Here is a 49,806-nt window from a genome sequence, read left to right as displayed (position 1 = left end):
AGTCAAACAAAGCTGTTTGATTGGACTTTAATGTTGGCTCATTTATCGTACTTACTAGCAAATGATATATATTTCAATATCTGCTCATCGTGTTAATGAATTAACTTTGAGTATTTTTGCCTGACTTAAGATAAGTAAACAGTATCAATAAATGATTATCTTTTTAAGTATCTTGTATTGACAAAAATCCACACAAGTTGTTCTTTAGTTTGGATTTTAAATAGTGTGTTAATCATCGTCTGATTAACCTGAGCTGACCATTATAACATGGGATGTTTTGAAGTCAAGCTTTTTGTTTGGTTGTTTTGCATGATGATTTTTTAATTAATAAGTCATCGCTGCAATCAATGAGGGCTATTATACGCTAAATTTTCTTAGCGTCAAGCACTTTTTTCAAAAATTTTGAAAATTTTTAGAATTTTTTACGCAGTGTGGTCACAAACCCTGATAATGCATAGGCTACGCCAATTGCAAGCAAGCCCACAGGAATGTCATAAAGCACAATACCAAAGACCAATACCGCCAATAATAGCACCACAAAAGGCACTTTACGCTTGTCAAATTCTTTAAAGGAGTAATATTTGATATTACTGACCATCAATATGCCACAGGCAATGACCCATAAAGCAAAAAACCAAGTCAAGGCTGTCGCCGTATCTGTGATTGGGGCGGTATATTTTAAGGCGACCAATACCGAGCAGGCAACCAAAAGCGCTGCCAATGGGCTTGCCAATCCAATAAAGTATTTTTTATCGACAACATCAATTTGGACATTAAATCGCGCCAAGCGAAATGCTGCACAAGCTGCATACACAAATGCACACGCCATACCAAATCGACCCAGCGGCTCCAAAGCAAAACTATAGATTAAAATTGCTGGCGCCAGACCAAATGCAATGCAATCTGCCAATGAGTCATATTGTTCACCAAAGGGGCTTTGGGCGTTAAGCAGACGTGCGGCTCGTCCATCCATGCCATCTAAGAAAGCAGAAACGAAAATCGCTAAACCGGCACGATGGTAGTCTCCGCTAGTACTTAAAAGAATGGAATAAAATCCTGAAAACAATGACAGTGTCGTGATGAGGTTTGGCACCAAATAAACCCCAGATGTCATGGTGCGCTTGCCGCCTGAATGTTCAGGCTCAATCACCTCAAAGGTGATGCCATCATGTTCAGGCTCATTTGATACGGTATGCGTTTCAGGCTTTTGAATTTCTGACATAATCGCCCTTTTAGTTATTAGACATCCAAAGTTGTTTCACAGAGTTGATGGGTTTTATGATCACCATCATTCTGAAACCAACCATTTGACAACTGCCATCTCACCCAGAGACATTTGAGGGGCGTCTTGAGGCTTTAAGATCGGCGCCAAAAATTCAATGATCTCTTGGGCATGATCGGCAAATTGCCATGGTGGATTGATGACCAGTAAACCCGTGCCATTTAATCCTACCGCGATATCGTTTGGATATAAATTTAGCTCACACACCAGTTGTTTTTTGATGCCAGTACGCTTCATTTTTTTATAAAATAGCTCGACTGCATCGATATTTTTGATCGGATACCACAGTACAAATGTGCCAGTACCAAACTTTTTATGGCTTGCCACCAACAAATCTACCAAGCGGCTAAAATCCTTATGCTCTTGTTCAAAGGGAGGATCTAATAAAATAATGCCACGCTTTTCTTTGGGAGGAATGACAGCAGGCACACCCTCAAACGCATCACGATGATGAATACCGATCGGCAACTGATAAAGCTGATAATTAAGCGCATCATATTCATCAGCGATCGCCTCAAAAGCTTCCGCGCGAAGCGGTGCATCCTCGGAGTGATATTCACCATGATGCGCGATCCACCAAGGTGAGCCAGGGTAAACATGCTGATCATATTTTTGACGGGCAAATGCTAAGTCTGATAAATATTGGCTGACGGCTTTTGGCAATCCGTCCAAGCCTGCCCTAACAGCTTGCTCAAGCGCGATAACGCCTCGCTGTGCTTCTTGGGTTTTTTGGGTTTCGGTACTTGCCAATGAATACAAGCCGCGACCGCCGTAGGCATCAAGCACATAAAATGGCTTGGCTTTGGCGCTAAATTGGCTTAATAACTGCAAAAGTAAAATATGCTTGGCAACATCAGCAAAGTTACCCGCATGATAGGCGTGTTTATAGTTCATAAGTGAAAATTATTAGATGGTTAATTATTTATGGTATCATAAATAGGTATATTGCGCTATGCATATTTATCAAAGGCTTGGTCAGCAGTCCTGAGTATGACAGCGGCTTTTATACGGCAATAATCATAAATGTGATGATGGTGGATGCTTTGGGCATGTCAAAAAAAGGGTTTTGTGTTGATTGGTCAGGACTGATCGATGATCGGTTGGATGCTTTTTTGGAAACAGGCGTTTTGGTATTGGATGAGGTATTTGACCACCAAGATGTTTTATTGCTTCAAAAAGAAAGTGGTTTTATTGAATATAAAGCAGCGACCCTGACCCAAGGCGAGAGACTACAAAGCATTCGTGGCGATGATATCCGCTGGATTGATGAAGACTGCCCCATCGGCATGGATTATTTGGGCAGTATCATGTCACTGGCTGAATATTTTAATCAAACGTTATATGCAGGGATTCGCCGCAGCGAGGCGCATTATGCTTGCTATCCTGCAGGTTTTGGCTATCAGTGGCATGTCGATAATCCCAAAGGTCGCGATGAGCGTGTTATTTCAGCGGTATTTTATTTAAATGACGATTGGTCTGACACCGATGGCGGAGAGATTTTGGTCATCGATAAACAATCTCAGCAGCAAATCCTCACCCCCAAAGCCAATCGCTTAGTGATATTTGACAGCAACCTTAGACATCAAGTAAATATCACCAATCGCCGCCGCTTTTCGATCGCCACATGGATGAGAAAAGACGATCAGATTTTATGAATTATCATTGAGAATATTTATGAAAAACACACCGTTTGTACTGATGACAATTTGCGCTCTCATGGTCGCCTGCGCGCCTGCCAAACCGCCTGCTGAGTCTAGTGCGCCGACCGACCAAAACCCAAAAGTCAGCACACCCACCCAAGACACGATGCTTATCTCAAATATTGCCGATGATGCCAGCGAAGCTCAGGTGAGATCAGCGCTTGGTCAGCATTTATCGCACGATCAGGTAGATTTGGTCATGTCTTGGATCAAAGATTATAATCAAACGATCCAAAAGGTCAGCCTAACAGACGGATTTAGTGCCAAACAGCCTGATTATGATACACTAGCCATGGACACTCTGTGGGCGGACGCCAAAGGTGACTTTATTGGTACAAATTGCCGAATTAATACTTTTGCCTTACTAAAAGACACCATCCATATCTCAAAAGACCCCGCAAAATCAGACGCGCAAATGCTTTTTCCTGATCATGATGCGATTGAGGTGGACACCTTGATTGATGATACAGACTTGCCAAAATACAACCGTTTATATGGACGCGTCAAAACTCAAGCCACCAAAGATGCCAAAATCCATGCCGAGCACATGAAATCACATTTTAAAGGCATTGAGTTTAACGATCAAGCAACCATGCTGTCGGTAGTTTTTCATGATGATCAAGATGGCGAGTATCTGTTTATCGGTCATGTCGGCGTGCTTGTTCCTGCTGACGATGGCTATTTATTTATTGAAAAATTATCGTTCCAAGACCCATATCAAGCCATTAAATTTACCTCAAAACACGATGCTTATACTTATCTACTGACCAAATACGCCACACATTATAATCAGCCGACGGCACAGCCATTTGTGATGGAAAACGATACACTTGTAAAATGGGTGGAAGAATAATCCGATTTTTTTAGATGAAAATTTTAACAACATATTATTGAACAAACTATTAATCATCAATTCATTATTTTGGAGACATCCATGCACACTCCGACACTTGCGCTATCTATTGATTTAATTCGCGAGCCTTCCATCACACCTGATGATAAAAATTGTCAAAATATCCTTGCCAAACGCTTATCTGACATTGGCTTTGAGTGCGAGTTTATGCACTTTGGCGATGCGCATGATACTGGCAAAAATGCCCAAATCAAAAATCTTTGGGCGATCAAACATGGCAAAGATCCAAAAGCGCCGGTGCTATGTTTTGCGGGTCATACCGATGTTGTACCCACAGGGGATGAGTCTCGTTGGAGATTCCCCCCTTTTTCTGCCACCATTCACGAAGGTAAGCTTTATGGGCGCGGCGCATCGGATATGAAAACGGGCGTGGCAAGTTTTGTTGTCGCTGCCGAAAACTTTATCAAGCGCTATCCTGATCATTCAGGCAGCATCGCCCTGCTCATCACCGCTGATGAAGAAGGTCCTGCCATCAATGGCACTATCAAAGTTGCCGAAACCTTAAAAGCGCGTGGGCAAAAAATGGATTTTTGTTTGGTGGGCGAGCCATCTAGCACGCAAAGTCTAGGCGATGTCATCAAAAATGGTCGGCGCGGCTCTTTGAATGCCAAACTGACCGTCACAGGCAAGCAGGGTCATATCGCCTATCCACATCTGGCGGTCAATCCCATTCATGCGGTGTCAGCTGCACTGAGCGAGCTGATTGAGACGCATTGGGATGACGGCAATGATTATTTCCCCAAAACCTCTTTGCAAATCTCCAATATTCACTCCGGCACAGGCGCAACCAACGTCATCGGCGGTACTTGTGAAGTGCTGTTTAATTTTCGATATTGCACCGAAAATACTGCCGAGAGTCTCATGGCAAAAACTCATGCCATTTTTGATCAGCATTTTCAAGATAGCAAAGCAACTTATGAGATCGAATGGACGCTTTCAGGCGTGCCTTTTTTGACTGAAAAAGGCGAGTTTGTCTCGGCGTGCGTCAATGCCATCAAAACTGTCACTGGCACCGACGCTAAGCTATCGACTTCAGGCGGTACTTCAGATGGGCGGTTTATTGCACCGATCATGGGCGCGCAGGTGGTTGAGTTAGGCGTACTCAATGCCACCATTCATCAAGTGGATGAACATGTTAATATTGATGACTTAGAAAAACTCACCCAAATTTATGAAGAAATTTTAGTCAGTTTAATTAAATAACCTAAAAATTTATTACTCAATTAAAAAGCACTTTGATCGATCAAAGTGCTTTTTAATTATCTAAACATAAACAGATTATTTATAACCGGCGCGCTTCATCAGCATGATGGCTTTTTGTTGGTTTTGACCCGCCACTGAGACATTGATGAAATCTTGCTTAAATGTACCCCAGCGCGCTACCGAGGGTGCCGCGGTTACACGTGGGCTGGCTGGATACTCAAAGTTTCGATCAGCATACAGGCGCTGAGCTTCGGTGCTTGACATCCATTCAATGAATTTTTGGGCTTCGACTGGATTATCTGAGTGCTTCACCACACCAGCACCCGAGACATTGACGTGAGTCCCTTTGCCTTTTTGATCAGCAAAAAATACTTTGACATTATTTGCCACCGCAGGTTTAGAGTTTAGTAGTCGTCCATAATAATAAGTATTGGCGATACCCACATCACAGCGACCTGCATTGATCGCTTCTAGCAGCGCTGTATCATTTGAAAATGGTGCCGTCGCCAAATTTGCTACCCAGCCTTTGACCGCTTTTTCTGTCGCTACTTGACCTTGATTGGCGATCATGGTCGCAACCAATGATTGGTTGTAAACATTGTTTGAAGTACGCAAGCAAAGCTTGCCTTTCCATTTTGGGTCTGCCAAATCAGCATAGGTTGATAGTTGGCTAGGATTGACTTTATTTGGGTTATAAAAAATCGTGCGTGCACGCACAGATAAGCCAAACCAATGATTTTTTGGGTCACGCAGGTGCGATGGGATATTATTTCTTAAGATCGAAGAGTTGATCGGACGCAATACGCCGGCTTGGGTGGCTTGCCATAAGTTGCCGCCATCCACGGTAATCAAAACATCCGCTTGAGTATTTTTACCCTCAGCTTTTAATTTTTCCATCAAAGGACCGGCTTTATCGCTGACGACAGTGACCTTGGTGCCAGTTTTCTTTTGATACGCTTCTGCAATCGGCTTTAATAGCTCATCAGCGCGCGCTGAATAGACAACGATTTCGTTGGCAAATGCTGGCGCTGCTGCTGCCATTGCCAGTGATGCGATCAATAGCTTTTTCATAACTCATCCTTTTATAAACAAATCAAATCCACAAATCATCTGCCATAAGCTGACTTTATCGCAGAAAAATTGCGTCAATTTGCAAGTTTTGTAAATAAACCTGCCACATTTGTGCTATTATAATAGAATATTTTGCAAATAGAAACAAGAAGAATTATCATTATCGCTAAATTTTTAGTAGATATCTGATAACTCTTTGATTTATCTCACTTTTGATCTCATGAACTCATCTTCTGTTTTATCCCGCCTATGGCTTGGTCTTTGTGCCTTATTGGTATTGGTGCCGTTGGCGGTCATTGTGTTTGCTTTACATAGCTTTGATGCTGAGATTTGGCAATTTTTATTAGAATACGAACTGCCATTATTGCTAAAAAACACACTTTTTCTTGTGCTTGGCGTTGGGGTTGGGGTGACCGTCATCGGCACAACGACTGCTTGGCTGACTGCCATGACCGATTTTCCCTTGAAGCGATTTTTTGCTTGGGCGATGATGCTGCCCTTAGCGGTGCCGGCATATGTGCTTGCCTTTGTGCAGTTGGGCATTTTTGATTATACCGGGATGATTAGCACTTATTTGAGGCAGGCTTGGGGTCTTGAGCAGGGGCTGCCCGATGTTCGAAATGGTTTTGGCTTAACCGTGGTGATGAGCCTGACTTTGTACCCTTATGTGTATTTATTAGCAAAAAATGCCTTTGGCAGTATGGGTAATCGTGCGCTTGAGGCGGGGGCGTCATTGGGTCTTTCTTCAACACAAGCATTTGTAAAACTCGCGCTTCCTATGGCAAGACCTTGGATTGCAGGCGGTACGATTTTGGCGCTCATGGAAGTTTTGGCGGACTTTGGGGCGGTGAGTGTCTTTGGGTATGATACTTTTACGACAGCCATTTATCAGGCTTGGTTTGGGTTTTATTCTATTGATACTGCCAAGCAGCTTGCCAGTTTATTGATTGGCTTGGTGTTTGTGTTTTTATTGCTTGAGCAAATCAGCCGAGGACGCCGCCGCTTTGAGGTGACAGGGCGCGCCAGCCACCACCGCACCATAACCTTGATAGGATATAAAAAATGGCTTGCCACCTTATACTGCAGCCTAATCTTATGCTTAGCTTTCATCGTTCCGCTCATTCAGTTGACCGCATGGGCGATCACAAGCTGGCAAGAAGTCGTACTCACTGAGCTTATGATACAGATTTGGCATTCGGTGAGTATCAGTCTGATGACCGCCTTGGTCGTTGCAGCGACCGCGTTATTTATTGTCATCGCCGCTCGCTCAGACAAAAGCCGTTATGCTTTAGCCGCCACCAAAATATCCACTTTGGGCTATGCCATTCCTGGTACTGTCTTGGCGGTCGGTGTCTTTGTGCCTGTGGCGTGGCTTGATAATTGGCTGATTGCAAACATAGCTGCATTTTCAGATACTGATGCGATCTTTAAGGGGACGATCTTTGCCATGCTCATTGCGCTATTGATTCGCTTTTTGGCGCTCGGCGTACAGTCGGTCGATGCAGGCATGAAACGCATTCGCACGACGCACATCGAAGCGGCTGCCTCTTTGGGGTCGACGCCTTTTGGCACAGTGCGCCGCGTTTATTTGCCGCTGATCAAAAGTACGCTGGGCGTGACCATGCTGATGGTCTTTGTGGATACCATGAAAGAGATGCCGATCACACTGATGATGCGTCCTTTTAATTGGGATACGCTGTCGGTGCGGATTTTTTCTTTCACTAGTGAAGGCTTGTATGACAAAGCCTCTTTACCAGCACTGGCGATCATTTTGGCTGGACTGATTCCTGTCATATTATTTGCTAAGATGGACCAAAAGTAGCCTTTATTTTCCTATCATCGAGACACTCATGCTAAGTATTAAAAACCTCTCCATCAGTTTTGATCAAAGACCCATTTTGACCGATATCAGCTTTGATCTACAATCAGGACAGATCGCCTGCCTGCTAGGCGCGTCTGGCTGCGGTAAAACGACGCTACTACGCTGTATTGCAGGATTTGAGACGCCTGACAGTGGCAGCATCCGCATTCAAGATCAAACGCTGCATGACAGCCAAATTCATATCCCTGCGCATGAGCGGCAAATCGGCATGGTATTTCAAGACTATGCCCTATTTCCGCATCTGACTGTGAAAGATAATATCGCCTTTGGGCTGTCTAAAATGGACAAAACCGCCAAGTCTAAGCGCGTGGAAGAAATGCTTGAACTGATTGGTATGAGCGAGTATGCCAATTACTACCCTCATGAATTGTCAGGCGGTCAGCAGCAGCGTGTGGCGTTGGTACGTGCGCTTGCACCGCGTCCGAGCTTGATTTTACTTGATGAACCGTTTTCAAATCTAGATGTTGAACTAAGAACCAGTCTGTCCAAAGAAGTGCGCCGCCTGCTCACCTCCCAAAATGTCTCTGCCATCTTGGTGACACATGATCAAGCCGAAGCCTTTGCGATGGCAGATGTGGTTGGGCTGATTACCCAAGGCAAACTGCAGCAATGGGATACACCAAATGCCCTGTATCAGCACCCTGCCAATGAATCGGTGGCGCGCTTTATTGGCGAAGGTGTGATTGTTGACGTGCTCACTATGACAGATGATGGATTTGATAGCCCAATCGGCTTCATTCCTATTCCGCTGTCTGCTCACGCCACCAAAGCCTTGATCCGCCCTCATGATGTGAAGCCTAGCCAAGACCCCAACGCCATCGCTGTCACAGTCATTGATAAAGACTTTCGCGGCGGCTATTGGCTATACACCCTGCGCTCTGTCCAAGGTCAGATGCTACTGATGCAAACCTCAATGGCTGTCAATCACAGCAGCCATGAGATTGGCGATCACATTGGCGTGGTGATACGCCGAGCATCTGGCATCACTTCAAGCGATTCATGACTGATTAAGCGCAATAAAAAACCCAAGCAAGTACTTGGGTTTGTGTTTATAGCTCATCAAGCCACGCCATCTGAATGGCTTCTAAAATTCGCTCATTAGACTTGTTGGGATCATCATCAAAGTCTTCAAGCTCACACACATAGCGGTGCAAATCGGTGAAACGGATATATTGTACATCCTCATCAGGATATTTTTCAGCCAATGCAATGGCGATATCTAAAGTGTCTTGCCAAGTTAACTTCATGATTTTCTCCCATATTTTTTATATTGTATCACACGCGCTGATACGCGCCAATTATTTCATCATACTACTTAATTTATCACCAAACATAAAAATCAGCAAACCTAAAAGCATCACCAAAATGCCGATATATTTTTGCCAAGATAAGGGGCGGGTGGGCATTTGGATCAGCCCATAAGCATCGATCGCCATACCCGCTGACAGTTGACCTAATATGATCAAAAACACCATATTGACCAAGCCGATCTTAGGTGCAAGCAGGACGGTAGAAAAAACAAATGCCGCACCAATCAAGCCACCCAGCCAGCGCCACCAAGGCTGCTCCGGCAGACCAGCCCAGGCAAGTGTTAAATTGCTTTGGCTGATCATGATCACGCCCAAAAATATCGTCCCAATCAAAAACGAGATAAATGCTGCAATGACAGGCTGATCGCCTAGACCAGCTGCCAATCGTGAATTGATGGCTGCCTGTATGGCTGCGCCTGCACCCACAAAAAACGCCAAAAGCCAATAAAAATACTGCATGATCGCCCCCTGATATCATGCCACCATCATACACCATCAGGCGGCAGTGACCAAGCCTGTGACATAAAAATTACGCGCTATTTTTGTAGCGCGTAATTTGGGGTAATTGGCGTTATTAACCGTTCATCATCAAATATTCAAAGGCTGATAAGCCGGCCTTAGAGCCTTCGCCCATTGCGATATTGATTTGCTTATAAGGCACTGTCGTCACATCGCCACATGCAAAAATACCTGGCTTATTTGTACGGCACTTAGCGTCAATCTCGATCTCACCTTGAGCCGTGGTTGCGACCAACGCTTTGGCAATCTCTGAATTTGGCACCAAACCAATTTGAACAAATACCGCGGATAATGGCAAAGTTTGATTTTCACCACTGGTACGATCTTGATAAACCAAAGCATTGACTTTATTACCATCGGTGGTGATCTCGGTCGTTGCTGCCGATTTAATGATCGTAATGTTGTCGCGCGCTTCGGCTTTGTCGATCAATACCTGATCGGCGCGCAGCGCATCACCAAACTCAAGCACCGTCACATGCTTGACAATACCCGCCAAGTCTAAGGCGGCTTCGATACCCGAATTACCACCGCCGACGACAGCAATATCCTTACCCTTAAAGAAAGGACCATCACAGTGCGGACAGTACGCCACGCCATTACCGATATTTTCATCTTCACCTTTGACGCCAAGCTTACGCCATTTGGCTCCCGTCGCCAAAATCAAAGTGCGAGAAATCCAAGTTGCACCAGTGCTTAGGGTGACTTGATAACCACCTTCGACTTCTTCTAACTTAGTTACGCTGACATGCTCTTTGACGGTGATATTATACTCTTTGATATGCGCTGCCAAATTGGCGGCAAGCGTATTACCATTGGTCAAAGGAATGGAGATTAAGTTTTCGATATCTTGAGTGTCTTTGACTTGACCACCGATGCGATCCGCCACCATCGCAACACGCAAGCCCTTACGAGCGGTATAAATCGCTGCCGCTGCGCCCGCTGGTCCACCGCCGATGACAGTGACATCTTGGGTCTCAAGCTGCGGCTCATCACCTGCTGACAACAGATCTGGGTACTGCTCTTGCAGCTTTTCGATGATCTTGGCGGTATCCACTTTACCATTAGCAAATGGCTTACCGTTTAAAAAGACTGCTGGCACGCCCTGAATTTTCTTTTCGGCTACCAATTCAGGAAATACGCCACCATCAATCATTTCATTTTCGATATGATCGTTCAAAATCGCGAACTGATTGAGCGCTTGAACCACATCTGGGCAGTTATGGCATGACAATGAAACAAAAGTCTGGAATTTAAGCGGCTCTTGAATACGCTTAACCAGCTGCTGAATATCTTCATCCAGCTTTAATGTATGCCCGCCTGCCTGCAAGATGGCCAAAATCAATGAAGTAAATTCGTGTCCCCCTGGAATACCGCTAAACACAATGCCTGTTTCGCGATTTTCTGTGGTGATTTTAAAGCTCATTGGTGATAAGTCACTGTCCACCGCCGAAGCGTCAAATTGGATTTTGTCAGTTGTGCCTGCAATTTTACTCAAAAAATCAACCAATTCGGCACGCTTATCATGTTCGCCCGCGCCGATCACCAGCTGAATTGGGCGCGTCATATTGGCGCTGTATGATTTGACGGCGTCTAATAAACCTTGATCTAACATATTTCCCCCTATCGTGTTATGAAATTATCGCTGTTTGAACAGCTCATATTGTTATTATAACTCATTGAATCGCATTCAAAAAATTAGGAATTTCAAACATTGTCATTACTAACATTAAATCATCAAAATGCACTGTATTTAACTTGATAATCAGCGTCAATCTTGATAATATAATCTTAAGATTACAACTTGGCACTGATACTAAAATCGGTCCACGCATCTCAAGGAGAACACCATGCTACCAGAATATCGTGAACTTATGACACAACTAAAAGCCGAAGGTGATAAGCACTTTTTGAAGCTATTTGATGAGCACAATGATCTAGATACGCAAATTGATAATCTTGAAAAAGATCCTGTGGCTTCAGCCAGCCGTGTTGGCGAAATTGATGAAATGAAGCACAAAAAACTTCATCTAAAAGACGAACTAAAAGCCTACTTGGATAAAGTATCAGCTGAGCGTGGTTAATCAATCACCCTAAAGCCTTAAATCTCAAAAAATCAGCCATTCAGTGGCTGATTTTTTATTGATAAATTTTTAAAATTGCAAAATCGAATGAATAAAAATCCCCAAAGCTTGATGCCTTGGGGATTATTTATCTGATGCTATTGAATTACTCAATATGGCAGCAGATCTTAGATTTTACCAACTAGGTCTAGGCTTGGCTTCAGTGTCTCTTGACCAGCTTCCCAAGCTGCTGGGCAAACTTCGCCATCGTTGTCGCGTACATATTGAGCTGCTTTAACTTTACGAACCATATCTTTGGCGCTGCGACCAATACCTAGGTCATGGATTTCAGCAACTTTGATCACGCCATCTGGGTCTACCAAGAAAGTACCGCGTAGTGCTGCGTTGTCTTCTTCGATCATCACATTGAAGCCGCGAGTGATCTTACCAGTGCCATCACCAAGCATTGGATATTGTACTTTGCTGATCGCAGGTGAAGCGTCATGCCATGCTTTGTGTACAAAATGCGTATCAGTAGATACAGCGTACACTTCAACGCCCAAGCCTTTTAGCTCATCGTAATGTGCTGCCATGTCTTCAAGCTCAGTTGGGCAAACGAAAGTAAAGTCATGTGGATAAAACATGAAAATCGCCCAATTGCCCTTCACATCGTCAGACGTGATGGTTTTAAACTCACCATTAACATATGCTTGAGTTGAAAATTCTGGAATGGTTTGGTTAATAATTGCTGCCATAATATTCACCTTTCTTTGGTTGATTTATTGGATTATACACCATAACTGCAAGCAAAAATTGCGATCCTATCGCGTCTGCGCTGCTGTAGTGTCTTAATTATAATACAACAAAATCATAGGTTTTCTACAGTTAAAACTTCCAAAGATATTGTTTTATTTTATCAAACTTAGGTACAATAGGACTGTCATTAAGTGATGATAAAATTACGTTTTTAAGGACTGACATGATCACACTACGCCAATTAGAATTTGCGCTTGCAGTTGCCAAACATCGTCATTTTAAGCGCGCGGCTGAAGAATGTAACATTTCCCAATCAGCCTTAAGTTTGGGTATCGCCGAACTAGAAAAGCAGCTTGATACACAGATTTTTGAGCGAAATAATAAGCAAGTGCTCATCACCCCCATTGGCGAAGAATTGCTAGAGCGAGCCCAAAGAATTTCTAGTGAGATCAATGACTTGATGACACGCGCGCACAGTCACCAAGTCCCACTTGCCTATCCGATGACCATCGGCATCATTCCGACGATCGCCCCTTATTTATTACCAAAAGTCCTACCATCTCTTAAGCAGCTACATCCACATTTTGAGCTGTCAGTGGTCGAAAAACAGACCGAGCGGCTCATCGATCAGGTGCGCTATGGACATATTGATACAGCGATCATCGCCCTGCCTTATCCGCTTGATGGCTTGCATGCGTTTGAGTTTTGGGCGGAAGATTTTTTTGCAATTTTACCTGAAGATGACGAACACATCCACAGCGGTAAAATTAACAGCGACGATTTATCCAAGACCAATTTATTACTGCTCGGTGAAGGTCACTGCTTGACCGATCAAGTGCTGTCTGTCTGTGCGCTGAGTAAAAGTGAGATCCAGTCAAGTTTTTCTGATGCCAGTTTAAACACATTGATTCAAATGAGCTTGGCAGGCATGGGAACAACCTTGGTGCCCAAGATGGCGCTAGAACAGATCAAAGACACCAAAGCAGTCCATGCCGTCCCTTTGGCTGAGCCAGGTCCGCATCGCCGATTGGCTTTCATTACTCGTCTCAATTATGCGCGCGTCAATGATGTGCGCCTACTGAGCGAAATTTTTGGTCAAGCGCTTGCGACGGCAGAAAACGAAGCGTAATTCATCGTTTGGATTTTTTTAATAAGCCATGCCAATATTGATAATCTGGCATGGCATTTTCGACACTTCTCCAAAAATCGGCGCTGTGATTGGCATGATGCAGATGACAAAGCTCGTGAACAAGCACATACTCCAAACATCCCAAAGGATAAGACGCAAGATGGGTGTTTAGGGTGATTTTTGCAGATAAAGTATTGCAGCTCCCCCAACGACTGGACATCTTTCTTAGGCGGATGGCAGAGGCTTGTTTACCCACTTTAGGCTGCCATTTGGCGAGCAAACTGGGCATGCGTCGGCGGATTTCATCTTGATAAATCCATGTGATCAGCGCCTGTTTGGATAATTGTTTTAGGCGCTTCAAGGTATGAGTGGGCAACTCTTTATGATGAATTGTTAGCCATTCTGCCACATCCAAGTACTCGCCCCAAAGTGTCTCATAGTGCGACTGCTTCATCATCAATGTGCGATGACAGCGTATCGCCCAATCTATCTTAGCGCGAATGGCGTCTGTCAGTATTTGATCGCAAACATGCTTGGGCGCACTGACCTTCAGTGTCGCTTGAGTCATGCGAAAGTTAATAAGTTTCACTTGCTTTTTTTGGACAGACAACACAATACCATGGCTAGCAAACTCGTCAATCAGCTTAGCCATGGTATCGGATATCTGATGGGATGTGGCAGAATGGGCAGCTATGCCAAAGTTTCGCTGAGAATCTGTAGGCATAATTCATCAAATGCCATGCCGCGAGCACGCGCTGCCATCGGTACAAGGCTATGATCGGTCATGCCCGGGACAGTATTTAGCTCCAACAAATACAGCTTACCTTCTGTATCTTTTAAGAAATCCACACGCGCCCAACCCTCACCGCCAATGGCTGAAAACGCATCTTTGGCAATTTGATGCATCTGCTTTTCTTGCTGCTCAGTCAAATCTGATGGACATTGATAGATGGTATCATCACGCAAGTATTTGGCTTCATAGTCATAAAACTTGCCTTTAGGGATAATGCGAATGCTAGGCAAAGCCTCACCGCCAAGCAGCGCGCACGCATATTCACCGCCAGTCAAAGCCTTCTCCGCCAGAATGGCGCCGTGATATTGCTTAAGCTCAGGATACGCCTTGGCAAGCTCGCCTGGATGTTCGATCATCATGACGCCCACGCTTGACCCTTCTGCGGCAGGCTTGACAAATAATGGCAATCCCAGCTTTTGTTCCACATCATCAAAATCGGTCTCATCATCCAAAACCACATAAGGAACATTTGGCAAATCAAGCGCCTGCCAAATCAGACGACAGCGAAATTTATCCATGGCGATGGCAGAAGCAAGCACGCCACAACCTGTGTAAGGAATATTAAAACCGTCAAGCACGCCCTGAAGACTGCCATCTTCGCCAAATGTGCCATGCAGCACATTAAATACCCGATCATATTGGCGCAGTGCCATGATATCGGTCTGCTTAGGATCGAAATGATGCGCATCAACACCTTTTGACAGGAGCGCTTGCAGTACTGCTTTACCGCTATTGAGCGATACTTCACGCTCTGTACTTGTTCCGCCACAAACAACAGCCACTTTACCAAAGCGAATTTGATCAATAGTTTGGGTACTCATGTATTTTCTCTTTATTAATGATTCAAACAATTTTGGTCTTAAACTTTATTATTCAAATACAGCTGGTTATCACGCAGATCCAAGCAAATTTGTCCCACATTGCCCGCACCTTGGGTGATGAGCACATCTCCCGCCTGCAAGATCCGCTGCATGACAGGTGCCAAATTATCTTTATCAACCAAAGTAGGCTCTACTTCACCGCGAAGTCGAATACTGCGCGCCAATGATTTGGTATCAGCGCCAACAATTGGCGCCTCGCCAGCAGCATAGACATCCAATAATAACAGTTCATCAACACCTGACAACACTTCCACAAACTCATCAAAACAATCACGCGTTCGGCTATAGCGATGCGGCTGAAACATCAGCACCAAACGGCGCTCAGGATAGCTTTGACGGGCGGCTTTGATCGTTGCGGCTACCTCTGTCGGATGATGCCCATAATCATCAATCAAAAGCACATCACCATCATCAATCTGTACCGTTGCTTGATGTTCAAATCGACGACCTACCCCAGCAAATTTTGACAAAGCCTGCATAATGGCTTCATCATCCACACCTTCATCAGTTGCCAATGTGATTGCCGCCAAAGCATTATAAACATTATGCTCACCAGGGACATTAAGTGTCAGGCGTAAGGGCTCGTGATCTTTTCTTAAAACCGTAAAATGTGTCTTGGTGCCATCAGCCACCAAGTCGATCGCCTGCACATCATTATGTCCTTTTAAGCCGAAAGTCAGCACAGGACGGGCAATTTCATCAATCATGCCGTACAGCTCTTTGTCATCGCCACAAACGACCGCCAAACCATAAAAAGGCATATTATGTAAAAACTGTATATAAGCTTGCTTTAATTTATCAAAACTGCCTTCGTAGGTATCCATGTGATCTTCATCAATATTTGTCACAATCGCTGCCATCGGGCGCAATGATAAAAATGACGCATCGGATTCATCAGCTTCTGCTACCAGATAACGACTCTTACCCAAAGACGCATTCGTTCCTGATGCATTCAATTTGCCGCCAATCACATAGGTTGGATCAAAGCCAGCTTCGGTGAGCATCATGGTCAGCATACTGGTTGTGGTGGTCTTGCCATGCGCGCCTGCCACAGCGATACTATGACGATAGCGCATGAGCTCGCCTAACATGTCTGCGCGTCGAACGACAGGTAAGCGGGCTTGTAAGGCTGCTTGAACCTCAGGATTTTTTTTATCAATGGCTGATGAGACCACCACCACATCTGCCATTTTGATATTACTGGCATCGTGACCGATATACACCGTCACATCCAAGCTTTCTAGGCGCTCAGTGACTGCGTTTGCCTTAATGTCTGAGCCAGTCACTGCATAGCCTTGGTTGGCTAATACCTCAGCAATACCACACATACCAGCGCCGCCAATACCAACAAAATGAATATTTTGAATTCGTCGCATTTCTGGAATTTCTATTAAGCGTTTTGGGAGCGTTGTTTTGGTTGGCATTTAAAAATTATCCTCAAAAAGGTAGTAAAAAATTAATTAACTGACTGCTCAATCACATCAGCCACGATGACATCAACTCGATCTTTTGCTTGACTGCGTGCGATGCCAGCCATGTGCTGACAGTGTTTGCGATCCAGCTCATCAAGTGTTATGGCGAGTAATTGACCAGTCAATGCAGACTGGGGCATTAAGATTGCGGCGCCAGCATCCACCAAAACGCGGGCGTTGGCAGTTTGATGGTCATCCACAGCATGCGGCAGCGGCACAAAAATCGCAGCAACGCCCGCATTTTGAATCTCCGTCACCGTCAAAGCGCCAGCACGGCAAACAATCACATCCGCCCAAGCATAAGCCGCTGCCATATCCTCGATAAATGGCTTGAGCTCTATGACATGTTTGGTATTATCAATGCCTGCTTGAGAGTACGCCACCAGCATTTGATTGTGGTTATCTTTACCACATTGATGCTGCAGCGAAAGCGGACGATTGACAAGTTTTAGCATTTCAACAACTGCTTGATTGATTGCCATCGCGCCCAATGATCCACCCACCACCAACACTTTGAGTGGTGAATCGTCATTCAAATAACGCTCTTGTGGTGGCGCAATATTCGCGATAGATTGGCGCACTGGATTGCCCACAGTCAACACTTTTTTGCCGTCGCTATCAAACGCGCCATCAAAAGCTTGTAGTACTTTATCGGCATGACGCGCTAGATTTTTATTACTCATGCCGGCAATGGCGTTTTGTTCATGAATGATGAGTGGGATTTTGCACAGCTTAGCTGCCAAGCCGCCTGGCGCAGTAACATAGCCACCAAATCCAACCACAGCATCTATTTGATGCGTCTGGATAATATTGCGTGCTGCCATGACAGATTTTAACAGCATGAAGGGCAGCTTTAGCATACGCATCAACCCTTTACCGCGCAGCCCTTGCATCTCAATTTGATGCATCTGATAGCCGTGTTTTGCCACCAAGTCATTTTCCATGCCATTTGGTGTGCCTAGCCAGTGAATGGTCGCTCCACGCCGCGCAAGCTCATCTGCCACCGCCAATGCAGGAAAAACATGACCGCCAGTACCAGCCGCCATCATCAGCACATTTAATTTTTTTGACATAAAATTATCCAATCAATCATCCACAGCGATAAAGGCAGTTATTTTGGATGACTTTTTACACGAACTCAAGTAGTTTTTTGCGACATTTTGTCAAGCAAGTTTTGCGCATTCACTGCTAATAACATCAAAAATTATCATTCAGCGCTTGGCGTTGTATGATGTTTGAGATTCGTTTCAATAAATTCAATAAAATCAACGGCAATCTGCGTGCCGCATTGATCATCAATCTCACGCACACAGGTTGGGCTGGTAACATTAATCTCGGTAATATAACCACCAATGACATCCAGTCCGACAAAATACAAGCCTTTTTCCAATAAAGTTGGCGCCACTGCATTAGCCAATTGGCGTTCACGCTCCGTCAGCGGCATTGCCACACCCCTACCGCCTGCCGCTAAGTTCCCCCGTGTTTCGCCTTGGGAAGGAATGCGCGCCAAGCAATATTCGACAGGCTTGCCGCCTACGATCAGCACACGCTTATCCCCTTCGACAATGGCAGGGATGTATTTTTGTGCCATGATGGGTAACTCACCCATCTGTGTCAGCATCTCAAGGGTGGCGCCGATATTAGGGCTGTCCGCCGTCAAGCGAAAAATGCCCATACCGCCCATACCATCTAAGGGCTTGACAATCACATCTTGATGTTTAGCGATAAAAGCGCGAATATGCGCTTGCTTATTGGTGACGATGGTCGGTGACATCAGTTCGCTAAACTGCGTGGCAAACAGTTTTTCATTACAATCTTTAACAGACAAAGGATCATTGACCACCCAAACACCTGCCCGTTTGGCATAATCCAGCAGATGCAGCGCATACAAAAACTTCATATCAAATGGTGGATCTTTACGCATCAAAATCACATCAAAATCCGTGACAGGATGGATTGATGTTTCACCAAGCTCATAAAAATTTTCAGGATTTTTAAAAACTTGTAACGGCTGAGCGTCCACATTCAGCATGCCTTGACTAAGCCACAGATCATGAATCTGACAATAATACAGCTCATGCCCACGCTCATCTGCCGCCCACATCATCGCAAGCGTGGTGTCTTTTTTATAATTCACTGTGGCGATGTCGTCCATCACGATCAAAAATCGAAGCTTTTTCATCTCATCATCCCGATATTTTAATTATTTATGCTATTCATATTAGCCAAGTTTGATTGCATCAGGGTTTAGCTGACACCATACTCGGCACGATAAGCCTGCATTTGAGACAGCTCTTCTTGAGATCCGTGTTTGGCGACATACTCAACAATATCATCCATCGTCACCAAAGCAAGCACTGGCACTTGCAGGCTTTCGGCAAGCTCTTGAATGGCTGATTGATCACCTTGACCTTTTTCTTTACGATCAAGCGCAACAATGATACCCGCAACGCTTGCGCCGGCTTTATCCAGCAAGGCGATCACTTCACGCATGGCGGTGCCTGCAGTCATGACATCATCGATCACCCAGACAGATTTACCTTTTAAATCAGCACCCACGAGCATGCCACCTTCGCCATGATCTTTGGCTTCTTTACGATTATAGCCCCACTCAGCATTGATTTGGTGCTCACGCCACAGCGCTTGAGCGGTCGCCGCCACAAAAGGAATGCCTTTATAAGCGGCGCCAAAGATAACCAGATCATCTTGATTGGCATGTTTGGCAAGGGCATCTGCATAACCTTCTGCAAGCACACTTAATAATTCACCTGTCGACAGTAAACCTGCATTAAAAAAGTAGGGACTTTTGCGCCCTGACTTTAGGGTAAACTCACCAAAGCGCAAAACTTGGTTTTTTAAGGCAACTTCAATGAACTGCTCAGGATGAAATGACATAAAGATTCCTCAATCTTATAAAAGGCAATAAGTTAAACTATTTTACTCTGTATGATCGATTTTTACAATTAACGGCGGATAATTTCAGACAAAATAAAAACCCAATAGGCAAGCCATATTGGGTTTTTATGAACAGCTTAAAATTAAGCTTTGGCAGCAGCTTGAGCAGCAGCAACTTCAGCAGCGAAGTCTTCTTGCTTTTTCTCGATACCTTCGCCAACTTCTAGGCGCTTGAAGCTAACCACAGTGGCGTTTTCTGATTTTAGAACGTCGCCAACTTTTTTATCGTTGTCCATGACATAAGGCTGATTCACCAAAGTCACTTCGTTCAGATACTTTTGTAGACCGCCAGTGATCATCTTCTCAACGACCGCTTCTGGCTTGCCAGATTCTTTGGCTTTGGCTTCGATGATGTCTTTTTCGCGGGCTAGGATATCTGCAGGCACATCAGCTTCGTTCACAGCCAATGGATTGAACGCCGCCACTTGCATGGCAACCGCTTTACCCACTTCTTCAGAACCGCCTTCATAAGAAACCACAACACCAATGCGTAGACCGTGGCGATAAGCAGCTAGGTTAGCGCCTTCGATCACTTCAGCACGGCGAACTTGGATGTTCTCACCGATTTTTTGAACCAATGCAACACGCGCTTCTTCAACTGATGAACCGTCACCATAAGGTAGCTCAGCAATGGCTGCCACATCTGTGGTGTTATTTTGAAGTGCAAGCTCAGCAACTTTATTGGCAAATGCAGTGAAGTTATCATCTTTGGCAACGAAGTCAGTTTGGCAGTTTACTTCTAGTAGCAATGCTTTGCCTTCGCCTTGAGCAATGATGATCGCGCCATCAGCAGCGATGTTACCTGCTTTTTTGGCAGCTTTAGCTTGACCTGATTTGCGCAGATTATCAATCGCAAGTTCGATATCGCCGCCTGCTTCTTCAAGTGCTTTTTTGCACTCCATCATGCCAAGACCAGTACGGTCACGCAGCTCTTTTACTAGCTTTGCAGAAACTTGAGTCATGTCAATTACCTTAAGTTTTAATTGAACAAAAATTTGGGATAAACTCGGCATGACCCTGCCATACCGAGTTTACTAAATTAGTAGTTATTTACAACTTGACCAGCTTGGTCAATTTTGTCTTCTACAGGTGCAGTCGCGTTTTCGCGGTTCGCTTGCTTATCAGCATCAGTAGCATCAGCGGCGCCTTGAGTCTTCGCATACTCTTTACCCGCGATGATGGCATCTGCCATTGCAGTCACATACAAATTGACAGCGCGGATCGCGTCGTCGTTCGCTGCAATCACATAGTCAACATTATCTGGGTTTGAGTTAGTATCTACGATACCGATCACAGGAATACCAAGGTTTTTGGCTTCTTTGATAGCGATCGCTTCGTGATCAACGTCGACAACAAACAACGCATCAGGCAAACCGCCCATCTCTTTGATACCGCCCAAAGCACGCTCTAGTTTTTCCATTTGACGAGTACGCTCAAGCGCTTCACGCTTGGTCAACTTTGCAAATGTGCCATCTTCAGCTTGCTTTTCTAGCTCTTTTAGACGAGTGATTGACTGGCGAAGGGTTTTCCAGTTTGTTAGCATACCGCCCAACCAACGATGGTCAACATAAGGCATGCCTGCACGCTGTGCTTGCTCGCGGATCACCGCGCTTGCTGCACGCTTAGTACCAACAAACAAAATCTTATTGCGAGCTGCTGCTTGCTTGTTCACGAAAGTTAGTGCTTCGTTGAACTGCTTAACAGTATGCTCAAGGTTGATGATATGAATGCGATTACGAGCACCAAAGATGTACTGGCTCATTTTTGGATTCCAAAAACGAGTTTGGTGACCGAAGTGAGCACCTGCTTCTAGCAAGTCGCGCATTGAGATTTGAGTTGGGTTTTTATCTGACATAAAAAAATCCTAAAAGGTTGGGTTACGCCTCCACGAAATCAAAATACCGAATCCATTGGCACGCATTCGCCACGATGACGAATTATTCAAACCAATGGACACCCCGATATTTCAGCGAATTTCGTGTGTGTAGTTTAAGTTAAAATGAATCATTGCCCATTGATAAAAATGGACGCATTATTATACCAAATTTTTATCACTAAATCCAAGTAAATATTAGCCAATTGACAGTTTTTATTTAGTAATTTGGTTCTAAATATTTTTCGGCTTCTTGTAAATCCACCGTCACCAAGCTTGAGATGCCGGCAGTCGGCATGGTGATGCCTTTTAATTCATCAGCGATCTGCATGGCAAGCTTATTATGACTGATAAAGATGAATTGAACCTCATCGGCAAGCTCTTCGATCAAGCTGGTGAATCTTGCGACATTGGCATCATCAAGCGGCGCATCGACTTCATCAAGCACACAAAAAGGCGCAGGGTGCTGCTTAAAAATGGCAAAAATCAAGCTCAATGCCGTCAAGGTCTTCTCGCCGCCCGACAGCACGGCAAGCCTTGAATTTTTCTTACCCTTGGGCTGTGCCATCAGCACCAGTCCCGCTCGCCATTTATCCGCCTTGGACAGGCTATCATCTGCCATCAAGGTTAAGCTTGCTTGACCGCCGCCAAAGACTTTTGAAAATAGTGCATTTAGCTCTTTATTTACCGACTCAAGCGCTGTCAAAAACAGCGTTTTGGTTTTTTCGTCAATCGCGCGGATGGCATCTTGAAGCTTTTTCATGCTTTGGGTGATGTCGTTGATTTGCTCATCCATGGGCGAGACGCGCGCCTCAAGCTCGGCAAGCTCAGCCGCTGCTGCCAAATTCACCGCGCCAAGCTCGGTAATTTTGGTCTTGATTTGATTTTGTTTTTCCAAGTTATCGGTAAAAATTTGATTGGGATTTGCTCGAAAATCTGCCAATTTGGATGACAAATTAAACGATTCATCCAAACGCATCAGCTCATCACCAATATCTTGAACGCGGCTTTCACCGACCGCTGCGTCCGCGCTGATCTGCGCCAAAGCTGCTTGAGCGGTGGCAAATTTGGTGTGCGCCTCGGTCAGCGTTTCTTGTAATTTGCTTTGGGCAATTTGCTGTGCTTTGGCTGCCGATTCATATTCATCACTGGCGATCTTAAGCTCATGACTCACCGCTTTGGCAGCTTTAAACGCCTCTTCAAGCGCCGGCAGCTTTTGGCTCAATGCCAGCTGTGTGCTTTTGGTGGTTTCAATGTCTGCTTGGGTTTGTGATGCGCTGTGTTTTGCCATCTCAAGCAGGCGCTCGGCATGGGTTTTGGCTTGCGTGAGCGTGCCAAGCTTGATTTGTAAAGCCTGATACGAGTCATTTTGGGCTTTAAGCTTGGCAGCAGCCTCTTCGATGCGCGTCGTCTGTATTGTCATGGCTTGATTTGCCTGCTCAAATTTAGGCTCAAGCTCGCTCAAGCTAAGTTCGCAGGTGTCGATCTCTGCCTTAAGCTCTTGCAGCTCATTTTTAATACTGTCATTTTCATCATCAAGCTGCTTGAGCTGATTGCCAATACTCTCGCGGCGCGATTTTTCAGAATCAAGCTTGGCGGTTAGCATTGTCACGCTTTGTTCTAATTGGTGCAGCTGCTGAGTGGTGGCGTGTTTTTGGGCAATGATTTCTTCAAGCTCAATTTTACTGCTTTGAAGCCTTGTCATTGCTTGTTTGAGCTGCTTTTGATCTTTTTCAAGCGAGTCTTCAAGCGTATTTAGCTCATCTTCTAACACTTCTAGTCGCTCAAGATGCTTTTTTCGATCACTCAAGAACTGACTGCTGGTATCGCCAAGTTTTGAAAGGTGCATCATACCAAAACTGCCCACCAGCCAACCAGCCTTGGTGACAATCATCACACCAAGCAGCGCACCTGTCTGTAGATCTGTGAGCGGCTCATCACCCACATATAAATAGCAGCGCCCAAATAACTCCAGCGTGGGCGCACTAAACAGCCGATCAAAGCGCACCAGCTGCTGTTGTATTGATGTGGGTAATTGGGAGATCACCTCATTGGCATGGATTGATGAAGAGACAATGCCTGCATCGCTTTTTTTGCCTGACTTTAAGATGACATGATCATTATCATCCATCGCATGATCCAAAAAAGCCGTTGGCAGATCATCGCTCAGACGCGCACTGAGCCAAAATCCCAAAAACTGATCCAAAATGTCTGCATGCGCCAAACCTGCCCCTGTCAGCGCTAAACTTTCTTTTAGGCTTGGTAGCGCATTCAAGGTTGTGAGCGCATCCGCATCAGGCGACATCGTGATTTTATTAGACTGCACTTTGGTGTGCGTCAGTTTGTGCAAAATTTCATATTCACCCATCAAGCTGGCATGGCGTTTTTCTTGGCTTTGCACATGAGCTTGAGATGTTTGAACCGCTACTCTTAGCTCTTCTACGACTGATTTTAGGGCTTCATCATCATTAAGATGTTCAAGCTTTTGTCTCAGCGCTGCGGCTTTTAGGGTATCGGCAGACAGCTGCTTTTGCGCCTCGGTGGTATCACTGAAGCGGTTTTTGGCGGCGATAAGCTCGTCATATCGAGCCTGCCACTTGGTCAATCCTGCCTCCAAGCGCTGATGCTGAGACTGCGCCAATTTCTTGAGATTTTCAAGATGATTTTTTTCTTGTATTAAGCCATTAAGCTCATCTCGGCGCGACTGCCAAGCCATCTGCGCCTCGCTTTGGGCTTGCTTGGCATTGGTGAGATCATGTGTCATCGCCTCTGTTTCAGGCAAGATGAGATCTAAGGATTGATTGATTTGTAACAGCTCATCTTGTGCATGATCGATATTGGTCAAAGCGTCATGGTGCTGCGCATTTAGGCGGGCGATTTTTTCATCATTTTGAGCCATTTGGCTATTAACTGTATAAAAATTATGCTGTGCGGTCTGCTCTGCCATCTGCGCATTGTGATAGTTATCTTTGGCTTCATCTTTGAGCCACTGCGCCTCAGCGACGCGTGCAGACAGCACATCAAGCTCGCGGCGCACTTGATTGGCTTCGGCTTCTAGCTTGGCAAGCGTCTCACTTGATTTGCCCTGCTCACCCTTTTTTTGTTCATGATGGCGCCACGCTTCAAATAAACGCCTGATCAGATCGTCTTTTTGTAGCACTGTTAATTCATCAGTTAAGGCTTGGTACTGCTTGGCAGACTCCGCTTGACGGATCAGCGTTTTATGCTGCTTTTTGAGCTCGCCTTGTAAATCTGAGAGCCGTTTTAGGTTGTCTTGGGTTTCGCTGAGTTTTTTTTCGGTATCAGCTCGGCGTACCTGATAGCGAGACACGCCTGCCCCTTCTTCGATAAATTCTCGAAGCTGCATGGGGCTTGACTCAACGATGCGCCCAATCATGCCTTGCTCAATCACCGCGTAACTGCGCGCGCCAAGCCCTGTCCCCAAAAACACATCTACCACATCACGGCGGCGCACTCTCTGACCGTTGATAAAATAATCAGACTTCCCTTCTTTGGTGACTTGACGGCGCAGTGACAGCTCTTGATACAGATTGAGCTCATGGCGAATGCCGTGCGTTTCGTCTTGAGTATGCTCAAAAATCAGCTCAACACTTGCCAAGCTTTTAGCGGCACGCCCTTCCACGCCTGCAAAAATCACATCACTCATCGCACCGCCGCGCAGCTGCTTGGCGGAAGTCTCACCAAGTACCCAACGAATCGCATCGATGACATTGGATTTGCCGCAGCCATTGGGTCCTACGATGGCGGTAATATCATGTCGAAAGGTAAATGTTGTGGGATTGGCAAAGGATTTAAATCCTGCCAGTTTTAAAGATTTTAGGCGCATGAAAACTAAGACAGATGGTGGCAAAAGGAGAGTATTTTAGCAAATTTTACCTAAGTATGCTAATCACAAAACCCAAATCGCCCTCAAAACAAAAACCATCACCAATGTGGTGATGGTTTTTGATGGCTCATCATGTTTTCGTTGCCAAAGGCTTTTGTCTAGGCACGGCGTCAATCAGTTCAAGCAGCGCCCTTTGATAAACATTGCGCTTAAAGGGCACAACCCCCGTCAAAGGAAACCAATAACTCACCCACTGCCAATCATCAAATTCTGGAACACCCACATCAAAACGGATGTGTTTGGTGTTGGCTTCATCAAGATATAACAAAAACCATTTTTGCTTTTGTCCAATGCACAAAGGCTCTTGCCCTGCGCGCACATAGCGTTTGGGCAAGCGATAGCGCAGCCAATCGCGGGTCACTGCGAGCACTTTGACGTGCTCAGGATGTAGCCCCACTTCTTCATACAGCTCGCGATACATCGCATCCAGCGGTGTTTCGCCGCGGCTAATTCCCCCTTGCGGAAATTGCCAACTGTCATGTCCGATACGCTTTGCCCACAAAAGTTGCCCGTGTGCATTTACCAAGATGATGCCGACATTTGGACGAAACCCGTCTGCATCAATCATACTTAAACTCTTAATTTATAAATTAATTTAAATTTCATCAAAGACTTTTGATGAATCACTTGATGTCTATTAAACCAAAAAACAGCGCAAAAGTATAGGGTTTTATCCAAGTGCTCCTGTGATCAAATTACTATTTGTATGATGTGATGACAGCTTAATTTGGCTCATGATTTTTATGATAAAAAGTTTTTTATACCGTTAAAAACTCAATCGGCTAAAATCGGCAGCGGCTCAAATGGTTTGCCAAAGACTGCCAAACCAAGTAAAATGAATTTGATAAAAAAGTTGAATGTTACATAAAAAGGTTTTGATATGGCACAATTAGATGCAGAATTAATTTGGGAAGATGGCGTGCATTTTGTGGGTACTTCACCATCAGGACACACCGTCCATCTTGATGGAGATAAAACCGCTGGCGCAAGTCCGATGGAGCTGATTTTATTAGGGCTTGGCGGCTGTGCCAGTTATGATGTCGTAAGCATCATGAAAAAATCTCGTCAAGAGATCACCGATGTCCGCTGCCAAATGCGCGCCCACAGAGCAGATACCATCCCTGCAGTATTTACCGACATTCACTTACATTTTGTGGTGACGGGCAGCAATATCAAAGAATCACAGCTTGCCAAAGCCATTGAGCTATCCGCCGAAAAGTACTGTTCAGCCTCACGCATGTTGTCAGCAGGCGGGGTGAATATTACGCATGATTATGAGATCGTTGATGTATGATGTATGCACTCTTTGCTAATACAGGTATCAAAATGACCATTATTTTAATGGTCATTGCCTGTTTGTTGCCGTATCTGTGCGCCTCACTTGCCAAATATGTGGGCGGTTTTAATATGAAGGACAATCAGGCGCCGCGTGAATTTTTGGCAAATACTCAAGGAGCCGCCGCAAGACTCAACCATGCTCAAACCAACAGCTTTGAGAGTCTGCCAATTTTCTTGGCTTCTGTATTGATTGCCATTTATGCTTTTGTACCTGCAAGCATCATTAATATGCTTGCGACAGGCTTTATCATCTTTCGGATATGTTTCATCATCAGTTATGCAGCAAATTTAGCCATTTTGCGCTCCGTGACTTGGATGCTGTCATTGATTTGCTGCATCATGCTATTTATTTTGGCATATCAAATGGGCGTGTAAGCGTAAGTAAGTTAACACTTAACAAAAATATCTTTGCAGTCCTTTTAGTAGCAGATCTTCATCGACTTGGATATGGTTTAGGTGCGGTTTTAGCATTTGTGCGCCGCCACCTGTGAGTATCACTTCAAAATTTGGATAGTTAGCTTGCACACTGGCGACAGCGCCCACCACCCCAAATAGCACCCCATGATTGACAGCATCATCAGTGGTCGTACCAAGGCTTAAGTCATCAAATCGCCCTTGCTTGACGCCGATTTGCTGCGTGCCTGCGTACAGGGCGTGGCGCTGCATATACACATTGGGTAAAATATAACCGCCCAAGTGCGTATCTTTATCAATAATATCAATGGTGAGCGCCGTGCCACACCCAACCACGCACTGCTGACGCATCGGATCAACTGCGCCAAGCATCTGCAGCCATCTATCCACGCCCAATTGTGATGGGTCGTAGCGGCTCGTGAGCATGGGATGCTTATCGTTGACTTTGGCAAATTCAAAAGGGACGCCAAGCTCATCTAAAGTTGCCGCAATGGCATGGTTAATTTTTTCACCCAAGACACTAGAAATCCCCACAAAACTTGGCTCAAACTGCGCAAATGTTCCAAGCAGCCCCATCAAAAGCTCATTGGGTGCTTTTAGGTGCTCTTTGGCATCAGATAAGATGATTTGATCATCTTGGATCATCCAATATTTTAGGCGAGTATTTCCCAAGTCAAGCCATAACACCATCGCATTTTCCATAACACCAATCCCTGAATTTTAACTTTTTAATTGAACCATGCCGGCAAACAGACTGTGCTCGCCTTGCTGGGTTTGTAATACCAACGCCCCTTGATCATTGATGCCGATACAGCGCCCCGTGTGCGTGATCTTTTCTCGGTCATCCTGTAAAAACACCTGCACATCTCGCCCCGTCAGTACATGCACCTGATTAAATTCATGAACAAACTCAGTCAGCGCCTGATGATGAGCCAAAGTCAACTGATTATGATGGGCGACAGCTTGGCAAATCGCCTCACAGATCGGCTGATACAGTGTCGCAGCGGCTGGTAACTCATCTGCCTGCCAAAGATCGCTAAGACTCGTAGACTCATACAGCGAATTTTGGATCATGGGGCTGTTTTTTACATTCAGCCCTACACCAATCACCAATCCTATCAAGGTGCTGTGATCATTGATGGGTTTAAATACTGGCTCTATCAAGATGCCCGCCAATTTATGAAATTTAGGATGCGCCTGATCAATAAATCCCAAATCATTTGCCCATTTGACGCCAATACTGGGTAGGTTTTTGGTCATGCACATTTGGTTTATTTGCTCAATGATGGGCATTTTTACCAAATAAAAACCCACCAGCAGTGAAATCAATCCCGATAACTGATCAATGCCAAAGTCATGAGCTTGTGTGCGCATTGGTACATATAAAGACAAAAAAACATTGCCTTGGGGGCTGATCCAAGAACGACCATGCTGTCCGCGCCCAGCGCTTTGTTGATCGGTGGTATATAAATGCAGCGTCTGATGTGCAATTTGACCTTGAGTGAGTGCATCCATCAGCTCAGAATTGGTACTTTGGGCAAGCTTAGCATGGCGATGGTTGGCTGTCACGGTTTGCCACAGCTTGCTAAGTTCAGTTTTACTCAAGTTCATTGTATTACAATTCAACACAAACAAAATAAAATTGCGTTATAATAGCATAAATTTAAAGAAATAATGGATGAATGTCGATGATTTATCTTTGGTTTGCGACAGCAGGCATTGTTGCTGGGCTGTGCGCAGGATTATTTGGTGTGGGCGGTGGCATGGTGATTGTGCCTGCATTGATCTGGATTTTGGCAGCATATGGCATGCCAACCGACATCGTACCTCATGTCGCCGTTGGCACAGCGCTTGCGACGATTATTTTAACTTCCATTAGCTCAATGAGCGCACACCATAAGCGCGGTGGGGTGCGTTGGGAAATTTTTAAGAATATGGCAAAAGGGCTGGTGCTTGGCAGCTTGGTGGGGGCATGGATTGCCACCTTGATTGACGGCGCAGTTTTGCAAGCCATTTTGGGTGGCGGGGCGGTTTTAGTGGCAATAAAAATGCTATTTTTCCCTAACCAAGAACGCCCAGGCGTGCCACCACCGCCACCTTATCAACAAGGACTTGCGGGGATTATCATTGGGATTTTATCCGCGATCTTTGGCATAGGGGGTGGTAGCTTAACAGTTCCTTATCTGAGCCAAAACGGCGTACCGATGCGTCAAGCTGTGGGTACTTCGGCGGCGTGTGGCTTGCCGATCGCCATCGCCGGTGCGCTTGGATTCATCTGGTTTGGTCATCGCGGCGGCGCGGTTGCGGATGTGGACGGCTTGATTGGCTTTGTACACATTGGCGCATTTGTCACAATCAGCATTCTCAGCTTTATCATGGCAAAAGTCGGTGCCAAATTGGCTCATGCTCTGCCTGCCCAAACCCTTAAGCGAGCTTTTGGTGTGCTTTTGATGATTGTAGGCGTGCAGCTGATTGTCAGCGGATTGTAATATTGCTTATAAAAAGCATCAGCGATAGACTGATGCTTTTTAATGTACTGAACAACCAAAAAACCCCAAGCATTTGCTTGGGGTTTTTAATATGGTGGCGAGAGGCAGGATCGAACTGCCGACACACGGATTTTCAATCCGTTGCTCTACCAACTGAGCTATCACGCCGAATTGCTGCATATTAAACCAAAATTTCATCAACTTGTCAAGAAAAATGTGTGCAAGATTGCACTTTGTATTATATTGTCAGGTTTGTGCACTGATACGCACAAGTTATTACACAATCTTTGTTTAATTTCACACAGCTTACAATTTATCAGTATTTATAATAAAACGATTCCTCTAAAATAACTTCTAAGAATACAAGGAAGCATACCACTTTCTTTTTCATCAAAACCCCAAACTGGCAATTATACACTTATTGGACCAATGCCAGTCATTATAAGGAGAATCATATGTTTCGCTGGGCTATTATTTTTGCTATTATCGCTGTCATCGCAAGTTTCTTAGGATTTGGTAATATTGCAGGTTTAACCAAAGAGTTTGCCTATATCTTCTTGATCATCGCTGTCATCTTGTTTATCGTTGGCTTTATCGGTGGTCGCCGTAGGTAATTGCTACATAAACCATTATCTTAAAGATAGTTAAAATAAAAAGTCTGTCATTGCGGCAGACTTTTTATTTTTGATTCACTTTTCTTGATTTGCCAAACTTGGCAAGTCATACCAGCAAATTATCGCTCGGCATCAAACATCAGGCGCGCCGCCTCAAGCACATAAACCTCACTTTCAGGCAGCTTTGGGCGCTCGTTTTCTTTCATGGCGCCACGTTCTTCAGCCATCGCCTCTAGGTTGGCTTGATACGTTGACCAATTGGCAAATGGTGTCTCGCCTGTGGCTTGTCTGCGCGCATTTTCGGCAGCCAACGTACGGTTTTCAATCAGCTGTAATTTGGCACGACGTTTTTGTAAATTGATCTCGGTCGGTTGTTTGTCATCATCAAGCGCACGAATGGCATTGAGTTCAGACAAATATCTAAACTGCGGATCGCTTGCTTGGCGCGCTTTTGACTGCTCATTGAGTGAGCTTAACAGGCTTGGCGAATATTTGCCAGCAGCTTGATAATTCGTTGACTCAATGGTATCCCAAGGCAGCGGATTTTTATATTCACGCTCGCCAAATTCAATACCTTCATAGATATTGACCAGTTCAACATCAGGCACCACCCCTTTGGTCTGAGTACTGCCGCCATTGACACGATAAAATTTACGCTGCGTCAATGTCACTGAACCAAGCGCCACATCGTCACGCTGAGTCTGAGCAGTCCCTTTACCAGTAGTCGTACTACCTACCACCAAGCCTAGTCCATAGTCTTGGATCGCCGCAGCAAAAATCTCACTGGCAGATGCCGAGCCAAGATTAACCAGTACAGACAATTTACCATCATACAACTGGCGACCGCCGTCTTTATCTTCAAAGACTTGTACATTGCCTCGATTATCACGAATCTGCACCAAAGGACCTTCTTTGATAAACATACCAAGCATTTTTGCCACTTCATCGAGCGAGCCACCTGGATTATGGCGCAGATCGACCACCAAGCCGTCGATACCTTGAGCGGTCAGGGCTTTGAGCGCTTTTTCGGTGTCGTTGCTGACACTGCGATACTGACTGGCGTCTACACCTTCGCGGCGCGCTTTAAAGTTCAGATAAAAACTTGGAATCTCAATGACGCCAACTTTTTTTATGCCGCCATCATAAGGCATCTCAATCACCCGATGCTGCACACCTGATTCTTCTTGCTGAATGACATCACGCACTAAGGTGACGGTTCTGGCTTGTGAATCTGGCGTATTAGGCTGTTTGACCTTGACGGTCACTTCAGTACCGCGAGCGCCACGGATCAAAGCGACGATCTCTTTGGTGCTATAGCCGATGGTATCAACCATTTCACCTTGGGCTTGTGCCACGCCGATAATCAAATCATTGGCCAAAATTTGACCTGACTTGGCAGCCGGTCCACCATCTACAAGGCTGACAATGCGAATGTAGTCCGGATTTTTACGATCAGGGCGAATCGAAACGCCAATCCCTTCAAGCTGTAAACTGGTCTGAATTTGGATGTCTTGGGCTTGAACTGGGGCATAATAATTGCTGTGCGGATCATAGGCTGTGGTCGCCGCATCAAGAACTGCTTCCATGATTTCGTCATTTTTAAGTCGCTCAAGCTGCTCTTCTTGGCGCTTAAGACGATTTAACAAAATCTCTTTGGGTGTGCGACTTTCTGCCTTGACCAAGTCTTGACCACGCGCCAATTCAGGATTGTCTAGATACGCTTGGTCTTTGGCTTTGTCGTCTTCTTGATTGAGCATGATGGTAATCAGTGACAGCGCTGTCTGATTTTTCCAATAGTCAAGCTGCTCTTGTTTGGTTTGAAAACGCGGTGCATCTTCGCGATCAAGCGTGATGCGCTTATCGGTATATAAATCAATGTCGGTATCCAAATATGATTTGGCAGCGCTAAAGTATTCAAAAGATCGCGTACGAAAACGCTCAAAAATCTCAATGCCTGGTATCATATCACCGCGCATCAGATAAGCGGTGTAAGTGTTGCCGTATTTATTGGTAAATTCGTCCACATCAGACTGTAAAAACAACGTGCGATTTGGATCAAGCTTATCAAAATACATCTGTAAAATGACTTTGCCCATATCTGCATCCAGCCGTTGATCATTATAATGCGCTCGATCAAGCAATATGGCAATCTGCCGAGCCGTCACTCGCTGCTCAGGTGTCTGCATAAATGCGGCACGATCGGATGCTTGAGCAAGCGAAGAAAAACTGCTTACAAACAACGCACATGCCACCGCGCCAGCCACGCCTGATAAAAGATATTGTTGTTTTGACATATCCACATCCTGATGTTAGATGATTAAAAAAAACAGGTAAAAAACCCAAAATATCCGCTATCTTAACACAAAAAACACAAAGTTTTTTTACCTAAGTGCTAGTTTTTGTGCAACTGCCTTAAGCAATCGTTACAAAGTCGCTACTTGGGTATGAAAATTGGCGCTCCCTTCTCTTTTCATCTTAATTTCATGGCATAATAAGCACCAGACGACTGATTAAGCAAGGAGTTTTTTGTGGCAAAAGGCGTGATTATGGCGGATATCACCGCCAAGACATTGGATGATAAAGATCGTGCGTTATTATCGCATCCAGAAGTTGGCGGTATTATTTTGTTTGCGCGTAATGTTGAGTCGCCTGCGCAAGTGCGTGCGCTCACCGATTCGATACGAGAAATCAATCCAAGCGTGCTCATCGCAGTCGATCAAGAAGGCGGGCGTGTGGCACGATTTCGCTCTGGATTCTCACCCCTGCCTGCCATGGGTAAATTGGGTAAATTATATGATCTAAATCCTGCTGATGCTCTATCATTGGCGTATGACTGCGGCTATTTGATGGCGTGTGAAGTTTTGGCGGTCGGTGTGGATTTTAGTTTTGCACCAGTGCTTGATATAGACGGGGCAAGTCTTGTGATCGGTGATCGTGCTTTTCATACAGATCCAGATGTCATCGTGGCGTTATCCAAGCAATTTATGAAAGGCATGAAAGATGCTGGTATGGCAACCACTGGTAAGCATTTTCCAGGTCATGGCTCCATCGCTCCTGACTCACACGTTGCCGATGCGATCGACGACAGAAGCTTTGATGAGATTATGCATCACGACACTCAAACCTTTATCCAAACCTTAGATCAGCTTGATGCGCTCATGCCTGCCCATGTGATTTTTAGGCAAGTTGATGATAAGCCTGCAGGATTTTCCAAACTCTGGATTCAAGATATCGTGCGTAATCAACTTGGGTTTGATGGCGTGATTTTTTCGGATGATTTATGTATGAAAGCAGCGCACATCGCAGGGGATGTGGATGCGCGTGTGCTTGCCGCGCTAGAGGCAGGCTGTGATATGGCGCTGGTGTGCAATCATCGAGACGGGGCATTGCTTGCCATCAAAGCCGCTCAAAGCTTGGCAGATCAGCCGCAACATCGATTTGGGCGCATGAAAGGGAAAATCCCAGATTGGCAAGGCAGCTTGGAAGCCACTTGTCGCCAATTTCCGCTTTGGCAGGCTGTCAAAGATCGTGTGCAAAAAGCCTTTTTTGAAGACAATCAAGAAAGCTTAGCCAAAGACCCAACAGCTTATACCAAGACTTTTTAATCAGCCTTTAAACTTTAAATATAAGACATGAATATCAAAGGATGAAATTTTTAGGCATTTAAAGACAAGCACTTAAAATAGTTATTGAAAATCGCCATCAAAAAGCCCATGGGCGACCCCCATGGGCTTTGATCATTTATAAACCACCATCAGCGCATGGTCACAAACTCTTCAGCACCTGTTGGGTGAATGGCGACAGTATTATCAAAATCCGCCTTGGTCGCACCCATCTTCATTGCAACGGCAAACCCTTGGATCATCTCATCCACCCCAAAGCCAATGCCATGCAGTCCGATGATCTTTTGCTCATCGCCTAGGCACACAAGCTTCATTCGGCACGGCTCACGATGTGCCGTCACCGCACTATACATGGGCGTAAAGTTTGAGGTATAGACTTTGATGTTGTCAGCACCATAGTGCTCAATCGCCGAAGCTTCGCTTAAGCCTACCGTCCCAATCGGCGGATGACTGAAAATCACCGTGGGCACTAAGCTATAATCCAAATGCTCATCTGGTTTTTGATTAAACAGTCTTTCTGACAATCTACGCCCTGCTGCCACTGCCACCGGTGTCAGCTCAATGCCATTTTCGATAATATCCCCAACCGCATAAATGCCTTCAATGTTGGTGTTTTGAAATTTATCGACAATGATTTGACCTTTGGCATTGGTCTTGACACCAACACCATCCAGATTAAGCTGATCTGTGGCAGGCTTACGCCCCACCGCCCAAATTACACAGTCCGCAGTTTGCTCACGACCATCTTCTAACACCACGGTCAATGAGTTGTCGTCATTTTGGATGATCTGCTTTGGATTGGCTTGGGTGTGTAGCGTGATGCCGTCTTTTTGCATGACATCGACCAACACTTCAACGATGCCAGCATCAAATGAGCGTAAAGGTTTATCACCACGAACCATCAGATGCGTTTGGACACCCAAGCTATTTAGCACGCCTGCTACTTCCACCGAAACGTAGCCTGCACCAATCACCGCGACGCGCTTTGGCAATTCATTCAAAGCAAAAAAACCATCCGAATCGATGCCATATTCTGCACCAGGAATTTGGGGCTTAACTGGCTGACCGCCTGTCGCAATCACAATATGATCAGCGGTAATTTGCTCTGTTGTGCCATCTTCATAAGAAACTTCGATGGTGTTTTTGTCAATAAAGCGTCCAAACCCTTTAATCAGATCCACACCGTTTTTGGTGAAAACATTTTGGTATGACTGGTGAATGCGCCCAATATAAGCTTGGCGCGATTCGATCAATCGCCCAAAATCAAACTGCTTAACTTCGACATCAAAACCATAATCCGGTGCGTATTTATGAATCGCCCCAGACACTTGGGCAGCATACCACATGACTTTTTTTGGCACGCAGCCGACATTGACACAAGTACCGCCAACTTGATGCGCTTCGATGATGGCGCATTTTTTGCCGTATTGAGCGGCACGGTTGATAGAAGCAATGCCACCAGAACCCCCGCCGATGGCGATATAATCATAATGTTTGCTCATAATTTCCCCTTAATAACCCTTATTATGATGCCATTGTATCATAAAAACACAAAGCCGCTCTATCAAAAAGCGGCCTTGTCATTATCACTACTATTGATAAAATCAATCAAAACAGAACGCGAACTCGGATGGTCTCCGGCACAGCACGCAGGCGCGCCAAGGCTTTTTCTGAATCGTTATCATCCACATCCATCACCAAGTAGCCCACATCTCCTTTGGTCATCAAAGACTGTGCCGCGATGTTGATGCCTGCATCAGCAAACGAAGCATTGACTTGCGACAAGACACCTGGAACGTTGCGGTGAATGTGCAGCAAGCGATGCGTGCCATCAGTAAATGGAATGGAGACATTCGGGAAGTTGACGGCACTGGTGGTGTCACCTTGATCAGAATAGCGCACAAACTTTTCGGCGACTTCAAGACCGATATTGGCTTGAGCTTCTTGAGTTGAGCCACCGACATGCGGCGTCAAGATCACATTATCAAAGGCGCGTAGTGGTGATTCAAACTCTTCGTCGGCTGATTTTGGCTCTTTTGGGAATACGTCAATTGCCGCACCAAGAATCTTTTTACTCTCAAGCGCCGCTGCCAAAGCATCGATATCCACACATCCGCCGCGCGCAGCGTTGATGAAAAACGCCCCATCTTTCATTTGCGCAAACTCTTTGGCAGTCATCATGTTGCGCGTACTTGGCAAATCAGGCACATGCAGGGTAACGACATCCGCCTTAGATAATAGTTCTTCTAGACTACCAACTTGCACTGCATTACCCAGTGGCAGCTTAGTGATGACGTCATGATAAATAACTTTCATACCCAAACTTTCGGCAAGCACTGACAACTGAGAGCCGATTGAGCCATACCCGACGATACCCATGGTCTTGCCACGCACTTCATAGCTGTCTTTGGCAGACTTATTCCAGCCGCCGCGATGCACGACAGCATTTTTTTCAGGCACGCCGCGCATGAGCATGATGGTTTCAGCAAGCACCAGTTCCGCCACAGAGCGCGTGTTTGAATAAGGCGCATTAAATACAGGAATGCCCAGCTCAAGTGCCGCCTCTAGATCAACTTGGTTGGTGCCGATGCAGTAGCAGCCGATGCAGATCAGTTTTTCAGCAGCTTCAAGCACCTTGCGCGTCAGCTGAGTGCGCGAGCGGATACCAATAAAATGTGCGTCTTTGATCTTCTCGATCAACTCAGCCTCATCAAGCGCTGATTTGATGTATTCAATATTTGTATAGCCGGCGTCATTGAGTACTTTTAGTGCATTTTCATGAACGCCTTCAAGTAGCAAAAAGCGGATTTTATCTTTATTTAACGATAAGGTCATGAGAATATCCTTGCAGGTGACAGTCAAAAGTATAGTTATACACCCATTAATACAAATTTGCAATATATTCACAAACTTGCAAATGTAAATTATCAGACAATTTTTGGACTGTATGACTGAAAATACCGATAAGGGCTTTGGCTGGATTATACAGCTTCATTTTAGCCCAAAAAACAAAAGCCCGTTCCTAGAAACGAGCCTTTGAACATATACGCTTACTCTTGAGAGCCCAGCTCATCAGCGAATGCTTTGGCAAAACTGTCTTCAACACTCAAATTATCTTCTGAAGTCGCAGACGGCTCAGCTGCCATGGCTGACAACAGCTCATCAACCTGAACGGTTTCGCTGCTGGCATTTTGAGCTTTACGCTGGCGAGCTTGATGATACGCCAAGCCAGTACCTGCTGGGATCAAGCGACCCACAACGACGTTTTCTTTCAAGCCAGACAAGTCATCCACTTTACCCATCACCGCAGCGGCGGTTAAGACACGGGTAGTTTCTTGGAACGAGGCTGCCGAGATAAAGCTTTCGGTCGCCAAGCTTGCTTTCGTGATACCCAAAAGCTGACGCTCATATTGCACAGGGAATTTGCTATTAGCAACCAATTCTGCATTCAATGCGCGAATCTTTGAATATTCAGCTTGATCGCCTTTGAAGTAGCTTGAGTCACCACCATCAATGACTTCAACTTTGCGCAGCATCTGACGCACGATGACCTCAATGTGCTTGTCGTTGATTTTTACACCTTGTAAGCGATAAACTTCTTGCACTTCATTGACAATGTAATTTGCCAGTGCTGTCTCACCTTTTAGGCGTAAAATATCATGCGGATTTTGAGGTCCATCAGAAACCACCTCACCACGTTCAACAGTTTCACCCTCAAAGACGTTGATTTGACGCCATTTTGGAATCAACTCTTCATGCACATCACCATCTTCATTGGTGATGATAAAGCGGTTTTTACCTTTGGTTTCTTTACCAAAACTGACCACGCCACTCATCTCAGCCATAATGGCATGATCTTTTGGACGTCGTGCTTCAAACAAGTCAGCAACACGCGGTAGACCACCGGTAATATCTTTGGTACCTGAGGTCGCCTGTGGGACACGGCCAAGTACCGAACCTGCTGTGACATGCTCACCTTCAGAGACGCGGATGATGGTTTCGTTTGGTAAGAAATAAACCACTTCTTTACCTTCATCGGTATCCAAGATGATCGCAGGACGCAAATCTTTGGCAACGCTTGGGCGATCTTTACTGGTCAAGATTTCAAATGAGCTCACACCCGTCATCTCATCCACCTTAACTGTCGCGGTCATACCATCGGTAATGTCGCTAAAGCGTGCGGTACCTGAGAACTCTGTAATGATCGGATGGGTGTGCGGATCCCATTTGGCGATCACTTGTCCTGCTTCAACGGCATCTGTGTCGCGCACCAAGACGCTTGAGCCATAAGGTACTTTATAGCGCTCACGCTCACGACCTTGATCATCAGCCACACCAATCTCTGCCGAACGAGAAACCACAACCAAATGACCATCGGCATGTTCAACCGTTTTCATATTATGAAAACGAACCGAACCTGAATTACCAACCGATACGCTGTTATCAACAGAAGCCGCAGACGCGGCACCACCAACGTGGAACGTTCGCATGGTCAACTGAGTACCTGGCTCACCAATTGACTGTGCTGCCATCACACCTACAGATTCGCCAATATTGACCAAATGACCACGAGCCAAATCACGACCATAACATTGGGCACAGACGCCCTGAGTGGCTTCACAAGTAATGACCGAGCGCACATACACTTCATCAATTGCATTGGCATCTAGCTTTTCAACCAATCGCTCGTCAATCAAAGTACCTGCAGGCACGACCACTTCGCCATCTGTATTCACCACATCTTTGGCAGCGACACGCCCAAGCACACGATCACCCAAGCGTTCAACAATTTCACCACCATCAATCACAGGTGTCATGCGCTGACCTGCATCCGTACCACAGTCATCTTGGGTGATGACCAAATCTTGCGCCACATCAACCAAACGACGGGTCAGATAACCTGAGTTTGCTGTTTTCAAGGCGGTATCTGCCAAGCCTTTACGGGCACCGTGCGTTGAGATGAAGTACTGAAGTACCGTCAAGCCTTCACGGAAGTTGGCTTTAATTGGTGTTTCGATAATTGAGCCATCTGGCTTAGCCATCAGACCACGCATACCTGCAAGCTGACGAATCTGCGTTGCACTACCACGAGCACCTGAGTCAGCCATCATATAAATTGAGTTAAATGACTTTTGAGTTTCGGTCTCACCGTCTGCGTTGGTTACCTCGTCTTTAGACAGGTTATCCATCATCGCATTCGCAATTTTATCTGAAGTACGCGCCCAAATATCAACAACTTTGTTATAGCGCTCACCTGCAGTCACAAAGCCCTGCTCAAATTGCTGCTCAATGTCGCGGACTTCGGCATCGGCTGTATCCACGATTTGCTTTTTGGTTGGTGGAATAACCATATCTTCCATACCAATCGAAATGCCCGACAAAGTCGCTTGAGCAAATCCCAAATACATCAGATGGTCAGCAAACATGACCGATTCTTTAACGCCCAGTTTGCGATAGCATGAGTTTAAAAGCTTAGAGATGTTTTTCTTGGTCATCTCAGTATTACATTCGCTAAACGCCATACCTTCTGGCATGATATTCCAGATCAGCAAGCGGCCAGCTACCGTATCTTGGATGCTAGTACGGCTGGTTTTTTCGCCTGTTTTTTCATCCAAAATCGTCTCAGCCACGCGAACTTTAATCTTGGCATTGACTGATAAATCATCTGAACCAATTGCTCTCAAGGCTTCGTTCACGGTACTAAATACCATGCCTTCACCTTTGGCGTTGACACTGCCGCGGCTGATGTAATACAGGCCCAAAACGACGTCTTGAGAAGGTACGATGATCGGCTCACCGTTTGCAGGCGACAAGATGTTGTTGGTTGACATCATCAAGGCGCGAGCCTCAAGCTGAGCTTCCAAAGTCAGCGGTACGTGAACCGCCATTTGGTCACCGTCAAAGTCAGCGTTAAACGCAGCACACACCAAAGGATGTAGCTGAATTGCTTTACCTTCAATCAGCACAGGCTCAAACGCTTGTAGACCCAAACGGTGAAGCGTTGGCGCACGGTTAAGGAGCACAGGATGTTCACGAATGACCATCGCAAGCATATCCCAAACAGCTGGCTCTTCGCGCTCAACCATTTTCTTGGCAGCTTTAATGGTGCTGGCAATGCCGTTTTGAAGCAGTTTGGCATAAGTAAATGGCTTGAACAGCTCAAGTGCCATTTTCTTTGGCAAGCCGCACTGATGCAAACGCAGTGTCGGACCAACCACGATCACCGAACGTCCAGAATAGTCTACGCGCTTACCAAGTAGGTTTTGACGGAAACGGCCTTGCTTACCTTTAATCATGTCAGCAAGTGATTTTAATGGGCGCTTGTTAGACCCTGTAATCGCGCGACCACGGCGACCATTATCTAGTAGTGCATCGACCGCTTCTTGTAGCATACGCTTTTCGTTACGCACAATGATGTCAGGCGCATTCAGCTCTAGCAGGCGCTTCAAACGATTATTACGGTTGATCACACGGCGATACAAATCGTTCAGGTCTGACGTTGCAAAACGACCACCTTCAAGCGGCACCAAAGGACGCAAATCTGGTGGTAACACAGGTAATACGGTCATCACCATCCATTCAGGCTTGTTGTTTGAGTCGCGGAAAGACTCAAGCAGCTGCAAGCGCTTAGACATTTTTTTGAGTTTGGTCTCAGAGCCAGTTTGTGGAATTGCGGTGCGAAGTTCATCAATTTCGCCATCCACATCGATATCACGCAGCAAGTCTTGAACCGCTTCAGCGCCCATCTTAGCAATAAACTCATCGCCATATTGCTCAAGCGCATTAAAATACTCTTCATCATCCAACAGCTGATATTTTTCAAGACTGGTCATGCCAGGATCGGTCACGATGTAGCTTTCAAAATAAAGCACGCGCTCAATGTCACGCAACGTGATATCTAATAGAAGACCGATACGGCTAGGCAATGATTTTAAGAACCAAATATGAGCAACTGGAGAGGCAAGCTCAATATGACCCATGCGCTCACGGCGAACCTTAGCCGCAGTCACTTCAACACCGCAGCGCTCACAAATAATACCTTGGAATTTACGGCGCTTATATTTGCCACACAAGCACTCAAAATCTTTGACAGGGCCAAAGATTTTGGCACAGAATAAGCCATCACGCTCAGGCTTAAAGGTGCGGTAGTTAATGGTTTCTGGCTTTTTAACCTCGCCATGCGACCAAGATTTGATTGCCTCAGGTGATGCCAAAGAAATTTGAATGCTATCAAATTCTTTTACACCATTGTCAGCAGGGCCTTTCATGATATCTAATAAATCTTTCAAAAGGTTTCTCCGTTGTATTCGTCGTAATCTTTACGCCCAGTGATCATTTGATCACTGGGTAGTTTTGGTCTTGGGCTTTGGTTACTTCTTTTCTTTTAAGTCAATGTTGATACCCAGCGAGCGGATCTCTTTGGTTAGGACATTGAACGACTCTGGCATACCAGGATTCATATACTGCTCACCATCGACGATGTTCTTATACATACGCGTACGACCTTCAACATCGTCCGACTTAACCGTCAGCATCTCTTGCAGGGTGTAAGTTGCACCATAAGCTTCAAGTGCCCAGACCTCCATCTCACCAAAACGCTGACCACCGAATTGTGCTTTACCGCCCAATGGCTGCTGAGTCACAAGCGAGTACGAACCTGTCGAACGCGCGTGCATCTTATCATCCACCAAGTGGTTTAGCTTCAGCATATACATATAGCCAACTGTAACAGGGCGATCAAATTTCTTACCTGTGCGGCCATCATATAGCGTTTGTTGACCTGTGGTTGATAGATCAGCTAAGCTTAGCAGCTCTTTGATTTGAGTTTCTTCAGCGCCATCAAATACCGCTGTGCCCATAGGTACGCCATCTTTTAGATTTTGGCATAGCGCTAACAAATCTTCATCAGACAAGCTGTCCAAATCCACTTGCTCACCGCCAACTTGGTTATAAATCTTATCTAAGAATTCACGCAGTTGAGCGATGCTGGCTTGGGCACGCAGCATGCCATTAATCTTATCACCCAGACCTTTGGCTGCCATACCCAAATGGGTCTCTAGCACCTGACCGATGTTCATACGCGATGGTACGCCCAATGGGTTTAGCACGATGTCAACAGGATTGCCATTTTCATCATAAGGCATGTCCTCAACTGGCATGATGCGCGACACAACCCCTTTGTTACCATGGCGACCTGCCATCTTATCACCTGGCTGGATACGACGCTTAACTGCCAAATAAACCTTCACGATCTTTTGGACGCCATGCGCCAAGTCATCACCTTGGGTTAATTTGCGTTTTTTCTCGGTAAATTTGTTATCGATGTCTTTTTGCTTATCACTTAAGAATTCAGCAATCTGACCCAAACGCTCCGATACCTCCTCTTCAGCAGGCTGGATATCTAGTAAGCTTTCAAGTGACAAGTTTTCGATATCTGCAGCGCTTAGAACTGTACCCGCTTTAAAGCCTGCACCGCCGCTGACTTTTTTGCCTTCTAGCAGGCTCAAAATACGGCCTTTTGCTGCTGCTTCAAAAATCACCAATTCTTCTTTTAAGTCTTTACGATAATCGTCAAGCATGGCTTTTTCGATAGACTTAGCGCGGCTGTCTTTTTCAAGGCCGTCGCGTGTGAAGACTTGCACATCAATCACCGTACCTTTGGTTGATGATGGCACACGTAAAGATGTGTCTTTAACGTCGGCAGCTTTTTCACCAAAAATGGCACGAAGCAGCTTTTCTTCTGGAGTGAGCTGACTTTCGCCTTTTGGAGTCACTTTACCAACCAAAATGTCGCCAGCATCAACTTCTGCACCGATATACACGATACCCGCTTCATCAAGATTTGCCAGCGCAGCTTCACCAACGTTTGGAATATCGCCTGTGATTTCTTCAGGACCAAGCTTGGTATCACGAGCCACACAAGTTAGCTCTTGGATATGAATGGTAGTAAAGCGATCTTCTTGAACCACGCGTTCAGATAATAAAATCGAGTCTTCGAAGTTATAACCATTCCAAGGCATGAATGCCACGCGCATATTTTGACCCAGTGCAAGCTCACCAAGATCGGTTGACGGACCATCAGCCAAGATATCGCCACGTGCGATTTCATCGCCTTCATTGACGATGACACGCTGGTTAATACAGGTGTTTTGGTTTGAGCGAGTGTATTTAATCAAATTATAAATATCGATACCTGCCTCACCTGCCGTCATCTCGTCTTCATTGACACGCACGATGATGCGACTGGCATCAACTTCTTCGATCACACCGCCACGCTTAGCAACCACACAAACCCCTGAGTCACGCGCCACGTGACGCTCCATACCTGTTCCCACAAGCGGCTTATCACTGCGCAGTGTTGGAACTGCCTGACGCTGCATGTTTGAGCCCATCAAGGCACGGTTTGCGTCATCATGTTCCAAGAATGGAATCAGACCTGCTGCTACCGATACTACTTGACGCGGTGAAACATCCATATGAGTGACTTTATCAGCACTCATACGCACAAATTCGCCGTCATGACGGACACTGACCATCTCTTCGGTCAGCTCACCTTGATCATTCATCGGTGAGTCAGCTTGTGCGATCACCATGCCCACTTCTTCGATGGCAGAAACGTATTCAATTTCATCGGTCACACGACCATCAACCACGCGTCTGTACGGTGTCTCTAGGAAGCCAAAGTTATTTGTTTTGGCAAAAGTCGCCAGAGAGTTGATCAAGCCAATGTTTGGACCTTCAGGAGTTTCAATGGGACAAACACGTCCATAGTGGGTGGTGTGAACATCACGAACCTCAAAGCCTGCGCGCTCACGCGTCAAGCCACCTGGACCCAATGCTGACACACGGCGCTTATGCGTGATCTCAGATAGCGGGTTGTTTTGGTCCATAAACTGCGATAGCTGACTTGAGCCGAAGAACTCTTTGATAGACGCTGCCACAGGTTTTGAGTTGATCAAATCTTGAGGTGATAAATTGTCAGAATCAGCGGTCGTCAAGCGCTCTTTAACAGCACGCTCGACACGCGCCAAACCGATACGGAACTGGTTTTCAGTCATTTCACCCACAGAGCGAATACGGCGGTTACCCAAGTGGTCGATATCATCAACTTCGCCGCGACCATTACGGATCTCGATCAATTCTTTTAAGACATCAACAATATCTTGATTCGATAAAACGCCTTGCTCGCGCTGCACATCCATATCGTCAGTGTCAATGAACTCACGACCCAAGCGACGGTTGAATTTCATACGACCCACATTAGACAAGTCGTAACGGTCTTGGCTAAAGAACATGGATTCAAAAAGCTTTTCAGCAGTCTCAAGCGTTGGCGGCTCACCTGGACGCATCACTTTATAGATTTCGATCAGCGCCTCTTCACGAGTCAAAATGGTGTCAGCGCGTAGTGTATCGGCGATATACGCACCATGATCGATATCATTTGTGAATAAAATCTTAAATGATTGAATATTCTTTTCAGCAAGTTTTACCAAAATTTCATGGTCAATCAAGGTATTAGCACGCACCAAAACCTCATCCCCAACCACGATATCCTCGCCAATGATACGCTCATACAAGTATTCATCAGGCACAGCCAGCTTAGTCATACCAGCATCTAGGATTTGCTTAACACGGCGTGCGTTGATACGCTGACCTTGTTCAACAATCACCTTACCATCAGGACTTACGATGTCAAACTGAGCCATCTCGCCTTTTAAACGATCAGCAATCAGTTCAATTTCAAATGATTCAGCACCTTTAAATACTTCTACTTTTTCAAAGAATTGGTCTAAAATTTGAGCGGTATCCATGCCAATGGCACGTAAAATAATGGTTGCCAATAGCTTACGACGACGGTCAATACGCGCATACACCAAATCTTTGGCATCAAATTCAAAGTCAAGCCAAGAACCACGATAAGGAATAATGCGCGCGTTATAAAGTACTTTACCGCTTGAGTGCGACTTGCCTTTATCATGATCAAAGAAAACACCAGGTGAGCGATGCAGCTGAGAGACGATGACACGCTCGGTACCGTTAATAATAAAAGTACCATTATCCGTCATCAATGGGATTTCGCCCATATAAACACTTTGTTCACGGACGTCTTTAATGGCAGTTTTGTTTTCTTTATCCTTGATAACGAGGCGAATTTTTACACGCAAAGGTGCTGCAAAGGTTGAGCCGCGCATGATACATTCGCGCTCATCAAACTCAGGCTCACCTAAGTAATACTCAACGAATTGTAATTGAGCATTCCCAGAGTGGCTTTCGATCGGGAAAATTGAAGAAAAAGCCGCTTGTAAACCAATATTGGCACGAGCTTTTGGTTTTTTATGCTCTTGTAAGAATTGCTCATAAGAATCCACTTGGATGGCAAGCAGATAAGGCACATCCATGACATCTGGAAGCTTTGAAAAACTTTTGCGAATACGTTTCTTTTCGGTATAAGAATATGCCATTAAGATTCCTTAGACTAATTTAAAAATATGCTGCCAAAGAGGCAAACACTGCCAAAGAATTTCTCTATTTAGATAGATAAATTCAAAAATATGAAAGAATCATTGCGATTCTTGAGATAAGCACCCATTTTTTGAACTCTACAAAGGAAAATCGCACAGAAATAAAACAGACAGACACAACAAATCGCCAAATACCGTTCAGTATCTAGCAAGTCACTGTTAATGATAGGTAAGTCGTTCAGCTTGCATGGGTGCGTTTGTCCTTTTGGAATGTGTTTCTATTCCGCTGTAAGAACAGATACACAAAAGGTCAAATACTTAATTATAATAAAAAAAAGCCAATAATGCAATACATTATCGGCTTTTTTGAAAAATAATTTTTAAATAGCTGTCTATATGACTGGCAGCAATTTAGGGAAATTATTTAAGGTCAACGCTTGCGCCAGCTTCTTCAAGCTTCTTCTTAAGCTCTTCAGCTTCAGCTTTAGATGCCGCTTCTTTAACAGTTTGTGGCGCACCTTCAACTAGGTCTTTGGCTTCTTTTAGACCTAGACCAGTAACTTCACGCACAACTTTAATAACAGCAACTTTCTTATCGCCTGCGCTGGTTAGAACAACGTCAAACTCGTCTTTTTCTTCAGCCGCACCGCCAGCATCGCCGCCAGCTGCTGGAGCTGCTGCTAGAGCTGCTGCAGATACGCCAAACTTCTCTTCCATCGCAGAGATAAGCTCAACGATTTCCATGACTGATTTTTCCGCGATTGCGTCTAAGATTTGTTCATTAGTTAGTGACATAGCAATTATTCCTAAATAAAGGTATGAGAGTAAATAAATTTAAAATGTTACGGTAAATTAAGCCGCTTCTGATTCCATCTTATCACGAAGTGCAGCTAAAGTACGTGCAAGTTTGCCCGCTGCTGCTTCTTTCATAGTACCCATCAGACGTGCGATAGCTTCGTCGTAAGTTGGTAGGGTAGCTAGGCGATCGATAGATTTTGCGTCAATAAATTCACCTTCAAAAGCTGCGCCTTTGATTTCGAACTTGTCATTGGTCTTTGCAAATTCTTTGAACAAACGTGCTGCTGCACCTGGATGCTCATTTGAAAATGCGATTAGTGTAGGACCAACGAATACATCGTTCATGCACTCAAAAGAGGTGTCAGCTAGAGCACGACGCAACAAAGTGTTACGTACAATGCGCATATCAACACCTGCTTCACGAGCAGCTTTACGAAGTTCGGTCATCTTTGCTACTGTAACGCCGCGCGAGTCGGCAACTACAGCAGAGAGCGCACCTTTGGCAGCTTCATTTACTTCAGCAACAATTGCTTGTTTGTCTTGAAGATTTAGTGCCATGGGTTGTCTCCAAAATTATTGCTAAAAATACCACAAAAGCAATAAGCCAAATTCACAAACACCTAAGGATGTTTGAACCATTACGGCGACAATACAGTCTCACCGTCTGCGTAGGCAGGTTTCCCTATTAGATTGCCGAGCAATACCTACGGTCTTAGACAGCACAACCCGTTGTGCTGAACTAATAAATATTAAATTGTTAAACTTTTTTGATGGCTAAAATCGATTTTAGCCATCAAAAGTTGCATTATTATAATCAATAAAATTTTAAAATCAAGTTAAATATTAGAATTTAACCCAACGCATTGATTACTTATTAACGCGGTGTGGTACTGGATCAATTGCGATACCAGGACCCATGGTGCTAGACAGTGTGATCTTCTTGATATAAATACCTTTAGAAGTTGCTGGTTTAGCACGCTTAAGATCATTTAATAAAGCTGTTGCGTTTTGCTCGATTTGCTCAGCAGTAAAGCCAACCTGACCGATAGAAGCATGAATAATACCTGCTTTATCAACACGATACTGAGCCTGACCTGCTTTAGTATTTTTTACTGCAGTAGCGACGTCAGCAGTTACAGTGCCAACTTTTGGGTTTGGCATCAAACCACGTGGACCAAGAATGGTACCCAACTGACCTACGACGCGCATCGCATCAGGTGATGCAATCACAACATCAAAATCCATGTTGCCAGCTTTGATGCTTTCTGCTAGGTCTTCAAAACCAACGACATCAGCACCTGCTTCTTTAGCAGCATCAGCGGCAGCGCCTTGTGCAAATACTGCAACACGCTTAGTTTTACCAGTACCCGCAGGTAGATTGGTTGCGCCACGAACAACTTGATCAGATTTACGTGGATCTACACCCAAGTTAATAGCGATGTCAATTGACTCTTTGAATTTTGCTGCTGGCAAATCATTCAAAATTGCAACGGCTTCTTCGATGGTGTATAGCTTGTTGCTGTCCACACGATCTTTAATTAATTGTTGACGCTTAGTTAGCTTAGCCATTACACACCCTCCACAGTAATACCCATTGAGCGAGCAGTACCTGCAATGGTACGGATTGCCGCTTCAAGTTCAGCAGCGGTTAAATCTGCTTGCTTGGTTTTTACGATTTCTTCAAGTTGATCACGGTTTACAGTACCAACTTTCGACGTGTTAGGAGTGCTTGAGCCTTTTGCAATACCAGCTGCTTTACGCAATAAAACCGCCGCAGGAGGAGATTTCATCACAAAAGTGAATGACTTGTCATTAAAAACGGTAATTACAACAGGAATAGGTAAGCCTGGCTCAATATTTGCAGAAGCAGCATTGAACTCTTTACAGAATGCCATGATGTTCACGCCTTTTTGACCCAATGCTGGACCAATTGGTGGCGATGGATTTGCCTTACCGGCAGGCACTTGTAGCTTGATGTAGCCATCAATCTTCTTTGCCATGAGAATCTCTCCAATAACGGGTAATAACGCTAAATAGCTCCCCAGGTTAATAACAAGCTCTAGACTAGTACCCAGAGCCGAAACCGCATATTATACGGTAATTAATTAATCTTTTCAACCTTATTAAATTCAAGCTCAACTTCAGTTGGACGATTAAATACGCTGACGGTCAAATGTAATTTTGACTTATCATAATCCACTTTCTTAACAAGTCCTTTGAAATCTGTAAATGGACCGTCAATGACCAACACCTCTTCGCCAGGCTCAAACATGGTTTTTGGACGCGGCGCATCACCAGTTTTATTAATACGATTTAAGATTCGATCCGCTTCAATCTGAGTAATTGGTGCAGGATGCTCTGGTGTACCACCGATAAATCCTGTGATATTTGGGCAAGATCTAACAATATGCCAAGTATCTTCGTTCATTTCCATATTGATCAGGACATACCCTGGGAAAAGTTTTTGCTGCGTTGTGCGCTTTTTGCCTTCACGCATTTCAACAACTTCTTCAGTCGGTACAAGCACATCACCAAACTTATCGGCAAATTCACTGCGCTTAATGCGCTCAATCAAAGAACGCTGAACTTGATTTTCATAACCAGAGAACGCTTGAATGATATACCAACGCATTTTATACCCTTTTTAATTACTTAAATAACAAAGCCAACAACGTAGCTAAAGAACATATCCAACAACCAAATGATAATTCCAAAAACTATCATCATCAAAATCACTTGCCAAGTATAACGAACAGTCTCATCTTTGGTTGGCCATGTCACACGGCGCAGCTCAATACCCGCATCTTTTAACAATGTTTTGAAAGCCGATCCTTGATTGGTAAATGCCAGACAAATAAAGCCAAATACAACCAAGCTTACCGTAATAGCAATCTGCATCCAAACATTATTGGCAGGCGCCCAATACCTTGGCAAATATTGAGACACCAAAGTTGCCGAAATCATGGCGATGATGGCAACCAACCACAAAAGCATATCTTTTGGTGAACGCTTTTTAGCAACCTCTACCACACTCTCTTTTGAAACGGTGATTGGGGTTTTGGTATGTCGTGAGCCAGATGCTGAAGTTTCAGATTGGATATCCAAATTGTCTTTATTATCGCTCATGCAGGGACTTGCCTTGGAATGACCAATTTTTATGAAGTTAAAAGAATGGTATGAAGAATAAGATGGCAGGCGATGAGGGACTCGAACCCCCAACCCTCGGATTTGGAGTCCGATGCTCTACCAATTGAGCCAATCGCCTAGGGTGTTAAGGACTGCTATTATAGCAAACTTTTTATTTTTTGCAAGTATTTTATCTAAAAAAATCCAACCACTCCTCCATAAGAAAAACCAAACCC

At 45.1% G+C, this 49,806-nt stretch carries 42 protein-coding genes and 2 tRNA genes; 12 read left to right on the top strand and 32 right to left on the bottom strand.

The annotated features are described in order from the left end of the window. Nucleotides 1-412: 412 nt before the first annotated feature. A complete protein-coding gene (gene pssA, locus B0180_RS09365) occupies nucleotides 413-1,222 on the bottom strand; it encodes a CDP-diacylglycerol--serine O-phosphatidyltransferase (protein ID WP_049237884.1) in 810 nt (269 codons plus the stop codon). A 66-nt stretch (nucleotides 1,223-1,288) separates the two neighbouring features. Then, nucleotides 1,289-2,176 carry a 23S rRNA (adenine(2030)-N(6))-methyltransferase RlmJ gene (locus tag B0180_RS09360; protein ID WP_078256669.1) on the bottom strand — a complete coding sequence of 296 codons (888 nt, stop codon included), beginning with the start codon at nucleotides 2,174-2,176 and terminating at the stop codon, nucleotides 1,289-1,291. Nucleotides 2,177-2,331: 155 nt separating this feature from the next. On the opposite strand from B0180_RS09360, the gene B0180_RS09355 reads away from it, so the two are divergent. From B0180_RS09355 to dapE, 3 genes are all read left to right on the top strand, one after another. Then, a complete protein-coding gene (locus B0180_RS09355; protein WP_143821301.1) occupies nucleotides 2,332-2,937 on the top strand; it encodes a 2OG-Fe(II) oxygenase in 606 nt (201 codons plus the stop codon). Nucleotides 2,938-2,956: 19 nt separating this feature from the next. Further along, on the top strand, nucleotides 2,957-3,835 hold the full coding sequence (locus B0180_RS09350) for a DUF4300 family protein (RefSeq protein ID WP_078256668.1): 879 nt from the start codon (nucleotides 2,957-2,959) through the stop codon (nucleotides 3,833-3,835). A gap of 81 nt (nucleotides 3,836-3,916) precedes the next feature. Next, complete coding sequence (dapE, locus tag B0180_RS09345) at nucleotides 3,917-5,098, top strand: succinyl-diaminopimelate desuccinylase (protein ID WP_078256667.1); 1,182 nt, start codon at nucleotides 3,917-3,919, stop codon at nucleotides 5,096-5,098. A 75-nt stretch (nucleotides 5,099-5,173) separates the two neighbouring features. On the opposite strand, the gene B0180_RS09340 is transcribed toward dapE, so the two are convergent. Next, nucleotides 5,174-6,169 (bottom strand): Fe(3+) ABC transporter substrate-binding protein, encoded by a 996-nt coding sequence (locus tag B0180_RS09340; RefSeq protein WP_078256666.1) that lies wholly within the window; start codon nucleotides 6,167-6,169, stop codon nucleotides 5,174-5,176. A gap of 220 nt (nucleotides 6,170-6,389) precedes the next feature. Here B0180_RS09340 and B0180_RS09335 point away from each other — a divergent pair, with 220 nt between their 5' ends. Together B0180_RS09335 and B0180_RS09330 are read left to right on the top strand one after the other, a co-directional pair. Next, nucleotides 6,390-7,991 carry an ABC transporter permease gene (locus tag B0180_RS09335; protein ID WP_078256665.1) on the top strand — a complete coding sequence of 534 codons (1,602 nt, stop codon included), beginning with the start codon at nucleotides 6,390-6,392 and terminating at the stop codon, nucleotides 7,989-7,991. A gap of 28 nt (nucleotides 7,992-8,019) precedes the next feature. Then, nucleotides 8,020-9,054, top strand: coding sequence for an ABC transporter ATP-binding protein (locus B0180_RS09330; protein WP_078256664.1), 1,035 nt, complete (start codon nucleotides 8,020-8,022; stop codon nucleotides 9,052-9,054). 46 nt (nucleotides 9,055-9,100) lie between these two features. On the opposite strand, the gene iscX is transcribed toward B0180_RS09330, so the two are convergent. The 3 genes from iscX to ahpF all read right to left on the bottom strand — a co-directional run bounded on the left by iscX (nucleotide 9,101) and on the right by ahpF (nucleotide 11,492). Continuing rightward, nucleotides 9,101-9,298: a Fe-S cluster assembly protein IscX gene (gene iscX / locus B0180_RS09325; RefSeq protein WP_049237875.1), complete on the bottom strand. Its 198-nt coding sequence runs from the start codon at nucleotides 9,296-9,298 to the stop codon at nucleotides 9,101-9,103. A gap of 51 nt (nucleotides 9,299-9,349) precedes the next feature. Further along, nucleotides 9,350-9,820 (bottom strand): DMT family transporter, encoded by a 471-nt coding sequence (locus tag B0180_RS09320; protein WP_064609986.1) that lies wholly within the window; start codon nucleotides 9,818-9,820, stop codon nucleotides 9,350-9,352. A gap of 115 nt (nucleotides 9,821-9,935) precedes the next feature. Continuing rightward, the gene (gene ahpF, locus B0180_RS09315) at nucleotides 9,936-11,492 is read right to left on the bottom strand and encodes an alkyl hydroperoxide reductase subunit F (protein ID WP_078256663.1); all 1,557 of its coding nucleotides are present in this window, start codon (nucleotides 11,490-11,492) and stop codon (nucleotides 9,936-9,938) included. 235 nt (nucleotides 11,493-11,727) lie between these two features. Here ahpF and B0180_RS09310 point away from each other — a divergent pair, with 235 nt between their 5' ends. Next, on the top strand, nucleotides 11,728-11,961 hold the full coding sequence (locus B0180_RS09310) for an HP1242/YdcH family protein (RefSeq protein ID WP_078256662.1): 234 nt from the start codon (nucleotides 11,728-11,730) through the stop codon (nucleotides 11,959-11,961). Between the two features lie 167 nt (nucleotides 11,962-12,128). Here the strand turns inward: B0180_RS09310 and ahpC are convergent, their stop codons facing one another. Beyond that, the gene (gene ahpC / locus B0180_RS09305) at nucleotides 12,129-12,695 is read right to left on the bottom strand and encodes an alkyl hydroperoxide reductase subunit C (RefSeq protein WP_049237867.1); all 567 of its coding nucleotides are present in this window, start codon (nucleotides 12,693-12,695) and stop codon (nucleotides 12,129-12,131) included. Between the two features lie 224 nt (nucleotides 12,696-12,919). On the opposite strand from ahpC, the gene B0180_RS09300 reads away from it, so the two are divergent. Beyond that, nucleotides 12,920-13,825, top strand: coding sequence for a hydrogen peroxide-inducible genes activator (locus B0180_RS09300; protein WP_064618527.1), 906 nt, complete (start codon nucleotides 12,920-12,922; stop codon nucleotides 13,823-13,825). Nucleotide 13,826: 1 nt separating this feature from the next. On the opposite strand, the gene B0180_RS09295 is transcribed toward B0180_RS09300, so the two are convergent. The 10 genes from B0180_RS09295 to B0180_RS09250 form a co-directional block, all read right to left on the bottom strand. Then, nucleotides 13,827-14,549 carry a M48 family metallopeptidase gene (locus B0180_RS09295; protein ID WP_233424964.1) on the bottom strand — a complete coding sequence of 241 codons (723 nt, stop codon included), beginning with the start codon at nucleotides 14,547-14,549 and terminating at the stop codon, nucleotides 13,827-13,829. Further along, nucleotides 14,516-15,439, bottom strand: coding sequence for a D-alanine--D-alanine ligase (locus tag B0180_RS09290; RefSeq protein ID WP_078256660.1), 924 nt, complete (start codon nucleotides 15,437-15,439; stop codon nucleotides 14,516-14,518). The genes B0180_RS09295 and B0180_RS09290 overlap by 34 nt, the downstream gene beginning before the upstream one ends. Before the next feature lie 38 nt (nucleotides 15,440-15,477). Continuing rightward, nucleotides 15,478-16,923 (bottom strand): UDP-N-acetylmuramate--L-alanine ligase, encoded by a 1,446-nt coding sequence (gene murC / locus B0180_RS09285; protein ID WP_078256659.1) that lies wholly within the window; start codon nucleotides 16,921-16,923, stop codon nucleotides 15,478-15,480. A 32-nt stretch (nucleotides 16,924-16,955) separates the two neighbouring features. After that, nucleotides 16,956-18,044: an undecaprenyldiphospho-muramoylpentapeptide beta-N-acetylglucosaminyltransferase gene (gene murG / locus B0180_RS09280; RefSeq protein ID WP_078256658.1), complete on the bottom strand. Its 1,089-nt coding sequence runs from the start codon at nucleotides 18,042-18,044 to the stop codon at nucleotides 16,956-16,958. A gap of 134 nt (nucleotides 18,045-18,178) precedes the next feature. Continuing rightward, nucleotides 18,179-19,153 carry a glutathione synthase gene (gene gshB, locus B0180_RS09275; RefSeq protein WP_078256657.1) on the bottom strand — a complete coding sequence of 325 codons (975 nt, stop codon included), beginning with the start codon at nucleotides 19,151-19,153 and terminating at the stop codon, nucleotides 18,179-18,181. Nucleotides 19,154-19,218: 65 nt separating this feature from the next. After that, entirely contained in the window at nucleotides 19,219-19,866 is a 648-nt protein-coding gene (gene pyrE / locus B0180_RS09270) for an orotate phosphoribosyltransferase (protein ID WP_078256656.1), read from the bottom strand. A gap of 143 nt (nucleotides 19,867-20,009) precedes the next feature. After that, the gene (gene tsf / locus B0180_RS09265) at nucleotides 20,010-20,888 is read right to left on the bottom strand and encodes a translation elongation factor Ts (RefSeq protein ID WP_049237855.1); all 879 of its coding nucleotides are present in this window, start codon (nucleotides 20,886-20,888) and stop codon (nucleotides 20,010-20,012) included. 77 nt (nucleotides 20,889-20,965) lie between these two features. Beyond that, nucleotides 20,966-21,781, bottom strand: coding sequence for a 30S ribosomal protein S2 (gene rpsB, locus B0180_RS09260; RefSeq protein WP_049237853.1), 816 nt, complete (start codon nucleotides 21,779-21,781; stop codon nucleotides 20,966-20,968). A gap of 238 nt (nucleotides 21,782-22,019) precedes the next feature. Beyond that, entirely contained in the window at nucleotides 22,020-25,646 is a 3,627-nt protein-coding gene (smc, locus tag B0180_RS09255; protein ID WP_078256655.1) for a chromosome segregation protein SMC, read from the bottom strand. A gap of 130 nt (nucleotides 25,647-25,776) precedes the next feature. Then, nucleotides 25,777-26,274: an RNA pyrophosphohydrolase gene (locus B0180_RS09250; RefSeq protein ID WP_049237851.1), complete on the bottom strand. Its 498-nt coding sequence runs from the start codon at nucleotides 26,272-26,274 to the stop codon at nucleotides 25,777-25,779. Between the two features lie 312 nt (nucleotides 26,275-26,586). On the opposite strand from B0180_RS09250, the gene B0180_RS09240 reads away from it, so the two are divergent. Together B0180_RS09240 and B0180_RS09235 are read left to right on the top strand one after the other, a co-directional pair. Further along, nucleotides 26,587-27,000 carry an OsmC family protein gene (locus B0180_RS09240; RefSeq protein WP_078256654.1) on the top strand — a complete coding sequence of 138 codons (414 nt, stop codon included), beginning with the start codon at nucleotides 26,587-26,589 and terminating at the stop codon, nucleotides 26,998-27,000. Next, on the top strand, nucleotides 26,997-27,419 hold the full coding sequence (locus B0180_RS09235; protein ID WP_078256653.1) for an MAPEG family protein: 423 nt from the start codon (nucleotides 26,997-26,999) through the stop codon (nucleotides 27,417-27,419). Before B0180_RS09240 ends, B0180_RS09235 begins: the two co-directional genes overlap by 4 nt. Before the next feature lie 18 nt (nucleotides 27,420-27,437). Here the strand turns inward: B0180_RS09235 and B0180_RS09230 are convergent, their stop codons facing one another. Beyond that, nucleotides 27,438-28,148 carry a pantothenate kinase gene (locus B0180_RS09230; protein WP_078256652.1) on the bottom strand — a complete coding sequence of 237 codons (711 nt, stop codon included), beginning with the start codon at nucleotides 28,146-28,148 and terminating at the stop codon, nucleotides 27,438-27,440. A gap of 30 nt (nucleotides 28,149-28,178) precedes the next feature. Then, the gene (locus B0180_RS09225; protein ID WP_078256651.1) at nucleotides 28,179-29,069 is read right to left on the bottom strand and encodes a biotin--[acetyl-CoA-carboxylase] ligase; all 891 of its coding nucleotides are present in this window, start codon (nucleotides 29,067-29,069) and stop codon (nucleotides 28,179-28,181) included. 77 nt (nucleotides 29,070-29,146) lie between these two features. Between B0180_RS09225 and B0180_RS09220 the strand changes: the two genes are divergently transcribed. Next, entirely contained in the window at nucleotides 29,147-29,947 is an 801-nt protein-coding gene (locus B0180_RS09220; RefSeq protein WP_078256650.1) for a sulfite exporter TauE/SafE family protein, read from the top strand. Nucleotides 29,948-30,039: 92 nt separating this feature from the next. Here B0180_RS09220 and B0180_RS09215 read toward each other — a convergent pair. Next, a tRNA-Phe gene (locus tag B0180_RS09215) sits at nucleotides 30,040-30,115 on the bottom strand. Nucleotides 30,116-30,402: 287 nt separating this feature from the next. Between B0180_RS09215 and B0180_RS09210 the strand changes: the two genes are divergently transcribed. After that, the gene (locus B0180_RS09210) at nucleotides 30,403-30,561 is read left to right on the top strand and encodes a DUF1328 family protein (protein ID WP_049237842.1); all 159 of its coding nucleotides are present in this window, start codon (nucleotides 30,403-30,405) and stop codon (nucleotides 30,559-30,561) included. Nucleotides 30,562-30,680: 119 nt separating this feature from the next. On the opposite strand, the gene B0180_RS09205 is transcribed toward B0180_RS09210, so the two are convergent. Further along, nucleotides 30,681-32,855: a carboxy terminal-processing peptidase gene (locus tag B0180_RS09205; protein WP_078256649.1), complete on the bottom strand. Its 2,175-nt coding sequence runs from the start codon at nucleotides 32,853-32,855 to the stop codon at nucleotides 30,681-30,683. Nucleotides 32,856-33,089: 234 nt separating this feature from the next. Here B0180_RS09205 and nagZ point away from each other — a divergent pair, with 234 nt between their 5' ends. After that, nucleotides 33,090-34,166, top strand: a complete 1,077-nt coding sequence (gene nagZ, locus B0180_RS09200) for a beta-N-acetylhexosaminidase (RefSeq protein ID WP_078256648.1) — start codon at nucleotides 33,090-33,092, stop codon at nucleotides 34,164-34,166. Between the two features lie 149 nt (nucleotides 34,167-34,315). On the opposite strand, the gene gorA is transcribed toward nagZ, so the two are convergent. The 11 genes from gorA to B0180_RS09145 all read right to left on the bottom strand — a co-directional run bounded on the left by gorA (nucleotide 34,316) and on the right by B0180_RS09145 (nucleotide 49,709). Then, nucleotides 34,316-35,686, bottom strand: a complete 1,371-nt coding sequence (gene gorA / locus B0180_RS09195; protein WP_078256647.1) for a glutathione-disulfide reductase — start codon at nucleotides 35,684-35,686, stop codon at nucleotides 34,316-34,318. Nucleotides 35,687-35,792: 106 nt separating this feature from the next. After that, nucleotides 35,793-37,025 carry a phosphoglycerate dehydrogenase gene (serA, locus tag B0180_RS09190; RefSeq protein ID WP_233424965.1) on the bottom strand — a complete coding sequence of 411 codons (1,233 nt, stop codon included), beginning with the start codon at nucleotides 37,023-37,025 and terminating at the stop codon, nucleotides 35,793-35,795. 209 nt (nucleotides 37,026-37,234) lie between these two features. Then, complete coding sequence (rpoC, locus tag B0180_RS09185; protein ID WP_078256646.1) at nucleotides 37,235-41,473, bottom strand: DNA-directed RNA polymerase subunit beta'; 4,239 nt, start codon at nucleotides 41,471-41,473, stop codon at nucleotides 37,235-37,237. A gap of 81 nt (nucleotides 41,474-41,554) precedes the next feature. Next, a complete protein-coding gene (gene rpoB / locus B0180_RS09180; protein ID WP_078256645.1) occupies nucleotides 41,555-45,646 on the bottom strand; it encodes a DNA-directed RNA polymerase subunit beta in 4,092 nt (1,363 codons plus the stop codon). A 420-nt stretch (nucleotides 45,647-46,066) separates the two neighbouring features. After that, nucleotides 46,067-46,441: a 50S ribosomal protein L7/L12 gene (gene rplL, locus B0180_RS09175; protein ID WP_049237832.1), complete on the bottom strand. Its 375-nt coding sequence runs from the start codon at nucleotides 46,439-46,441 to the stop codon at nucleotides 46,067-46,069. Between the two features lie 57 nt (nucleotides 46,442-46,498). Further along, nucleotides 46,499-47,002 carry a 50S ribosomal protein L10 gene (gene rplJ, locus B0180_RS09170; protein WP_049237830.1) on the bottom strand — a complete coding sequence of 168 codons (504 nt, stop codon included), beginning with the start codon at nucleotides 47,000-47,002 and terminating at the stop codon, nucleotides 46,499-46,501. Between the two features lie 309 nt (nucleotides 47,003-47,311). Then, the gene (gene rplA / locus B0180_RS09165; RefSeq protein WP_064609843.1) at nucleotides 47,312-48,013 is read right to left on the bottom strand and encodes a 50S ribosomal protein L1; all 702 of its coding nucleotides are present in this window, start codon (nucleotides 48,011-48,013) and stop codon (nucleotides 47,312-47,314) included. Further along, nucleotides 48,013-48,444, bottom strand: a complete 432-nt coding sequence (gene rplK, locus B0180_RS09160; RefSeq protein WP_049237827.1) for a 50S ribosomal protein L11 — start codon at nucleotides 48,442-48,444, stop codon at nucleotides 48,013-48,015. The genes rplA and rplK overlap by 1 nt, the downstream gene beginning before the upstream one ends. Before the next feature lie 101 nt (nucleotides 48,445-48,545). Continuing rightward, complete coding sequence (gene nusG, locus B0180_RS09155; RefSeq protein ID WP_064618493.1) at nucleotides 48,546-49,076, bottom strand: transcription termination/antitermination protein NusG; 531 nt, start codon at nucleotides 49,074-49,076, stop codon at nucleotides 48,546-48,548. A gap of 20 nt (nucleotides 49,077-49,096) precedes the next feature. Continuing rightward, entirely contained in the window at nucleotides 49,097-49,570 is a 474-nt protein-coding gene (gene secE, locus B0180_RS09150) for a preprotein translocase subunit SecE (protein ID WP_078256644.1), read from the bottom strand. A 63-nt stretch (nucleotides 49,571-49,633) separates the two neighbouring features. After that, nucleotides 49,634-49,709, bottom strand: a tRNA-Trp gene (locus B0180_RS09145). Nucleotides 49,710-49,806 lie beyond the last annotated feature (97 nt).

This window comes from Moraxella canis (genome assembly GCF_002014965.1).
GTDB classification, from domain to species: Bacteria; Pseudomonadota; Gammaproteobacteria; order Pseudomonadales; family Moraxellaceae; genus Moraxella; species Moraxella canis.
Note: the sequence above shows the minus strand (reverse complement) of the source record. Positions and strands in the feature narration are given on the sequence as shown.

Excerpts from the sequence above, each read along its gene's own strand:
- murG (WP_078256658.1), bottom strand. The coding sequence starts at position 18,044 with ATGTCAAAAAAATTAAATGTGCTGATGATGGCGGCTGGTACTGGCGGT.
- rplJ (WP_049237830.1), bottom strand. The coding sequence starts at position 47,002 with ATGGCACTAAATCTTCAAGACAAACAAGCAATTGTTGCTGAAGTAAAT.
- B0180_RS09210 (WP_049237842.1), top strand. The coding sequence starts at position 30,403 with ATGTTTCGCTGGGCTATTATTTTTGCTATTATCGCTGTCATCGCAAGT.
- iscX (WP_049237875.1), bottom strand. The coding sequence starts at position 9,298 with ATGAAGTTAACTTGGCAAGACACTTTAGATATCGCCATTGCATTGGCT.
- B0180_RS09235 (WP_078256653.1), top strand. The coding sequence starts at position 26,997 with ATGATGTATGCACTCTTTGCTAATACAGGTATCAAAATGACCATTATT.
- B0180_RS09295 (WP_233424964.1), bottom strand. The coding sequence starts at position 14,549 with ATGCCTACAGATTCTCAGCGAAACTTTGGCATAGCTGCCCATTCTGCC.
- gorA (WP_078256647.1), bottom strand. The coding sequence starts at position 35,686 with ATGAGCAAACATTATGATTATATCGCCATCGGCGGGGGTTCTGGTGGC.
- B0180_RS09220 (WP_078256650.1), top strand. The coding sequence starts at position 29,147 with ATGATTTATCTTTGGTTTGCGACAGCAGGCATTGTTGCTGGGCTGTGC.
- rplK (WP_049237827.1), bottom strand. The coding sequence starts at position 48,444 with ATGGCAAAGAAGATTGATGGCTACATCAAGCTACAAGTGCCTGCCGGT.
- rplL (WP_049237832.1), bottom strand. The coding sequence starts at position 46,441 with ATGTCACTAACTAATGAACAAATCTTAGACGCAATCGCGGAAAAATCA.
- secE (WP_078256644.1), bottom strand. The coding sequence starts at position 49,570 with ATGAGCGATAATAAAGACAATTTGGATATCCAATCTGAAACTTCAGCA.
- murC (WP_078256659.1), bottom strand. The coding sequence starts at position 16,923 with ATGCCAACCAAAACAACGCTCCCAAAACGCTTAATAGAAATTCCAGAA.
- B0180_RS09230 (WP_078256652.1), bottom strand. The coding sequence starts at position 28,148 with ATGGTGTTATGGCTTGACTTGGGAAATACTCGCCTAAAATATTGGATG.
- pyrE (WP_078256656.1), bottom strand. The coding sequence starts at position 19,866 with ATGTCATTTCATCCTGAGCAGTTCATTGAAGTTGCCTTAAAAAACCAA.
- B0180_RS09250 (WP_049237851.1), bottom strand. The coding sequence starts at position 26,274 with ATGATTGATGCAGACGGGTTTCGTCCAAATGTCGGCATCATCTTGGTA.
- B0180_RS09310 (WP_078256662.1), top strand. The coding sequence starts at position 11,728 with ATGCTACCAGAATATCGTGAACTTATGACACAACTAAAAGCCGAAGGT.
- B0180_RS09240 (WP_078256654.1), top strand. The coding sequence starts at position 26,587 with ATGGCACAATTAGATGCAGAATTAATTTGGGAAGATGGCGTGCATTTT.
- B0180_RS09225 (WP_078256651.1), bottom strand. The coding sequence starts at position 29,069 with ATGAACTTGAGTAAAACTGAACTTAGCAAGCTGTGGCAAACCGTGACA.
- B0180_RS09335 (WP_078256665.1), top strand. The coding sequence starts at position 6,390 with ATGAACTCATCTTCTGTTTTATCCCGCCTATGGCTTGGTCTTTGTGCC.
- rpoB (WP_078256645.1), bottom strand. The coding sequence starts at position 45,646 with ATGGCATATTCTTATACCGAAAAGAAACGTATTCGCAAAAGTTTTTCA.
- tsf (WP_049237855.1), bottom strand. The coding sequence starts at position 20,888 with ATGACTCAAGTTTCTGCAAAGCTAGTAAAAGAGCTGCGTGACCGTACT.
- nusG (WP_064618493.1), bottom strand. The coding sequence starts at position 49,076 with ATGCGTTGGTATATCATTCAAGCGTTCTCTGGTTATGAAAATCAAGTT.
- ahpC (WP_049237867.1), bottom strand. The coding sequence starts at position 12,695 with ATGGCAGCAATTATTAACCAAACCATTCCAGAATTTTCAACTCAAGCA.
- smc (WP_078256655.1), bottom strand. The coding sequence starts at position 25,646 with ATGCGCCTAAAATCTTTAAAACTGGCAGGATTTAAATCCTTTGCCAAT.
- B0180_RS09360 (WP_078256669.1), bottom strand. The coding sequence starts at position 2,176 with ATGAACTATAAACACGCCTATCATGCGGGTAACTTTGCTGATGTTGCC.
- pssA (WP_049237884.1), bottom strand. The coding sequence starts at position 1,222 with ATGTCAGAAATTCAAAAGCCTGAAACGCATACCGTATCAAATGAGCCT.
- B0180_RS09330 (WP_078256664.1), top strand. The coding sequence starts at position 8,020 with ATGCTAAGTATTAAAAACCTCTCCATCAGTTTTGATCAAAGACCCATT.
- B0180_RS09205 (WP_078256649.1), bottom strand. The coding sequence starts at position 32,855 with ATGTCAAAACAACAATATCTTTTATCAGGCGTGGCTGGCGCGGTGGCA.
- rplA (WP_064609843.1), bottom strand. The coding sequence starts at position 48,013 with ATGGCTAAGCTAACTAAGCGTCAACAATTAATTAAAGATCGTGTGGAC.
- B0180_RS09350 (WP_078256668.1), top strand. The coding sequence starts at position 2,957 with ATGAAAAACACACCGTTTGTACTGATGACAATTTGCGCTCTCATGGTC.
- ahpF (WP_078256663.1), bottom strand. The coding sequence starts at position 11,492 with ATGTTAGATCAAGGTTTATTAGACGCCGTCAAATCATACAGCGCCAAT.
- B0180_RS09355 (WP_143821301.1), top strand. The coding sequence starts at position 2,332 with ATGTCAAAAAAAGGGTTTTGTGTTGATTGGTCAGGACTGATCGATGAT.
- B0180_RS09320 (WP_064609986.1), bottom strand. The coding sequence starts at position 9,820 with ATGCAGTATTTTTATTGGCTTTTGGCGTTTTTTGTGGGTGCAGGCGCA.
- gshB (WP_078256657.1), bottom strand. The coding sequence starts at position 19,153 with ATGAAAAAGCTTCGATTTTTGATCGTGATGGACGACATCGCCACAGTG.
- B0180_RS09340 (WP_078256666.1), bottom strand. The coding sequence starts at position 6,169 with ATGAAAAAGCTATTGATCGCATCACTGGCAATGGCAGCAGCAGCGCCA.
- dapE (WP_078256667.1), top strand. The coding sequence starts at position 3,917 with ATGCACACTCCGACACTTGCGCTATCTATTGATTTAATTCGCGAGCCT.
- B0180_RS09290 (WP_078256660.1), bottom strand. The coding sequence starts at position 15,439 with ATGAGTACCCAAACTATTGATCAAATTCGCTTTGGTAAAGTGGCTGTT.
- B0180_RS09300 (WP_064618527.1), top strand. The coding sequence starts at position 12,920 with ATGATCACACTACGCCAATTAGAATTTGCGCTTGCAGTTGCCAAACAT.
- rpsB (WP_049237853.1), bottom strand. The coding sequence starts at position 21,781 with ATGTCAGATAAAAACCCAACTCAAATCTCAATGCGCGACTTGCTAGAA.